Origin of the sequence: Streptomyces sp. NPDC003077 (assembly GCF_040611095.1) — a bacterium.
GTDB lineage: Bacteria > Actinomycetota > Actinomycetes > Streptomycetales > Streptomycetaceae > Streptomyces.
This window is the reverse complement of record NZ_JBEXNM010000016.1, coordinates 1-57,671: the sequence shown is the minus strand read 5'-3', so window position 1 is coordinate 57,671 and position 57,671 is coordinate 1. Positions and strand designations below refer to the sequence as shown.

Annotated in this window: 50 protein-coding genes (1 of these 50 running past the window's edge); 19 read left to right on the top strand and 31 right to left on the bottom strand. The window is 71.6% G+C overall.

Features of this window, described 5'->3' with window-relative positions; genetic code table 11:
• The 3 genes from ABZX96_RS14000 to ABZX96_RS13990 all read right to left on the bottom strand — a co-directional run.
• On the bottom strand, positions 1-1,335 hold the 5' portion of the coding sequence (locus ABZX96_RS14000) for a maleylpyruvate isomerase family mycothiol-dependent enzyme (protein ID WP_355543031.1). Its footprint begins 189 nt before the window's first position; the window shows 1,335 of its 1,524 coding nt (coding positions 1-1,335); the start codon lies at positions 1,333-1,335; its stop codon lies off the left edge, out of view.
• A 293-nt stretch (positions 1,336-1,628) separates the two neighbouring features.
• The gene (locus ABZX96_RS13995; RefSeq protein ID WP_355543028.1) at positions 1,629-2,240 is read right to left on the bottom strand and encodes a sigma-70 family RNA polymerase sigma factor; all 612 of its coding nucleotides are present in this window, start codon (positions 2,238-2,240) and stop codon (positions 1,629-1,631) included.
• 647 nt (positions 2,241-2,887) lie between these two features.
• Positions 2,888-3,988, bottom strand: a complete 1,101-nt coding sequence (locus ABZX96_RS13990) for an aminotransferase class V-fold PLP-dependent enzyme (protein ID WP_355543025.1) — start codon at positions 3,986-3,988, stop codon at positions 2,888-2,890.
• Positions 3,989-4,685: 697 nt separating this feature from the next.
• On the opposite strand from ABZX96_RS13990, the gene ABZX96_RS13985 reads away from it, so the two are divergent.
• From ABZX96_RS13985 to ABZX96_RS13950, 8 genes are all read left to right on the top strand, one after another.
• Positions 4,686-5,246, top strand: a complete 561-nt coding sequence (locus ABZX96_RS13985) for an ABC transporter permease (protein ID WP_355543234.1) — start codon at positions 4,686-4,688, stop codon at positions 5,244-5,246.
• 136 nt (positions 5,247-5,382) lie between these two features.
• A complete protein-coding gene (locus ABZX96_RS13980) occupies positions 5,383-6,510 on the top strand; it encodes an ABC transporter substrate-binding protein (RefSeq protein ID WP_355543022.1) in 1,128 nt (375 codons plus the stop codon).
• A 254-nt stretch (positions 6,511-6,764) separates the two neighbouring features.
• Positions 6,765-7,565 carry an IclR family transcriptional regulator gene (locus ABZX96_RS13975; protein WP_355543019.1) on the top strand — a complete coding sequence of 267 codons (801 nt, stop codon included), beginning with the start codon at positions 6,765-6,767 and terminating at the stop codon, positions 7,563-7,565.
• Positions 7,566-7,736: 171 nt separating this feature from the next.
• Positions 7,737-8,993, top strand: coding sequence for a histidine kinase (locus ABZX96_RS13970; protein WP_355543016.1), 1,257 nt, complete (start codon positions 7,737-7,739; stop codon positions 8,991-8,993).
• 212 nt (positions 8,994-9,205) lie between these two features.
• Positions 9,206-9,868 (top strand): response regulator transcription factor, encoded by a 663-nt coding sequence (locus ABZX96_RS13965; RefSeq protein WP_355543231.1) that lies wholly within the window; start codon positions 9,206-9,208, stop codon positions 9,866-9,868.
• Positions 9,869-10,206: 338 nt separating this feature from the next.
• Positions 10,207-10,473, top strand: coding sequence for a GlsB/YeaQ/YmgE family stress response membrane protein (locus ABZX96_RS13960; protein WP_355543013.1), 267 nt, complete (start codon positions 10,207-10,209; stop codon positions 10,471-10,473).
• 399 nt (positions 10,474-10,872) lie between these two features.
• A complete protein-coding gene (locus ABZX96_RS13955) occupies positions 10,873-12,111 on the top strand; it encodes a TerD family protein (protein WP_355543010.1) in 1,239 nt (412 codons plus the stop codon).
• A 264-nt stretch (positions 12,112-12,375) separates the two neighbouring features.
• Complete coding sequence (locus tag ABZX96_RS13950) at positions 12,376-13,014, top strand: DUF1963 domain-containing protein (RefSeq protein WP_355543007.1); 639 nt, start codon at positions 12,376-12,378, stop codon at positions 13,012-13,014.
• A gap of 60 nt (positions 13,015-13,074) precedes the next feature.
• Here ABZX96_RS13950 and ABZX96_RS13945 read toward each other — a convergent pair whose 3' ends face one another.
• The 3 genes from ABZX96_RS13945 to ABZX96_RS13935 form a co-directional block, all read right to left on the bottom strand.
• Positions 13,075-13,797 (bottom strand): PASTA domain-containing protein, encoded by a 723-nt coding sequence (locus tag ABZX96_RS13945; RefSeq protein ID WP_355543004.1) that lies wholly within the window; start codon positions 13,795-13,797, stop codon positions 13,075-13,077.
• Between the two features lie 78 nt (positions 13,798-13,875).
• Entirely contained in the window at positions 13,876-14,880 is a 1,005-nt protein-coding gene (locus ABZX96_RS13940; protein WP_355543228.1) for an LLM class flavin-dependent oxidoreductase, read from the bottom strand.
• Between the two features lie 423 nt (positions 14,881-15,303).
• Positions 15,304-16,782, bottom strand: a complete 1,479-nt coding sequence (locus tag ABZX96_RS13935; RefSeq protein ID WP_355543001.1) for an alkaline phosphatase PhoX — start codon at positions 16,780-16,782, stop codon at positions 15,304-15,306.
• A gap of 466 nt (positions 16,783-17,248) precedes the next feature.
• On the opposite strand from ABZX96_RS13935, the gene ABZX96_RS13930 reads away from it, so the two are divergent.
• The gene (locus tag ABZX96_RS13930; RefSeq protein ID WP_355542998.1) at positions 17,249-18,412 is read left to right on the top strand and encodes a hypothetical protein; all 1,164 of its coding nucleotides are present in this window, start codon (positions 17,249-17,251) and stop codon (positions 18,410-18,412) included.
• Between the two features lie 26 nt (positions 18,413-18,438).
• Positions 18,439-18,888 (top strand): hypothetical protein, encoded by a 450-nt coding sequence (locus ABZX96_RS13925; RefSeq protein ID WP_355542995.1) that lies wholly within the window; start codon positions 18,439-18,441, stop codon positions 18,886-18,888.
• 576 nt (positions 18,889-19,464) lie between these two features.
• On the opposite strand, the gene ABZX96_RS13920 is transcribed toward ABZX96_RS13925, so the two are convergent.
• Positions 19,465-20,961 carry a hypothetical protein gene (locus ABZX96_RS13920; RefSeq protein ID WP_355542992.1) on the bottom strand — a complete coding sequence of 499 codons (1,497 nt, stop codon included), beginning with the start codon at positions 20,959-20,961 and terminating at the stop codon, positions 19,465-19,467.
• A gap of 247 nt (positions 20,962-21,208) precedes the next feature.
• Here ABZX96_RS13920 and ABZX96_RS13915 point away from each other — a divergent pair, with 247 nt between their 5' ends.
• Entirely contained in the window at positions 21,209-23,044 is a 1,836-nt protein-coding gene (locus ABZX96_RS13915; RefSeq protein ID WP_355542989.1) for an endonuclease/exonuclease/phosphatase family protein, read from the top strand.
• A gap of 218 nt (positions 23,045-23,262) precedes the next feature.
• Here the strand turns inward: ABZX96_RS13915 and ABZX96_RS13910 are convergent, their stop codons facing one another.
• The 15 genes from ABZX96_RS13910 to ABZX96_RS13840 all read right to left on the bottom strand — a co-directional run bounded on the left by ABZX96_RS13910 (position 23,263) and on the right by ABZX96_RS13840 (position 36,636).
• Positions 23,263-24,327, bottom strand: a complete 1,065-nt coding sequence (locus ABZX96_RS13910) for an EI24 domain-containing protein (RefSeq protein WP_355542986.1) — start codon at positions 24,325-24,327, stop codon at positions 23,263-23,265.
• 61 nt (positions 24,328-24,388) lie between these two features.
• The gene (locus ABZX96_RS13905) at positions 24,389-25,144 is read right to left on the bottom strand and encodes a hypothetical protein (RefSeq protein WP_355542983.1); all 756 of its coding nucleotides are present in this window, start codon (positions 25,142-25,144) and stop codon (positions 24,389-24,391) included.
• Positions 25,141-25,317, bottom strand: coding sequence for a hypothetical protein (locus ABZX96_RS13900; protein ID WP_355542980.1), 177 nt, complete (start codon positions 25,315-25,317; stop codon positions 25,141-25,143). Before ABZX96_RS13900 ends, ABZX96_RS13905 begins: the two co-directional genes overlap by 4 nt.
• Before the next feature lie 492 nt (positions 25,318-25,809).
• On the bottom strand, positions 25,810-27,069 hold the full coding sequence (locus ABZX96_RS13895; RefSeq protein WP_355542977.1) for a RelA/SpoT domain-containing protein: 1,260 nt from the start codon (positions 27,067-27,069) through the stop codon (positions 25,810-25,812).
• Between the two features lie 285 nt (positions 27,070-27,354).
• Positions 27,355-28,341, bottom strand: coding sequence for a 2,3,4,5-tetrahydropyridine-2,6-dicarboxylate N-succinyltransferase (gene dapD / locus ABZX96_RS13890; protein ID WP_355542974.1), 987 nt, complete (start codon positions 28,339-28,341; stop codon positions 27,355-27,357).
• Between the two features lie 73 nt (positions 28,342-28,414).
• Entirely contained in the window at positions 28,415-29,053 is a 639-nt protein-coding gene (locus ABZX96_RS13885; protein WP_355542971.1) for a TetR family transcriptional regulator, read from the bottom strand.
• Positions 29,053-29,373 (bottom strand): multidrug efflux SMR transporter, encoded by a 321-nt coding sequence (locus ABZX96_RS13880; RefSeq protein ID WP_355542968.1) that lies wholly within the window; start codon positions 29,371-29,373, stop codon positions 29,053-29,055. The genes ABZX96_RS13885 and ABZX96_RS13880 overlap by 1 nt, the downstream gene beginning before the upstream one ends.
• 777 nt (positions 29,374-30,150) lie before the next feature.
• Positions 30,151-30,486 carry a metal-sulfur cluster assembly factor gene (locus ABZX96_RS13875; RefSeq protein WP_355542965.1) on the bottom strand — a complete coding sequence of 112 codons (336 nt, stop codon included), beginning with the start codon at positions 30,484-30,486 and terminating at the stop codon, positions 30,151-30,153.
• Positions 30,483-30,941, bottom strand: a complete 459-nt coding sequence (sufU, locus tag ABZX96_RS13870) for a Fe-S cluster assembly sulfur transfer protein SufU (protein ID WP_355542963.1) — start codon at positions 30,939-30,941, stop codon at positions 30,483-30,485. The genes ABZX96_RS13875 and sufU overlap by 4 nt, the downstream gene beginning before the upstream one ends.
• Positions 30,942-30,950: 9 nt before the next feature.
• Positions 30,951-32,207, bottom strand: coding sequence for a cysteine desulfurase (locus ABZX96_RS13865; protein ID WP_355542960.1), 1,257 nt, complete (start codon positions 32,205-32,207; stop codon positions 30,951-30,953).
• The gene (sufC, locus tag ABZX96_RS13860) at positions 32,204-32,968 is read right to left on the bottom strand and encodes a Fe-S cluster assembly ATPase SufC (RefSeq protein WP_355542957.1); all 765 of its coding nucleotides are present in this window, start codon (positions 32,966-32,968) and stop codon (positions 32,204-32,206) included. Before sufC ends, ABZX96_RS13865 begins: the two co-directional genes overlap by 4 nt.
• 7 nt (positions 32,969-32,975) lie before the next feature.
• A complete protein-coding gene (locus ABZX96_RS13855; protein ID WP_355542954.1) occupies positions 32,976-33,299 on the bottom strand; it encodes a bifunctional 3-phenylpropionate/cinnamic acid dioxygenase ferredoxin subunit in 324 nt (107 codons plus the stop codon).
• A complete protein-coding gene (sufD, locus tag ABZX96_RS13850) occupies positions 33,296-34,480 on the bottom strand; it encodes a Fe-S cluster assembly protein SufD (protein WP_355542951.1) in 1,185 nt (394 codons plus the stop codon). The genes ABZX96_RS13855 and sufD overlap by 4 nt, the downstream gene beginning before the upstream one ends.
• A gap of 63 nt (positions 34,481-34,543) precedes the next feature.
• Entirely contained in the window at positions 34,544-35,965 is a 1,422-nt protein-coding gene (gene sufB / locus ABZX96_RS13845) for a Fe-S cluster assembly protein SufB (RefSeq protein ID WP_355542948.1), read from the bottom strand.
• Complete coding sequence (locus ABZX96_RS13840; protein ID WP_355543225.1) at positions 35,962-36,636, bottom strand: ArsR family transcriptional regulator; 675 nt, start codon at positions 36,634-36,636, stop codon at positions 35,962-35,964. Before ABZX96_RS13840 ends, sufB begins: the two co-directional genes overlap by 4 nt.
• A gap of 513 nt (positions 36,637-37,149) precedes the next feature.
• On the opposite strand from ABZX96_RS13840, the gene ABZX96_RS13835 reads away from it, so the two are divergent.
• From ABZX96_RS13835 to ABZX96_RS13825, 3 genes are all read left to right on the top strand, one after another.
• A complete protein-coding gene (locus ABZX96_RS13835; protein WP_355542945.1) occupies positions 37,150-38,076 on the top strand; it encodes an ABC transporter ATP-binding protein in 927 nt (308 codons plus the stop codon).
• A gap of 151 nt (positions 38,077-38,227) precedes the next feature.
• Positions 38,228-38,962 carry an ABC transporter permease gene (locus tag ABZX96_RS13830; protein ID WP_355543222.1) on the top strand — a complete coding sequence of 245 codons (735 nt, stop codon included), beginning with the start codon at positions 38,228-38,230 and terminating at the stop codon, positions 38,960-38,962.
• A gap of 120 nt (positions 38,963-39,082) precedes the next feature.
• Complete coding sequence (locus ABZX96_RS13825; protein ID WP_355542942.1) at positions 39,083-40,087, top strand: COX15/CtaA family protein; 1,005 nt, start codon at positions 39,083-39,085, stop codon at positions 40,085-40,087.
• On the opposite strand, the gene ABZX96_RS13820 is transcribed toward ABZX96_RS13825, so the two are convergent.
• The 3 genes from ABZX96_RS13820 to ABZX96_RS13810 all read right to left on the bottom strand — a co-directional run bounded on the left by ABZX96_RS13820 (position 40,057) and on the right by ABZX96_RS13810 (position 43,461).
• The gene (locus ABZX96_RS13820; protein ID WP_355542939.1) at positions 40,057-41,274 is read right to left on the bottom strand and encodes an amidohydrolase; all 1,218 of its coding nucleotides are present in this window, start codon (positions 41,272-41,274) and stop codon (positions 40,057-40,059) included. The two genes, ABZX96_RS13825 and ABZX96_RS13820, sit on opposite strands and share 31 nt — an antisense overlap.
• 642 nt (positions 41,275-41,916) lie before the next feature.
• Positions 41,917-42,312: a hypothetical protein gene (locus ABZX96_RS13815; protein ID WP_355542936.1), complete on the bottom strand. Its 396-nt coding sequence runs from the start codon at positions 42,310-42,312 to the stop codon at positions 41,917-41,919.
• Positions 42,313-42,507: 195 nt separating this feature from the next.
• Entirely contained in the window at positions 42,508-43,461 is a 954-nt protein-coding gene (locus ABZX96_RS13810) for a heme o synthase (RefSeq protein ID WP_355542933.1), read from the bottom strand.
• 555 nt (positions 43,462-44,016) lie between these two features.
• Here ABZX96_RS13810 and tkt point away from each other — a divergent pair.
• From tkt to pgl, 5 genes are read left to right on the top strand one after another with little or no spacing between them, the layout of a single operon-like run.
• Positions 44,017-46,095, top strand: coding sequence for a transketolase (tkt, locus tag ABZX96_RS13805; protein WP_355542930.1), 2,079 nt, complete (start codon positions 44,017-44,019; stop codon positions 46,093-46,095).
• Positions 46,096-46,130: 35 nt separating this feature from the next.
• Positions 46,131-47,249, top strand: a complete 1,119-nt coding sequence (tal, locus tag ABZX96_RS13800) for a transaldolase (RefSeq protein WP_355542927.1) — start codon at positions 46,131-46,133, stop codon at positions 47,247-47,249.
• 3 nt (positions 47,250-47,252) lie between these two features.
• Positions 47,253-48,776, top strand: coding sequence for a glucose-6-phosphate dehydrogenase (zwf, locus tag ABZX96_RS13795; protein ID WP_355542924.1), 1,524 nt, complete (start codon positions 47,253-47,255; stop codon positions 48,774-48,776).
• Positions 48,773-49,885 carry a glucose-6-phosphate dehydrogenase assembly protein OpcA gene (opcA, locus tag ABZX96_RS13790; RefSeq protein ID WP_355542921.1) on the top strand — a complete coding sequence of 371 codons (1,113 nt, stop codon included), beginning with the start codon at positions 48,773-48,775 and terminating at the stop codon, positions 49,883-49,885. Before zwf ends, opcA begins: the two co-directional genes overlap by 4 nt.
• Positions 49,882-50,664 carry a 6-phosphogluconolactonase gene (pgl, locus tag ABZX96_RS13785; RefSeq protein WP_355542918.1) on the top strand — a complete coding sequence of 261 codons (783 nt, stop codon included), beginning with the start codon at positions 49,882-49,884 and terminating at the stop codon, positions 50,662-50,664. The genes opcA and pgl overlap by 4 nt, the downstream gene beginning before the upstream one ends.
• A gap of 398 nt (positions 50,665-51,062) precedes the next feature.
• On the opposite strand, the gene pgi is transcribed toward pgl, so the two are convergent.
• The 6 genes from pgi to ABZX96_RS13755 all read right to left on the bottom strand — a co-directional run bounded on the left by pgi (position 51,063) and on the right by ABZX96_RS13755 (position 57,532).
• Entirely contained in the window at positions 51,063-52,727 is a 1,665-nt protein-coding gene (gene pgi, locus ABZX96_RS13780) for a glucose-6-phosphate isomerase (RefSeq protein ID WP_355542915.1), read from the bottom strand.
• A gap of 125 nt (positions 52,728-52,852) precedes the next feature.
• On the bottom strand, positions 52,853-54,268 hold the full coding sequence (locus ABZX96_RS13775; RefSeq protein ID WP_355542912.1) for an MFS transporter: 1,416 nt from the start codon (positions 54,266-54,268) through the stop codon (positions 52,853-52,855).
• A gap of 397 nt (positions 54,269-54,665) precedes the next feature.
• On the bottom strand, positions 54,666-55,001 hold the full coding sequence (locus ABZX96_RS13770) for an RNA polymerase-binding protein RbpA (RefSeq protein WP_277994277.1): 336 nt from the start codon (positions 54,999-55,001) through the stop codon (positions 54,666-54,668).
• Positions 55,002-55,157: 156 nt separating this feature from the next.
• Entirely contained in the window at positions 55,158-55,394 is a 237-nt protein-coding gene (gene secG / locus ABZX96_RS13765; protein WP_355542908.1) for a preprotein translocase subunit SecG, read from the bottom strand.
• Between the two features lie 152 nt (positions 55,395-55,546).
• Positions 55,547-56,323, bottom strand: coding sequence for a triose-phosphate isomerase (gene tpiA, locus ABZX96_RS13760; protein WP_355542905.1), 777 nt, complete (start codon positions 56,321-56,323; stop codon positions 55,547-55,549).
• 6 nt (positions 56,324-56,329) lie between these two features.
• A complete protein-coding gene (locus ABZX96_RS13755) occupies positions 56,330-57,532 on the bottom strand; it encodes a phosphoglycerate kinase (protein WP_355542902.1) in 1,203 nt (400 codons plus the stop codon).
• Between the last annotated feature and the right edge of the window lie 139 nt (positions 57,533-57,671).

Here is a 57,671-nt window from a genome sequence, read left to right as displayed (position 1 = left end):
CTCGCCCTCCACCGACAGCAGCACCGGCCGGGCGTCGGGCCCGAGCGCCAGGTCCAGGACGCGCACGGCCAGGCCCACCAGCCGCTGGAGGTGCACGGGCAACGGCGGCGGCACCGACCGGCCCAGCGCCCGGCCGATGTCCCGGGTGTGCACCCAGGTCTCGAAGGCCCGGATCACGTAGTGGTCGGCGACCGGCAGCCGGACGCCCATCAACGTCGTCGCCGTCGCCGCCAGTTGGACGTCCCCCGCCTCGGGCAGCGCGAGCAGCCCATGGGCCTGGGTCCGCCACGCCTCCTGGGTCTCCGCCGGGGGCCGGGTGTGCTCGTACGCCACCACCTCCTCCGTGCGCGCCGCCCAGCGCAGTCGCCACGGCGCGCCCGTACCGGCCGGGTCGCCGGGCGCACCCGGCATCGTGACGGGTGCCAGCCCCAACCGCTCTGCCAGCGCCTCGTCGGCGGCGACGAGGTGGGCGAGGGTGCCCTGCACGTCCCAGTCGTGGACGACGGGGGTGCCCCAGCGCGCCGGATCGTCCTCCAGTTCCCGCAGCAGCACGTCCAGCCCGGCCACCGCCGCCGCGTACGGGGCCGCGTGCGGGGCCGGCGGGCCGTGGCCGGGCCGTACGGCGCGGGCCGCGGCCATCAGCCGGCCGCGCGCCAGCCCGGCGTTGCCCTTGCGCGCGGCGCTCTTCGGCCCCCCGGTGACCGGCTCCTCCAAGAGCCGCACCGCCGCCCGCAGCCGCTGCGCCTCGGCCGCGCAGTCGGGACAGCCGGACAGGTGGCGCCGCACGCGGGCGTCGTCGCCCGGCATGTCGGCGCCCAGCACCCAGGCGGCGAGCAGCCCGCTCACGTCCTCGTGGCAGTCGGGGGACGACGGGCCGACGGGGTCGGCGGCGGCCTCCGGGCCGACGGGTCCGGCGAAGCCGGGGAAATCGGCGGACGCCGGGAACTCCGCGGAAGCATGCGGATCGCTGGGATCGGCGTAGGCGGCGCCGCCGAACCCGGGGGGCTCGGCGGGGCTGCCGGAAACGGAGGGTTCGGACGCGGCGAGGGGGGCGCCGGTGCCTCCCGGGGCGCCGGTGCCTCCCGGGGAGCCGGGAGCGGGGCCTTCTTCGGACGAGGGCGCGCCGGAGCGGGAGCCGGGGTCGGGGCCTGCTTCGGACGGGGCCGCGCCGGAGCGGGAGCCGGTGGGCTCTTCCTTTCCCGGCGGACCGGGATCGGTGACTTCGCCGTCTCCGGACGAGCCGGGACCGGTCACTCCCCCATCGCGGGACGAGCCGATCACTCCCCCATCGCCGGACGAACCCGTCACTCCCCCATCCCCAGGCGAACTGGTCACTTGCCCATCCCTAGGCAGGCCGGTGCCCGCGCGGCCCACGTCCTCCGTTTCCGAACGCCCCGGGAGATCCGGGAGATCCGGGAGGTCCGGGAGATCCGGGGCGCCCAGGCCGTCCGGGACATCGCGGCCGTCCGGGACGTTTACGCCGTCCGGTCCCTCCGCGTCCCCCAGCCCACCCACACCCTGGCGACCGTCAGAGCCATCCCCGGTCATCGCGCGTCCCTCCCCGTATCCCTGGTCCGTCCCGCCTTCGTGTGCGACGCCCCGCCCTCCCCGCGTCCCACCCTCCGCCCTCAGACATCGTCCCGCGCGCCGTTCGCCGGGCTGGAGGGGTCGGGGGCCGCGGCCAGCCGGTCCGCGAGGTCGCTGAGCGCCGCCCGCAGCCGGGAGGTGGCGGTCGCCTCGGGGATGCCCAGCTCCACCGCGACCTGGCGGTAGGTGCGTCCCGCGAAGCAGGCCAGGTGCATGGCCTCGCGTTGCGGCAGCGGGAGTTCGGCCAGCGCCGCGTGCAGCATCAGGGCGGACCGGGCGTCCGCCGCCCGTGCCGCCTCGGCCTCCGCCCCGGGGAGCCCCCCGGAGGACTCCGGTGGCGCGTCCGTCACCCGGGCGACCGCCTTGTGGTGCGCGAGCATGCTCAGCCATGCGCGCAGTGAACCGTGGCCGGGCACGAAGGCGTACGGATGCGTCCACAGTTCGAGGAACACCTCGCGTGTCACCTCGTCGGCGGTGTGCGCGTTGCAGGTCACGCGCCGCGCCACCGCCCGTACCAGCGCCCCGAAGGCGTCGTACGCCTCCCCGAGCGCGGACTCGTCGCCGTACACCAGCCGCCGCCGCAACTCGTCGTCGCGCGGCGGATACCTGGGCGTCCCGTCCACAGGCACCACCTCGTGAGTGTGTGCTGCCATTCCTAGCGGCCTGGTTTCCCCGGCGGTAGGCATCGGCCCGGCCGAATTGCGTACCGGGGTCGGGAATGGCCTCCGGCCTGGGCTTTGGTGCCCATGGTGTGGAAGTGAAAGAAGTTGACCAAGTGTTCTGTGCTTCCCCCGCGAGGAAGGGCGCGTGAGTGGCGGAGGAAGCGGCGAGGGCCACTCGCTCCTCCGGACGCCGGGCCGCCGGGCCGCGATCTCCGGAGGCCACCGGGTCGTGACGCGCCGGACGGCGGCGGACTTGTCCGCGTACGGACGGAACCCCGTCACCGGCCCGCACGGGCACCCGGCGCCACCGTCCGCCTGTACGTACCGAGCGCCCCTGGTCGCCCCGCGCCACCCCGTCCGGGCCGGTCGTCCTGGCCGGTCCGCGCTCTTGACCACTCGTGTCCACGGGTCACGGACCGGCGCGGGGCGGCCTCACCGACACCGGGCGCGCGGACGGCGCCCTGCGGGTGCGGATCGCGCGGGGCTGGCCCGTTCTGTACGAGTTCCGGGGCTACGAGCTCCGCGATCATGCGTTCCACGGCGCGGACGCCCACGCCCCGACGCCTCTCCGCACCACAACGTACGGCCCGCCCCGTCACCTCTCCGCGCCGCCCCGTACGGCCCGCCCCCGTATCACCTCACCTCACCGCCGGCAGGAGTTCCAGCAGCCGGTCCACATCCGCCGCCGAGTTGTGGAAGTGGAAGGCCGCGCGCAGCAGCCCGGACCGGATGGAGATGCGGACCCCCGCCCGGCTCAGCCGTTCCTCCGCGTCGGTCAGCCCGGGCGTGGAGACGATCGCCGAGCCGGGGGCGGGCACCGGGCGGTGGCCCAGTTCGGCGAGCCCGGCGCGGTACCGGTCGGCCAGCGCGAGGTCGTGAGCGTGGATGGCGGCGACGCCGACCTCCTCGACGAGGGAGAGGGAACGTTCCGCGCCTATGTACGCGTAGTGGGCGTGCGGCTCGTCGTAACGGCGGGCCCCCGGGGCGAACGTGGTCACCGGCCCGTAGTTGGACTCCCCCGGGTCCGCGCCCGCCACCCACCCCGCGTGCAGCGGAACCGGACCACCGGCCGACGCGCCCTCGTCATGATCGGACCACCCCGCCCCCACCTCCTCGCCGAAGGCCAGGAAGGTGGTGCCCCGTGGGCACAGCAGCCACTTGAAGGCCGCGCACACCAGGTAGTCGAAGCGGCCCGCGTCCAGCGGCAGCCAGCCCGCGGCCTGCGTGGCGTCGACGTACGTGCGCGCGCCGTGCGCCCGCGCGGCGGCGCGGATCGCCTCCAGGTCGGCCACCCGGCCGTCGAGCGCCTGCACCGCGCTGAACGCGACCAGCGCCGTCCCCGGCCGTACCGCCTCGGCCAGCTCCGCCAGCGGCGCGGTCCGCAGCTTGATTCCCGGGCGCACGGCGAACGGGTTGACCAGGGAGCTGAAATCGCCCTCCGGCACCAGCACTTCGGCCTCCGCCGGCAGCGTGCCCGCGATCAGCGCGGAGGCCACCGCGACCGAGTTCCCGATCGCCACCCGCTCCGGCCCCACGCGCAGCAACCGGGCGAACGCGGCGCGGGCGCCCCACGCGGGCCCGAAGTAGTCCAGGCCCATGGCCCCGTAGGAGAGCGACTCCTCGATGGCCTCCCGTAGGGCGGCGGCGGACCGCGCGGGAAGCAATCCGCTGGACGCGGTGTTCAGGTACGTCGTCCGGGGCGCGAATTCCGCCGCGGCGAGAGAACGGAGTTCCGGCATGGCCACACTCTGATGTACGGACCACCTTTCGTCCATCGGGCGTTCCGGGGAGTGAGACGACGACGGAGGGCACCGGGGGGCGCCCTTCGCCTGGAGGTCGTCCGCGCGCCGACCGGTCCCCTACGACTCCGCCGCCGCCCGACCACAATGGTCAACGGCGAACGCAGTCCACGGCAGCCCACCGCAACCCCTGCGAATGCGACCGGCATTGTTTGTGGCATGCCGGCGACAAACGATAGGTTGACGCACGCGAGGCCGACGAACGTCGGATACGTCAATTCGCGGGCCGCATGACGAGAATTCCCGCCGAACCACTCGGCCCGTCCCACCACTTGAACCATTCGAACCGGTATGGAGCCGGTGACACGGAAAGCCACGGGGAGCTCCGGAAATGAGAAAGGCGCGACGCGGAGCGAACACGTCCCCCGCTTCGACCGGCACCGAGGAAGGGCCGATAACGCCCTCGTCATCCGCGTCCGCACCCGCACCCGCACCCAGGAACACCGGCCGCGCGGCGTCGTTCTTCCGCACGGTATTGCCTCCCCTCTTCCTCACGGGCGCATTGCTCCTCGTTTGGGAAACCGCCACCCGTTCCGGCGCGGTGGATCCTTTCTACCTCCCTTCCCCGGAAGACCTGGTCCGGCAATTCACCGCCGATCTGCTGCACGGCCCCTTGCCGGCCTACACCCGGGAAACCGTGTGGGAAGCCCTGGCGGGTAGCGGCCTGGGCATCGGTGTCGCCTTGCCGCTGGGTTACCTCATGGCCCGCAGCCGTATCGCCGCGGCGGCACTCCAGCCGTTCATCGCCGCCTCACAGGCGATGCCCGCCGTCGCCATCGCCCCGTTGCTGGCGCTGTGGCTCGGTTACGGCCTGCTGCCCATTGCCGTGCTGTGCGCGCTGCTCGTCTTCTTCCCCGTTCTCGTCAATACGGTTCTGGGTCTGCGATCCGTGGACACGGACGTGATGGGCGCGGCCCGGGTCGACGGGGTGGGGCGGTGGGGAATGCTCTGGTACATCGAATTCCCGCTCGCGCTGCCGAGCGTGCTGGCGGGCGTTCGCAACGGCCTGACGCTCTCCGTAACGGGCGCGGTGGTCGGCGAATTCGTCATGGGCGGTGAAGGACTCGGCCAGCTCCTTTCCGTACAGCGCCAGGAAGCCGACACGGTGGGGCTGTTCGCCACCCTCACCATGATCGGACTGCTGGCCGTCGCCCTGTACGGCCTGACCCGCCTGGTCGAACGCCTCGTCCAGCGCTGACCCGCCCACGGCCGGCCCGTTCCGGCCCAGGTCCCGGTCCCGGCCCTGTCCAGCCCGGCCCGGCGAAAATTCCACCGAGCACCCGCGAAACCACCACCGAGCACCCCGCAGAAACCCCACGAGGAGATCCCCGACCGTGCGCCGCCATGCCTCCCGCTCCCCGCAGACACACCCGGCTCCGGCTCCGAGCCCGACTGCCCAGCCGCGCCGCTCCCGCCCGCACCGCGCGATCGCCGTGGCGCTCGTCTCCGCCCTGACCGCCGCCGCGCTGACGTCCTGCGCCGAAAAACCGGCGAACGCGGACCCGGACCGGAATGCGGGAGGTACCGGCAAGAGCATCACCGTCGGCCTCACCTATACCCCCGACATCCAGTTCGCGGCCTTCTACATGGCCGAGGCGAACGGCTACTACAAAGACGCCGGTCTCAACGTGACCATTCGCCACCACGGCGCCGCGGAAGACATTTTCGGCGCGCTGAAGTCCGGCAAGGAAGACGTCCTCTACGCGGGCGGCACCGAAATGCTCCAGGCACGCTCGAAGAACGTACCGATCGTGAACGTCGCCTCCTTCTACCAGACTTACCCGGTGGCCCTGATCGTCCCCGAGGACTCCCCCATAAAGAAGCCCGCGGACCTGAAGGGACGCACCATCGGCACACCGGGCCCGTACGGCGAGACCTATTACGGTCTGCTCGCACTGCTGAAGGAAGCCGGACTGAAGCCCCAAGACGCCGATATCAAGTACATCGGCTTCACCCAGCACGCCGCTTTGACGGGCAAGAAGGTCGATGGCGTGATGGGGTACCTCAGCAATGACACCGTCGCGTTCGAGGAATCCGGAAAGCCGGTGCGTTCGCTGAAACCCGCGTCCGGCAACGGGGAAGGGAACGACAACGAGAACGACCGGCTGGTGGGTGTCGGCCTCGGCGCCTTGAAGGACACCCTCGGCAAGCGGAAAGAAGACATCCGCGCGTTCGTCTCCGCGTCGCTGCGGGGACTCCGTTACGCCATCGACCACCCGGAGGAAACCGTCACCCGCAGCCAGGAATTCGTCCCCGGCCTCTCCGACCCCCGCCGCCGGAAGAAAGCCCTGGCGATCCTCAAGTCGACCACGGCCCTGATGCGGAACGACAAGAACGGCCTGGGCCACAACGACCCCGGGAAATGGAACCGCATGGCCGACTTCATGCGCGACCAGGGCTTGCTGGACAAGCCCGTCGCTCCCGAAGAGGCTTACACGAACGCGTACCTGCGCGAGCGGTGAGACACAAGCGCGCGGACGAGGGCGGACGCGGCCCCACACGGAGACGTGACACGCGCCGCCTCGCCCCCGACGGACCGGCGGGGGGGCCGCCACCTCACCCCCGGCCGCCCCTTCCCCGACCCCCCGCCCCGCACGCCTCTTGCCCTCCCCCACCCGACGTTCTATATCCTGAACACCGTTTCGAATGATGGACGGTGGGGGCGGTGAGGATGTCGCCCGGCCACGCCGCCGTCCGCACAGAGGGGGCGAGGGCGATGCCGCCGACCGATGGGGAAGGCGCCGCCGGGCGGCGCGGCGCGGACGCCGGTTCGCCGGTCAAGTCCGCGGTGCGGACGGTGGAGCTGCTGGAATTCTTCGCAGGCCGCCCCGGTATGCACAGCCTCGCAGCCGTCCAAGGGGCCCTGAAGTACCCGAAGTCGAGCCTCTACATGCTGCTGCGCACGCTCGTGGAACTGGGCTGGGTGGAGACGGACGCCACGGGCACGCGGTACGGCATCGGCGTCCGGGCCCTGCTGGTCGGCACGTCGTACGTGGACGGTGACGAGGTGGTGGCCGCCGCCCGGCCGACGCTGGACCGCCTCGCGGACGACACCACCGAGACCGTCCACCTGGCCCGCCTGGACGGCACCAACGTCGTCTACCTCGCCACCCGCCGGTCGCAGCACTACCTGCGCCCCTTCACCCGCGTCGGCCGCAGGCTGCCCGCGCACTCCACCTCCCTCGGCAAGGCGCTGCTGGCCACCCACACCGACGAGCAGATCCGCCGGTTGCTGCCCGAGACGCTGCACGCCGTGACCGAGCACACCCTCACCGACCGCCAGCGGCTCATCGAGGAGCTGCACACGGTGCGCGAGCGGGGCTACGCGGTGGACCGGGAGGAGAACACCGTGGGCCTGCGCTGTTTCGGTGTGGCGATCCCGTACCGCACCCCGGCCCGCGACGCGATCAGCTGCTCGGTACCGGTGGCCCGTCTGACTCCGGTCCGCGAACAAATGATCAAGGACGCGCTCCTCGACGCCCGCGACCGCCTGACCCTGGCCACCCGCCGCCTCTGAGGACGTGCGCACCCGACGGCCCACCGAGAGCACGCGGAGCTCACGACGAGACGCGACGGCACCGCATGACGAGACGGCACGCATAACGGGGCGGCACCGCATAACGAGAACCCACCGCATACCAAGAACGCACCGCATAACGAAAACGCACCGTCCCGAGGAGGCGACCCGATGCGGGTGATCCTGCGCCGCTGGGTGCTCCTCGTCATCGGTGGCGCGTTCATGACGCCGTATTTCCTCCTCCTCTCGGTGCTCGTCCCGCTCCTGATCAGGGGCGCCAACCCGTTCACCGATCCGCTCTGGCAGTTCGGGACGTTCGGCGTCGCGCTGCCGTGCGCCGCACTGACCGCGCTGCTCCTGCCGCAACTGCGGACGCTGGAGTCGGCGGCGGTCCGCTCCCTGGGCGGCCTGACGAAGGAAGCGGCGGCGCGACTGGTGGACGCCCCCGCCCACTCGTGGGCCGCGCGGCGGCGCACGGCCCTGTGGTTCACGACGCACCTGGCGGCCGGGGGCGTCGTCAGCGGCATCACCCTGGCCGCGCCCCCGGCCGCGGTGGTGCTCCTCCTCCGACCGGTCGTGCAGCCGGTGCGGTTCTCGGCGCTCGGCCGGCCGGCCGCCTTCGACGGCGTGCCCGGCCCGGTCGCCGGGGTGCTGCTGCTGGCCCTGGTGGCCGGCGCCACATGGGCGGGTGGGTCGCTGCTGGCCCGCTGCGCGCCGCCGCTGCTGGGCCCCACCCCCGCCGACCGGCTCGCCGCGGCCGAACGCCGGGCCGCCGACCTCGCCACCCGCAACCGCCTCGCCCGCGAGCTGCACGACGCGGTGGGACACGCGCTCAGCGCCGTCACCCTCCAGGCCGGCGCGGCCCGCCGGGTGCTGGACCACGACGTGGCGTTCGCCCGGCAGGCGCTGGCCGCCATCGAGGAGACCACCCGCCAGGCGGTCACGGAACTCGACACGGTCCTCGGTCTGCTGCGGGAGGACGACGCCGTGCGCACCACCCCGGCCCCCACGCTGGCCGACCTCGACGGCTTGCTGGACCGCACCCGGGCAGCGGGCGTACGGCTCGACGCGCGGGTCGAGGGCGACGGCACGCGGCTGGCGCCCGTCGTCTCGCGGGAGGCGTACCGCATCGTCCAAGAGGGGCTGAGCAACGCGCTGCGGCACGCCGGACCGGTCCCGGTGCGGCTCCGCGTCGTCATCGGAACGGAAGACCTGAGGATCACGATGGAGAACCCGACGGGCCCGCGACCAGGGCCCCCGACACCGGCCGCACCGATCGCGGCCGAACAGCCCGCCCGCCCCGGCGGCGGCCACGGCCTGCGCGGCATCGCCGACCGCGCCCACCTGCTCGGCGGCGAGGCACGGGCCGCCACCCACGGCGACACCTGGCACCTGACGGCCCGTCTCCCCCTGGCAGCCGCCACATGAACACGACGCGGCACCACGCCCCCGGAACCGCCCACCACCACTCCCAGGCAAGCGCCGACGACTCCCCCGGGACCACCAGCCCTCCTCCCACCGGCGCCCCACTGCAAGCCTCGTCCGCAGAAGGCGAGCCACCCACCGCCCCGACCCCCGGCCCGAGTCCCGCACCGGCCCCCGCGCCCATCCCCACCCCCGTCCCCGTCCCCGTCCCCCGCCTGCGGATCGTCCTCGCCGACGACGAACTCATGGTCCGCACAGCGCTGCGCGCCATCCTGGCCGCCGAACCGGACATGGCGGTCGTCGGCGAGGCCGCGACCGGCGCCGAGGCGGTGTCCCTGGTCCGCGCCCTGCGCCCCGACGTCGTCCTCATGGACGTCCGCATGCCGCGGACCGACGGCATCCGCGCGACCGAGCTCCTGCTCACCGGCCTGTCCGAGCCGCCGCGCGTCATCGTCGTCACGACCTTCGAGAACGATTCGTACGTGTACGACGCCCTGCGCGCGGGCGCGAACGGGTTCCTGCTGAAGCGGGCGAGCGCGGACGAGCTGGTCCAGGCCGTCCGCCTGGTGGCGCGCAGCGACAGCCTGCTGTTCCCCGCCGCGGTGCGCACCCTGGCCGCCCGGTACGCCGGGGCGCGCGCCGAGCGGGACGCGGCGCGGAGGATGCGGGCGCGCCTGACCGGCCGCGAGGCCGAGGTGCTGCGCCTGATGGCCAGGGGCCTGACGAACGCGGAGATCGCGGACGAGCTGGCGGTCGGGGCCGCCACGGTGAAGACGCACGTCGCGGGTGTGCTGGCCAAGCTCGGCGCCCGCGACCGCATCCAGGCGGTGATCGCCGCCTACGAATGCGGCTTCGCCGGGACGGACGGCACCGGCTGACGTCCTCCCGTCCGATTCGTTCCCCGCCAGGAGCAACTACGGGCGGCTCCGCTGCGTCCTTGTAATCAGCAACCAACACCGGTCGGCAACAAACACCCGTCGGCGACAAACACCACCCGCGTGGTCACAAACAGCAAATCAGCAACACCACAAACGCAACCGAACCGACACCGCACACACAACACCGCGTCACCGCGTCACCGCACAGACGACAACGCGACAACGCGGCACCGCACACACGACAACGCAGCGCACGACAGCCCACCGTCCGCAGGCCACGAGCCACGGGCAAGCGGCCGAAGAACAGACACCGCGCGCGGGGAACGAGGAACGCAACCATGGGCATCGTCAGCTGGCTCGTACTGGGACTGGTCGCCGGCGTCATCGCCAAGATCCTGCTGCCCGGCCGGGACCCGGGCGGTCTCGTGGGCACGACGCTGACCGGCATCGTCGGCTCCTTCGTCGGCGGCTGGCTCTCCACCCGCATCCTGGACCGGCCCATCCCGAAGGACTTCTTCGACCCGTCCATGTGGATCGCCGCCATCGCCGGCTCCCTGGTGCTCCTGATCGCCTACCGCCTGCTGTTCGGCAACTCCCGCCGCTGACCGCGGACCCGGGCGGCAGCCGAATCCGCCACCGGACGCCGACGACGAGACATCCCGACGACGAGACGGCCGGAGCCCACCGGGCCCCGGCCGTCTCTCGTACACGCACCTCGCCGCCTCATCCCTTACCGCCGACCACTCCCACCACCACCCCCACAATCACCACCGCGATCAGGAACTTCACGATCCACCGCAACGGGAACACCCCACCGTCCTCCCTCCCGCACCACCACGGCCACGCGGCACCGTACCGGCCCGGCGCCCGTCTGTCCGCCCCCGGCAAAGGGCGCGAAAGACGCGAAAGAGCAGCCGGACCGTCGGGGAACGCGCCCCCTGCCCCCGGTGCCGAGGTAACGGAACCGCAAAAGCCGACCGTTCGTTACCCCTGACATGACCGCTATGACTCCTGGCTCGAATCTCCCGCTCACCGCCACGCGGGTGGCGGTGGACGTCACCGCCCCCGTGCGGCTGGACGTGTCGGGTCTGCTGCTCACCGCCGCCGGAAAGGTGCGTTCCGACGACGACTTCGTCTTCTACAACCAGCCCAACGGGCCGGGCGTGACCCACACCTCCGGCGCCGGTGGCTCGGGGGACACCATCACGGTGGACACCTCGGCGGTGCCGGACGGCATCGAGAAGATCGTCGTCACGGCGAGCCTGGACGCGCCGGGTGCGACGTTCGCCGGGACGGAGCCGACGGGGACGGTCCGCGACGCGGTCGGCGGCGGCGTGATCGCCACGTTCACCCCGCCGCGGCTCGGGGCGGAGACGGCACTGGTGGTCGTCGAGATCTACCGCCGCAACGGCGCGTGGAAGGTCCGCGCCGTCGGACAGGGCTACGCCAACGGGCTGGCCGGCATCGCCACGGACTTCGGCGTCAGCGTCGAGGAACCGGCCACCGAGACCGCTCCCCCCGCCCCGCAGGCACCCCCGGCCCCGGCGGCACCGACCGCTCCCCCGGCCCCGGCCGCCCCCTCTGCCCCCGCGCAGCCCTCCGGCCAGTGGGGGCCGCCGGCCGGCGCCCCCGCCCCCGTCGCCCCGCCGCCCGCCCCCGGCGCCGGGAAGATCAACCTCGACAAGGGCCGCGTCAGCCTCCAGAAGAACCAGACCGTCTCACTCGTCAAGGGCGGCCGTCCGCTCCTCAGCTCCGTACGGATGGGCCTGGGCTGGGAACCGGCCTTCCGCGGCAAGGACATCGACCTCGACGCCTCGGTCATCGCGTACGGCCCGGACCGCAAGAAGATCGACAACTGCTTCTTCGGCAAGCTCGTCATCCTCAACGGCGCCATCCAGCACTCCGGCGACAACCTCACCGGCGAGGGCTCCGGCGACGACGAAGCCATCACCGTCCACCTCGGCGGCCTCCCCCCGCAGGTCACCGGCCTGGTCTTCACGGTGAACTCCTTCTCCGGCCAGAAGTTCACCGACGTCGCCAAGGCCTACTGCCGCCTGGTCGACGACCTCACCGGCGAGGAACTGGTCCGCTTCGAACTGACCGGCTCCGAAAAGCGCACCGGCGTCCTGATGGCCAAGCTCATCCGCCAGTTCTCCGGCGAATGGGAAATGACCGCCCTCGGCGAATTCGTCGACTCCCGCACCGTGCGCGGAATGGTCAAGCCGGGGGCGGCGGCGCTGTAATCGCGCCTGCTCAGGGGGCCGATGACAACGGCTGCCCGGCGCACGGGCACGCAGGCCGCGATCAGGCCCCAGAAACGCGGTCGCAAGATCGCGCGCGTTCCCCGGCACCTCGGGCATAACCAAAAGCCTTGATCGTCTCCCATTCGTCTCCCATTCGTCTTCCATCGCGACCCCGAGCCGGCTACGAAAGCCGCTCGGGGTCGCGTCGAAGGCGATGTCATTGGTGTGATCTAAAGTCACCTGAAGTCGCCTAAAGTCCCGGCCATGACGACTCTGATGATCGAAGCCGGTCCCTCCGCACCGGATGCACTGGTGACCCGGACCGGTGGAGTGCCGCTGGCACCGGCCTGCACCGAATGGCCATATTGCGCATCGTGTGAAGGTCCGATGCAATTCCTCGCCCAAGTCGTCCTGAACGATCTCGGAGAGGGTGACGAGGAGGGCAGGCAAGGGGTCCTGGCCCTGTTCGCGTGCCAGAACGACCCGGGCATGTGCGACGACTGGGATCCGCACTCCGGAGGCAACCGGGCCTTGCTCTTCCCACCGGACGGCCTTGAGCCGTTGCCCCAGCCGGAGGCGGAAGCACCGCTCGCACTCGGTGAGGTTCGGGCCGTCGTCCTGGAGCGGGCGTCCGAGGACGACTACGACCCGGCCCGCGAAGCATGGGCAGCGGAAAGCGGACGCCCCGAATCGTCGGTGCTTGGGCAGCTCGGAGGACATCCCGCCTGGATTCAGGCGGACGAGACCCCGTCCTGTCCCTCATGCGCCCGCGCGATGTCGTTCATCGTCCAGCTTGAGGAAGGCCCGGATCACAGCACCGCCATGAACTTCGGCGGCGCGGGCTGTGCCTACGCGTTCGCCTGCGAACCGTGTGGTCAGGCATTGTTGCTGTGGCAGTGCTGAGGCCGACGTCAGAAGGCAGCCGCTGAAGCCCCGTCACTACAGCAGCGCAGCCCCGCCCCCTCACCCGCACGACTCCTCGAACTTGACCACGCCGAACGACACCGGCCGACCGTCGAGCTTCGCTCCCGCGGCCGGGTCCTGGGTGCAGACCTTCCAGTTGGATTCCACGATTACGAGTCGGCTCTGCCCGCTCGCGTCCTTCACCGTGATACCGGTGTTGGTCTCCAGTGACTGGCGGGCGACCTTCATCGACTTGCCGCGCAGGTCCGGCATGGTGGCGCTCGCGCGGGTGGGCTTGTCGGCGCCGGCGTCGTCCGACGGGCAGGACTCTTCGAGTTTCACCGTGCCGAAGTCGATGGTGGCGGTGGTGTCGACGGTGCCGGGGCCCGGGGACTGGGTGCAGACCTTCCAATGCCGGTCCATCACCTGCATGCGTCCGCGTCCCAGGGCGTCGTGGCTGCGGAGGGAGTAGAAACCGGCGGCCTGGGCGCTGTCCTGGGCGCTCTGCAGTCCCTTTCCGACGAGGTCGGGGAGCTGGGCCTTACGGGGGGAGGCGGCCTGCGCCGGTTCCGTGGCTCCGCCGGACGTGCCCGTGGCCGTGCCGTCCGCGGCCGTGGTGGTGGCCGGTTTCGGCTCGGCCTTGGCGCCGCCGTCCGTGGGCTGGCAGGCGGTAAGGGCGAGACAGGCCGTGGCGGCGAGCGTCAGGGCGGTGATGGTGGTGGTCCGGTGCATGGTTCCCTCGGAACGGGTGGTGCGGGGTGACGGTGGGATGACCTTCGACATGGGCAAAGGGTTGTACGGCGCATCCGTCTCCGCGTCCGATGCGGGTCCGGCCCCGCGAAGTGCCCCGTCCCTCTCTCCCTACATGCCCGTTCCCAGCTCCTTCGCCACCCGTCCCAGCCGCTCGTACGACTCCATCAGCGCTTCTCGGTCGTAGGTGCTGGTGGTGACCAGTACCTCGTCCGCGCGGGTGCGGGCGAGGAGGGTTTCGAGGGCGGCGGTCACCTCGGCCTCGGTGCCGTGGAGGTGTCCGCGCAGGCCCGACTCGTAGAACTCGCGCTGGCGGGGGGACATGGCGGGCTCGCGGGCGAGGACGGCCTCGGCCGGTTCGAGGGGCGGGAAGACGCCGTGGGTGCGGGAGTAGGCCATCGACCAGGCCTCGGGGACGAGCAGCCGCCGGGCGCGCTCGGTGGTCTCGGCGACGGCGACGGTGCCGGAGACGACGACGTAGGGGCGGTCCCACAGGGGCGAGGGGCGGAAGGCGGCGCGGTAGGCGTCGATGGCCTCGTACATCCGTTGGCGTCCCTGGAAGTCTCCGATGACCAGGGCGAGACCGGCCTCGGCCGCGATCCGTGCGCCCGCGCCGGTGGCCAGGACGAAGGCGGGCACCCGCAGGCCCTCGGCCGGACGGGCGTGCACCTGCGGGTGGGCCTGCTGCTCGCCGGTGAAGTAGCCGATCAGTTCGGTGAGCTGGTCGGCGAAGTGGTCGGCGGCGTCCTTGTCGGTCCCCAGGGCGCGGCGGATGCCGTCGGTGAACCCGACCGAGCGGCCCAGCCCCATGTCGATCCGGCCGGGGAAGAGGGATGCCAGCACCCCGAACTGTTCGGCGACCACCAACGGCCGGTGGTTGGGCAGCATCACGCCGCCCGTGCCGACCCGGATGGTGGAGGTCGCCGAGGCCACGGCCGCGGCGAGCACGGTCGGGGCGGAGCCGGCGACGCCCGGCACGCTGTGGTGTTCGGAGACCCAGAAGCGGTGGAAGCCGAGTTCTTCGACGTGCCGGGCCAGACGCAGGGTGTCGTGCAGCGCCTCCGCCTCCGGGCGGCCCTGGCGGGTGCGGGAGCGGTCCAGGACGGAGAAGCGCACCCCGCCGCCGGGCCTGGGCGGCGGCGGGGCGGTCGGCGCGGTGGCCGGTTCCGTCCCGTCCGCCGTCGTGGGTTCCGTCGCCTGTGCCGTCGTCCGTGTCGTCTCGCTCACCTTTGGTTCAACGCGTGGGGGCATCGGTGATTCCTGCGTGCGGCGGCGCGTTGCCGGGGGTGGCGGATTGCCGAGGGGGCAGCGAATTTTCAACGGGGTTGCGGACGGCCGTGCGTCCTCGTCAACCGTGGTGACGGCATAGCAAGCGGTAGACAGCGTCTACGAGGAATAGTAGACGCTGTCTACAAGCCCACAGGGCGCAGGGCACCGGGCACAGGTCGCACCCACGGCCGGCATGACGTCATGGATCGAACCCGTAGACACCGTCTACCAACGAACCGGGCCCCAGCCCCAAGCCCGGCCCTCCCCCACCTACCCCCGCCCCACCCGCTGCCGCCGCCACGGCCCCGTGATCGCGAGCATGATCCCCGGCTCCTGGATGTTGGCGAACAGGGTGCGGCCGTCCGGGGAGAAGACGGGGCCGGTGAACTCGCTGTACGCCGGGTTCTCGGGGGTGCCGATGTTGAGTTCGTTGCGGGCGATGGGGTACGTGCGGCCGTCGTCCGTGGCGCCGAAGAGGTGCTGCACGCCGGCGCCGTCCTCGGCGATGATCAGGCCGCCGTAGGGCGAGACGGTGATGTTGTCGGGGCCGTCGAAGGCGCCGTCCCGGCCCGGGTCGGGGTTGACGCCGAGGAGGACCTTCAGCGTCAGGGTGCGGCGCCGGGGGTTGTAGAACCAGACCTGCCCGTCGTGGTGGACCGGGCTGTCCAGGCGGCCGTAGGACGAGACGAGGTACGCGCCGCCGTCCGCCCACCACATGCCCTCCAGCTTGAGGGCGCGGGTGACCTCGCCGTCGCCGAACTGCTTGCGGACGGGGACGTCGCGGGCGTCCCGGTCGGGGACCTCGACCCAGTCGACGCCGTAGACGGTGCCGGTCTTGGTGGCGCGGGAGAGGTCGTCGACGAACCGGCCGCCGGAGTCGAAGCAGCGGGGCGCCTCCAGGATGCCCGCGTCCGCGTCCAGGGTGCGCAGCCGGCCGCGGCCGTGTTCGAAGTCGTGCGGCGGGGTCCAGCGGTAGAAGAGGCCGTTGGGCTTGGCGGCGTCCTCGGTGAGGTAGAGGCGACCGCTGCGCGGGTCCACGACGACGGCCTCGTGCGCGTAGCGGCCCAGCGCCTTGATCGGGTGCGGGGTGCGCGGGCGGCGGTCGTACGGGTCCACCTCGAAGACGTAGCCGTGGTCCTTGGTCATGCCGTTCTGGCCGGCCTTGTCCTCGGTCTCCTCGCAGGTCAGCCAGGTGCCCCAGGGGGTGCGCCCGCCCGCGCAGTTGGTGGAGGTGCCCGCGATGCCGACCCACTCACCGACGTGCCGGCCGTCCCGGGAGATCTCCACGACGGTGCAGCCGCCGGCCGCCGCGGGGTCGTAGACCAGGCCCTCGGTCAGCGGTACGGGGTGCGGCCACTTGGCGCGCGGGCCGCCGAGTTCGTGGTTGTTGACGAGCAGCGTGGTGCCGCGCGGGCCTTCGAAGGTGGCGGTGCCGTCGTGGTTGGAGGGGGTGAACTCGCCGCTCTCCAGCTTGGTGACGCCGGTGTGGGTGATGACGCGGTACGAGAAGCCGGCGGGCAGCGCCAGGAGGCCCTTCGGGTCGGGGATCAGCGGCCCGTACCCCAGCCGGTGCCGGTCGCCCGCGTGCTCCGCCCCGGCCGCCCCGGCCCCGTCGGCGCCGACCACGTCGGTCGTGTCGGCCGCGAGCGCGCCGGGCGCGGTGGCCAGTACGCCGACGCTGCCGGCCAGCGCGATTCCGGCGCCGGTGGAGGCGGAACGCCTGGCGAAGTCTCTGCGGCTGAGCGACATGGTCATCTCCTGGAGGGCTGGTGACGTCTCCCGTGCGCCTGCGCCGAACACCCTCCCGTGCGCCGGGGAACGGCAGTTGAACGCCGAACGTCGGGCAGGGAGCGTTTCTCCGTGATCCTCAGCCGGAAAAGACCATGGCATACAAGGTCGATAGCGGCATTAAGGCAGTAAGCGCAAGATTTCTGGCATACCGCCTTGACCGTCGCCCGCCCCGGCAATAGACAGTCCCTACCTGCATCACCCGTAAGGAAGCGCAAGGAGGCGCCGGGCACGCGACCGTGCGAAGACGTCCGCACGGGCGGCCCGCCCCCTCCAGCAGGGCCGGCCGCCCTCGGCGGCCCGGCCTCGTCCAGCGAACGCGGTCCCGCCCCGCGGCCGTGCGCGTCCGTGCCGGCCATGCCGGTTCCACGGCGGCGTACGGCTCCGAGCCGCGCGGGACGCCTACCGGGGAAGAGGTGGTCTGGTCGTGAACCAGCCCGAGATGATGCGCGGACCCACCGGCGGACAGGTCAGCGATACCTCCCGTCAGCAGGCACTCTCCGACTTCATGCACCCGCAGAACCCGCTCTCCAACGTGGTCGGCTTCGGCCACGGCGTGAAATGGGTCGACGGCGAGCCGACGGGTGAGGAAGCCCTGCTCGTCTTCGTGACCCAGAAGGTCCCGGAGTCGATGCTCCCCGAGCGCGACGTGATCCCGCGTCAGATGGACGACGGCACGCCCACCGACGTCGTCGCGGTCGGCCACGTCACCGCCCAGCCGCAGCAGCGCATGCAGCGGTCCTCCGGCACCGGCACGGCAGCGGAGCCGCAGGTCGGCTACGGCGCCGACGGCAGTGTGCTGTCCGGCTCGCTGTCCCAGCCGCTGCTCGAAGAGCTCGGCCAGCTCGGCGCGCTGGAGCCGCAGCTCCTCAAGCGCCGGATGCGCCCCTGCCCGTCCGGCTTCTCCGTCGGCAACGTGCAGGTCACCGCGGGCACGCTGGGCAGCGTGGTGTACGACTTCCTGCCCGGCGCCACCACGAACCCGCCGGCCCCCGGCCTCGGCGTACCGGCGCGGTTCTACATCCTGAGCAACAACCACGTCCTGGCCGACTCCAACCGGGCGCCTCTGGGCAGCCCGGTACTGCAGCCGGGCAGGTTCGACGGCGGCACCGACCCGGCCGACCGGATCGGCACGCTGGCCCGCTTCATCGCGATCCAGTTCGCCCCGCAGGTACCGCTGCCGCAGCACAACAACGTGGTGGACGCGGCACTGGCGACGGTGGAGTTCGAGGACGCCACCCGCCAGCAGTACTTCAGCGGCGCGCCGCGCGCCTGGCGGCGCAGCAGCATGACGGCGGTGGGCGACCTGGTGAAGAAGACCGGCCGCACGACGAACATCAGCTTCGGCCGGATCATCTCCACCAACGCCACCATCGACGTGAACTACGGCACGGCCGGCACGGCGCGGTTCAAGGACCAGATCCTGACCACGAACATCTCCGCGGGCGGGGACTCGGGGTCGCTGGTCACCTCGCTCGACAACGTCGCCGTCGGACTGCTCTTCGCGGGCTCGTCGCAGGTGACCGTCTGCAACCACATCGAGAACGTCCGCGCGCTGCTGCGCGTCGAGATCGCCGAGCAACTGGCCTGAGCCGACAGCGAGGCGGAGGGAGAGACATGACCAGCGCGGCGCAGAAGAAGAGGGAGCCGGGACGCGAGCACGCGTTCGTCAACGCCCAGGGTTCCGAGGTCAAGACCCGCGACGAGGCATTCGCCGTCCAGCGCGACGTGTCGGCGGAGGCTCTGCAGGTCACGTCGAAGATGCGGCTCCACAACGGGGCGGTCACCTTCGACATGGAGGTCAACTACAACCCGAACACCTACCCGCACGTCATCACCGGCGGCCGGATCACCAGCGGCATCTGCGGCGCGCCGTGGGACATCACCGGCGGTTCGATCGGCACGTCGTTGCGGCTGGACGCCAGGCGGCCCGGCGGTCCCGGGAACTGTGCCTCGACCATCACGATCATCGGCCAGTTCCAGGTACCGCTGTCCTACCGCGGCACGTACGGCTTCAACGGCCAGACGTCGTCGTTCAACCACACGACGCAGTTCATGTGTGACTGACGCGACGCGGCTCCCGAGAGCGCCCGGTCCGGCCCGCGGACCCGGGAGCGCGCCGGACGGCGGCACCCGGGTCCCGTGGGACTCCCACGAGGCTCCCGGAGACGGTGACGGGCCTCGCGTACGGCGCGCGGCACCGAGGCCGCACGGACGGGAGGGGCGGGGGCGAGCCGCCGGGGCACGGCGCCGCCGCGCCGGCGGAACCGTTCCCCGGCGGTGACGGCCGTGAGGACGACGAGCACGGCGAAGACGACGAGTACGGCGAGCACGACGACGCACCGGCGGCCGGCCCGAGCACCTGTCGGGCCGGCCGCCGGCCTGCGCGGGGACGGGGGAACCACCGGCCTGCGCGAGGGCGGAGGACCCGCCGGCCTGCGCCAGGACGGAGGACCCGCCAGCCAGCGCAAGGGCGGAGGAACCACCGGCCTGCGCGAGGGCGGAGGACCCGCCAGCCAGCGCCAGGACGGAGGACCTGTCGGTCCACCTGGGAGCAGCGGGACCCGCGGGCCGCGTGCGAGCGGCGGGACCGCCGGTACGCGACGGCCCCGTCCGCATCAGCACGGGCCGTACGGGCCCCCGTCAGCCTGCCTGCACGGACCGCGCCTTGAAGGCCGCCTTGCGGGCCTCCTTCGCCGCCTTCTTGTCGGGGTGCAGCCGCCCCATCGCCTCCAGCACGTCGGCGGTGGCCGGGTGGTCCGTCCGCCAGACCGCGTCGAAGAACCCGTTGTGCTGGTCCACCAGCCCTTGGACGAGCTCCCGCAGCTCGGCGGCGCCCTCGCCGTCCTCGCCGGCCGCGCCGAGCTGCGCGGCGATGGTGTCCACGGTCAGCCAGAAGATCATTTCCTGGGAGGGCTCGGGCACGTCGGTCGCGCCCTGCTCGGCGAGCCAGACCCGGGCCAGCCCGCCGAGCTGCGAGTCGTCCAGGACCTCGCGCAGCGCGGGCTCCGCGGCCGGGCCGACCAGCCCGAGCGTCTGCTGGCAGGCCAGCCGGCGCAGCGGTCCGCCGGCGTCGGTGCCGCGGGCCGCCGCGAGCAGGTCGCGGGCGGCGTCCAGCGGCGGGCGGGCGGCGAGCCACTGCTCGGCCTCGGCCCGCGCCAGGTCGTCCGGGTAGCCGGGCAGCGCGTCCAGGAGGGTGTCGGCGCCCTTGTCGGCGAGGTCGCCGAGCGCCGGGGCGTCGACCCCCGCGTCCAGCATCCGGGCCCGGACGGCGTAGACGCCGAGCGGGGTGAGCCGGACCATGCCGTAGCGGGCCACGTCCTCCTCGTCCAGCGGCTCGGCGGCGCGGACGGTCTCGCCGTCCTCGTCCAGCTCCTCGATGAGGGCCTCGTCCACCGGCGTGTAGTCGACCAGGCCGATCGGCTCCAGCACCCGGAACTGGTCGTCCAGGCGCATCATCGCGTCCGAGACCTCCTGGAGGACGTCGTCGGTGGGCTCGTCCATGTCGTCCGGGACGATCATGGACGCGGCGAGGGCGGGGAGCGGCACGTTCTGCTCGGGGTCCTCGCTGAGGGCGGTGAGCAGGTAGAGGTTGCCGAGGATGCCGTCCAGCAGGTCGGCTTCCTCCTCGGGGTCCCAGTCGATGGCGTCCAGGTCCAGTTCGCCGCCTTCGGCGAGCTGGTCGGCGAGGTCCGCGAGGTCGGGGGCGACCGCGTCGGCGAGCACGGTCTCCATGCCGGCCAGCCAGATGTCCAGCACGTCCTGCGGGGCGCCGGCGGTGAGCAGCTTCAGCTCCTCGCCGGGGGCGGCGGTGCCGACCGGGGCGCCGTCCGGGAGGTCCTCGTCCGCGTCCGCGTCGGCGGTCTCGTCGATCTCGACCAGTCCGGTGTCCACGGCGAGCTGCCACGCCTCGGCGGCGTACGCCGGGCCGTCCTCATCCTGTTCCAGGCCGAGGTGGGCGGTGGCGGCGGCGAGGCGTTCGGGAACGAGTTCGCCGCCGGTGCCGACGGGGACGCCGCCCTCGGCCCAGCGGGCGAGGCGGGCGGCCCGGGCGAGGAGCGGCGCGCTCAGCGCGTCCCGCGCCAGTTCCGCGTCGGAGTGCAGCCTCACCGGCGGCAGGGAGGGACGTTCTGCGGACATCTCGGGTTCAGCTCCTCGGACGGGCTTCGGCTGGTGCGAGGCCCAAGCGTAGACGGAATTCCGCGCATCCCGGGCAGTTCATCCGCCCGTCCCCCCGCCGACACCCGGAGAGCCTTGACAACTGCCCTGGCCACCCCAGAGATTGACGCGCGTAGAGCATGCGTGCGGAACATCTGCTCGTTTTTTGCCTCTTTCTTCACACGTTTCTTCGTTCTTTCCCCTCTTCCTCGCTTTCCTGGAGGCTGTCATGTCCTCGTCCCACCGCGCCCTGCGCAGACCGGTCACCGGCACCGCCGTGGTGACGGCCGCCCTCGCCGCCGGTCTGCTGATCGCCCCGCAGTCCGCGTCGGCCGCGGAGATCCGGATCCACGACATCCAGGGCACCACCCGCCTCTCGCCGCTGGCCGGCCAGCGGGTCACCGAGGTACCGGGCGTCGTCACGGCCATACGGGCCTTCGGCTCGGCGCGCGGCTTCTGGGTGCAGGACCCGCGCCCGGACCGCGACCCGGCCACCAGCGAGGCCGTCTTCGTCTTCACCGGCAAGGACACCCCGAAGGTCGCCGTCGGGGACGCGGTGCTGCTGACCGGCACGGTCTCCGAGTACTACCCCGGGGGCGCGGCGGCCGGGCTCCAGTCCCTGACCCAGATCACCGGCGCCACCTGGACCGTGACCTCCTCCGGCAACCCGCTGCCGGACGCCGTCCCGCTCAACGCCTCCACGGTCCCCGCCCGTTGGGCGCCCGACGCGAACGGCGGGAGCATCGAGTCGCTGCCGCTGCGCCCGCGCTCGTACGCCCTGGACCGGTACGAGTCCCTGGAGGGCATGCGGGTCTCGGTCGCCGACGCGCCCGTGGTCGGACCGACCAGCTCCCACAACGAGCTGTGGGTCACCGCCGAGCCCGACCACCACCGCACCGCGCGCGGCGGCGTCCTCTACGACAGCTACCGGGACCCCAACCCCGGCCGGGTCAAGGTCTCCTCCCTGATCCCCTTCTCCCAGCGGCCGTTCCCGGTCGCCGACGTGGGCGACGAGCTGACGGGCGTCACCGCGGGACCGCTGGACTACGACAACTACGGCGGTTACGAGATCCAGGCGACCGCCCTGGGCGACCTCACCGACCGCGGCCCCGCGCGGGAGACCACGCGCAAGCAGCGCGCCGACGAGCTGGCGGTGGCCACGTACAACGTCGAGAACCTCTCGCCCAAGACCCCGCAGGCCAAGTTCGACCGCCTCGCCCAGGCGCTGGTCGACAACCTGGCGGCCCCGGACATCGTGGCTCTGGAGGAGGTCCAGGACAACAGCGGCCCCACCAACGACAAGACCGTCGCGGCGGACGCCACCCTCAAGCAGCTCGCCGACGCCATCAAGGCGGCCGGCGGCCCGTCCTACGCCTGGCAGCAGATCGACCCGGTCGACGGGAAGGACGGCGGCCAGCCCGGCGGCAACATCCGCGTCGCCTTCCTCTACAACCCGGCCCGGGTCTCCTTCACCGCGGTCCCCGGCGGCGACGCCACCACGCCGGTCAAGGTGGTCCGCGACCACGGCAAGGCCCGGCTGTCCGTCTCGCCCGGCCGCATCGCGCCCGCCGACGCGGCGTGGGAGAACAGCCGCAAGCCGCTGGTCGGGCAGTTCTCCTTCCGAGGCCGGCCGGTCTTCGTGGTCGCCAACCACTTCAACTCCAAGGGCGGCGACCAGGGCCTGGACAGCCGCTTCCAGCCGCCCGCCCGCACCTCCGAGACCCAGCGGACCCAGCAGGCCGAGCTGGTGAACCGCTTCGTCAAGGACCTGCTCGCCGCCGACCCGAAGGCCGACGTGGTGGTCGCCGGTGACCTCAACGACTACCAGTTCTCGCCCGCCCTCAAGACGCTCACCAAGGGCGGCGTCCTGACCGACCTGGTCAACCGGCTCCCGAAGGCGGAGCGCTACGGCTACGTCTTCAACGGCAACTCGCAGGTCCTGGACCACATGCTCACCAGCCGCCACCTGCGCGCGGTCGACTACGACATCGTGCACATCAACGCCGAGTACGCCGACCAGTCCAGCGACCACGACCCGCAGGTGCTGCGGGCACGGCTGGGCTGACGGGGGGCGGGGGCGCCGGGCCGCGCCAAGGAGCGCGCGAGCCCGTTACGCGAGCCGGTCCCTGCCGGTGGCCCGTCCCTGCCGGTAGCCGATCCCTGCCGGTAGCCGATCCCTGCCGGTAGCCGATCCCTGCCGGTAGCCGGTCCCTGCCGGTGGCCAGTCTCTGCCGCTAGCCGGTCCCTGCCGGTAGCCGGTCCCCTTCCTGGAGGGGACCGGCGTCACTTCCGGGTGGGCGGTGGGCCGTAGGTGCCGGGGGCGCTGTACGGGTTGCCGGGGGTGCCGTACGGGCTTCCGGCCTGGGGGTCTCCGGCGTACGGGTTGCTCGCATACGGGTTGCCGGCCGAACGGTCGCCGCCCTGCGGGCCGGGGGTTCCGTACGGGCCGGAAGCGCCGTACGGAGCGGACGCGGCCGAGCCGGAGGGACCGTGGGAGCCGGGCGGACCGTACGCCCCCGGAGCCCCGTGTCCGTCAGTGGCGGCCGGTCCGAAAGCCCCGTCACCGTCCCGAGACACCTCGGAACCGGCGGCCTCGCGCCCCTCGTCCTCACCGCTCCCCGCCAGATCCCGCACGAGCAGCGTCGCCCCCGCCACCGCGCCCGGCATCAGCAGCACCGACACGAACGGGATCAGGAACAGCAGCGTGACCGGTGTGCCGAACCCGACCGCCAGCGCCTTGCGCCCGCGCAGCATCCGCATCTGCTCCCGCACCGGTATGCCGCGCCGCTGCATCGCCACCGTCGAGAGCTCGACCGTCAGGAAGAAGCCGGAGACGCAGAATCCGATCGCCGGGATCACCGTCTGCCCGATCACCGGTATGAAGCCCAGGGCGAACAGCAGGATCCCGAACCCCGCCGCGCGCAGCAGCACGTACACGCTGTCCGTGAGGGCCGTCCACAGCTCCCGCCACAACGGCAGCTCCGGCCCCGGCGGGCAGCCGCCCTCCGACTCCTCCACCCGCTCGGCGAGCTTCTCGTAGAAGGGCTCACCGATCACCAGCGTCACGGCGGTGAAGGTCAGGACGGACAGCAGCAGCCCGCCCGCGAAGAGCAGCGCCACGAACACCCCGCGCAGGATGCCCCGCCACGGTGAGCCCCAGTCGTCGGCGAACGGCGTCGCCCAGGCCGCCAGATCGCCGCCCCAGAAGACGAGCGCGCCCAGCGCGCCCGCGTACAGCACCAGCGTGATGAGCGCGGGAAGCAGCCCGAACCCCCACCACCGCCCGTTCCGGGCAACCCAGCGCTGCCCTTTCCCCAAGTACGCCATTCCCGCCACAAGATCACGCATGGCGCCAGCCTAGTGGCCGGGTGTGACAACGCCGATGGCCGCCGGTAACCACCTCGGTTCGTCACCGGGCCTCGGCTCCCCCGCCCCCTTCCCCGACGTCCGGCGCCTTTCCCGTCAGCCGCGCCAACTGCCCCTGCAACCAGTCGAGACGGACCTGCAGCAGACTGGCCTCGGCCACCAGCTCCGGCACCGTGGAAGCAGTCGCGCCGTCCACCGGGCGCTCGTACGAAGCCCCGGCGCCCGCCACTTCCGCACCACCGGCACCGTTCACCACACGCACCCGGCCGCCCCCAAGCCGTACGAACTCCGCGAACCCCAGCACCGTGCGCGGCGCGAACCCCGCGCCCGCACGGCCGACCGCACACCCCGCACAGGCAGCCGACAACACCCGCCAGCCGGGTCGCCCCCACCCCGCGTCCACGAACCCGGCCGACGCCCGCCCGCACGCGCACGCCCCGACCCGCACCTCCCGCACCCGCTGCCGCGCGTACCGCATCCCGCGCTCGAAGCGGATGTACGCGCCGAGCACGCCGACCTCCAGCAGCACGGCCCGCCGGTACTCGGTCGCACAGGCCAGGGCCAGCGCCTCGTCCCGGTCGTGCAGGCAGTAGAAGCCGCAGTCGCAGCGCGGGGCGGGAGGACGGTGCCGCCTGCCGTAGACGCAGTGCGCGTCGTCCAGGAACCCGTACGGGAGCGCGCCCCCGATCGATACCCCGGCGAAGCCGGTACGCGTGCCGTCGTGGGACAGCACGGGGTGGGCGAGCTTGTAACCGATCGGCGGGCGCGAAGGGCGCTCCTGCGGAAGCCGCAGCCTCATCGCCCGGCCGGCACCTGGTCCCGCGGTGTCTCGGCGGCGGCCGGCCCCTGTACGCCGTCACGCGGCGCGGACGGCGAATCGACCACCGCGCGAGCGTCCTCCGGCTGCCCTGCCACGCTCTCGACCTCGGTCTCCTCGGCGATCCCGACCGCGAGCGGTTTGCCCAGCCTCATGGCGACCTCCTGGTGCTTCCGGCGCTCTCCTGGTGGCTCGTACCGTCACGCCGCGACCCGCGCCGTGACGTCTTGTCGACTCATCGACAGATGACACCCCGGGGCCGGGCACCGCCCACCTGCCGGTACACCCACCCCACCGGGACGAACGGCCGCACCCGCGCGGCAGCCGTACCGACCACGGCCGGTGCCGCCGCGCCTTCCGGGGACATCTCCCTGCCGACCCGGCCATGGTGACCCATCCGAGGCCGGTTGGTACCGCCTCATATCGGCCACGCCCGCGCCGGACGGGCGGGCGGCGGCGCTCCGGGACGAACCGCCGGACGGCCGCCGCGGAAGGCAGCCGTCCGGCGCGGTGACCCTCACCGGGCCTTCGCCAGGCACGTCCGGTCAGCCGGTCGACGTGCTCCGCGCGCCCGGGGCGCGGGACCGCGAAGCGGCCGGAACACGACGTCCTCCCGGCCGATCGCCTTCACGCCCTTTCGCCGGAATTCACGCGAGTCCGAACTGCTCCCGGAGCTTCGTCGTTATCGTCTCGATACGCTCGGTCGCCTCGGTCAGATAGCCGACCGGCGGGATCTCTATTCCGTGCACGACATTGTTCCGCATCCGCCGCAGCAGGTCGATTTCCCGACGTGTTTCCCGGTCGGCCACCTCCAGGCTTTCCAGCACACGGAGGGTCGGCATCATCGGGCGGGTGTGGCCGTGCGTCGACGCGTATTCCCGCACCAGCTTTTCCAGTTCCACCCAGCTCGACAAGAAGCGTCCGATCTGCTGATGGAGGTCGGCCTGTTCCGAATCATCGCCATCCGTCGTCCCGCGTGATTCCGTCCGCAACGCGTCGTACACGTCGTACCGGGACGGGTCCACGAGGAGAAGGGCATCGATCACCTGCTCCGCCAGCGGGCGCATTTCCAGATTCCCGTGCAGCGAGTCCAGGTAAGGCGCCAGCCGTTCCGGGGTCTGCAGCCCCAGTTCCGCCAGGAGCCTGAACAGCACGTCGACCCGCCCCAGCCCGGAGTCCTCCACGGGGCCGTCCAGTACGCCGTTGGCGTGGCTGAGGAGGTGGGCGGCGAGTTCGTAATGGTTCAGGAAGGTCCGCTCGCTGCTGGCGACCCTGACCTCCGCGGCCTTCTGGAGCATCGTGAGGGAAAGCTCTCCGGCGATGACGAGACCGTTGAGCTGATCGAGAATCGCGTGTTCCTGCTCGGACAGGTCCCCTTCCAGCGGCTTGTAGACAAGGTCGTGCTCCACTTCCGACCATGCGTGCATGAGCACCGAAGCGACCTGGATCTCCACCCGTGCCCGGGCGTACCGCTTGTCCAGCTCGTTGAGATCGTGTTCCTTGAGCTGCACCCGGTAGTGCACCGCCGAGTATCCCGGAAAGCGTTTCTCGGGCCGCGGGTCACCGGAGGCCGGGAATTCCCTTCTGGGTCCGACCTGACTGAACAGGCGCTCGATGTGCTTGTCGACCTGCTCTTGCTGGCCCGGGAAGTACAGCGCGACCCGCACCCCGGCCAGATCCACTATGTCGCGGAAGATGTCCTCGACCGAGGCGTATTGCTGTTCCGCTTCCCGCTTGCGGCATTTCTCCTCCAGCCGGCCGATGTCCTTGGCCCGGTGCGTGACGATGCAGCGCACACCGGAAGCCCGCAGGCTCTTTTCCAGCGTTTGCGCCACCAGCCGCGCCGCCTGGCTATAGAAGTCATACTCCTTGATATACCTTGCGATGAAATCTTCGATAAGACCCATTACGCCCCCGGTCCGGGTAGATCCCCAATGTCGCACGCGGTGAATTCAGCGACGCTTGAGGGTCATGATGCCTCAGTGGTCCGTCCGTGATACGGGCGGCGGGACGACGAAATCCCCGGGTTCGGAGGAGAGGACCGCCGAGCGTGCCCCGGCAACGCGCGAGCGCCCTCCCGGGGCGGTCCTGGGACCGCCCCGGGAGGGCGCTCAGCGCCGGCAGCCACCGACCGGCGGCGGTTCGGTACGCCGGTCGACGGGCGGGCGACCGCGGCGCGCAGCCGCCCGTGATCAGTTGTGGCTGTGCAGCACGTCGTTCAGCCCGCCCCACGTCGCCTTGTTGGGCCGGGCCTCCACCGCACCCGTCGTCGAGTTGCGCCGGAAGAGGATGTTGCTCGCGCCGGAGAGCTCCAGGGCCTTGACGATCTGGCCGTCGGGCATGGTGACGCGGGTGCCCGCGGTCACGTACAGGCCGGCCTCGACCACGCACTCGTCGCCGAGGGCGATGCCGATGCCCGACTCGGCGCCCAGGAGGCAGCGCTCGCCGATGGAGATGATCTGCTTGCCGCCGCCGGAGAGGGTGCCCATGGTGGAGGCGCCGCCGCCGATGTCGGAGCCGTCGCCGACGATCACACCGGCGCTGATGCGGCCCTCGACCATGGAGGTGCCCAGCGTCCCGGCGTTGAAGTTGACGAAGCCCTCGTGCATGACGGTCGTGCCGGCCGCCAGGTGGGCGCCGAGGCGGACCCGGTCCGCGTCGCCGATCCGGACGCCGGACGGGACGACGTAGTCGGTCATGCGCGGGAACTTGTCGATGCTGGTGACCTGGAGGTGCAGGCCCTCGGCGCGGGCGTTGAGCCGCACGGTCTCCACCTGGTCGACGGCGACGGGGCCGAGCGAGGTCCAGGCGACGTTCGCCAGCAGCCCGAACATGCCCTCCAGGTTCTGGCCGTGCGGCTTGACCAGGCGGTGGCTGAGCAGGTGGAGGCGCAGGTAGACGTCGTGCGCGTCCAGCGGCTTGTCGTCCAGGGAGGAGATCACCGTACGGACGGCCACGACCTCCACGCCGCGGCGCGGGTCCGGGCCGATGGCCTTGGGGGCCGCGGCGCCGAGCAGTTCGGTGGCGCGCTCGGCGGTGAGCCGCTCGGTCCCGGCGGGGCCGGGCTCGGCGACGAGCTCCGGCGCCGGGAACCAGGTGTCGAGAACGGTGCCGTCGGGGGTGACGGTGGCGAGCCCGGCGGCGACGGCGCCGGTCGTACGGGAAGTAGCTTCGGTCATGTTCGAAACCTAACCGGAGCGCCCCCGCCGAGGCGAACCGGTCTCAGCGGTCAAGAAGCACGTCAGGGCGCGTTCAGCCCCTGTCACGGCGCACCGGCCCGGCTCCGGGCTCCTGTGGCGTGGTCCTTCCGGGACGAGGGGCCCGGTCCGCCCGACCGTTCCTCTGAGCACCCGCCCCCAGCACCCGCTCCAGCCCCGCCCGCGTCTCCTCCGCGTCGAAGGGGCGCCCCATGAGGAGGTACTGCAGCATCAGCCCGTCCAGGTAGGCGACCAGCGCCCGCGCGGTCGCCTCGTCCCCGGTCCGGTCGGCGAGTATCCGCACCGACTCGTCCAGGTACTCCGCCGCTATCGGCCGCACCGCCTCGCGGCGCAGCGCGGTCAGGTACAGCTCGTACTCCATCGTGACCCGCGTGCGGTCCCCGGCCAGCAGCCGTTCCACCAGTCCGGTCAGCATCTCGACGAGCGGGACGCCGTGGTCGAGGGTCTCGGCGCTCCGCACCACGTCGGCCAGCCAGCTCTCGTTGACCTGCCGCAGCGCGGCCACCAGCAGGTCGTCCAGGGAGGTGAAGTGGTACGTCGTCGAGCCGAGCGGGACGTCCGCCTCGGCGGCGACCAGGCGGTGGCTCAGGCCCGCTATGCCGTGCTCGGCCACCACCTTGATCGCCGCGTCGATGATCCGCTGCCGCCGGTCGGGGTCGTAGCGGCGGGCCATCAGTGCGCCCCGCCGAGGTTCAGCACGACGACTCCGGCGATGACCAGCACCACGCCGGCGATCCGGGCGAACGACGCGGCCTCCCCGAGGAAGACCATGCCGATGGCGGCGACGACGGCGGTGCCGACGCCGGACCAGATGGCGTACGCGGTGCCGACGTTCATGGTCTTGAGCGTCTGCGCCAGCAGGACGAAGGCGACGATGTATCCGGCGGCCGTCCCCAGGGACGGCCACAGCTTCGAGAAACCGTCGCTGTACTTCATCGAGGTGGTGGCCGCGATCTCGCACGCGATGGCCCCGGCAAGTGTCAGATAGCCCATGTGTACGAGTGTACGCATGGATGTGTACGGGCGTACACAGCCGACCACCGGACGGGGAGAGCACCACACGGGGCCCTCATCCCCGGGCCAGTGCCGCCCCTCCCAGCCCGTCCGGCGATTGAGGACACCGTGACAGGAGCCACGAGAAGCCGCAGTCTCGCCGACGAGGGCCCCAGCGCGAGACCCGCACCTTCGAGCCGAGACCGCCACCCCCAGCCCGTCCGGCGATTGAGGACACCGTGGCAGGAGCCACGACAAGCCGCAGTCTCGCCGGCGAAGGCGCCAGCACGAGACCCGCACCCTCGGGCCGAGACCGCCACCCCCAGCCCGTCCGGCGATCGAGGACACCGCGACAGGAGCCACGACAAGCCGCAGTCTCGCCGGCGAAGGCGCCAGCACGAGACCCGCACCTTCGAGCCGAGACCCGCACCCCCAGCCCGTCCGGCGATTGAGGACACCCCGGTGAGCGCGGGTACGGGCTCGGGGGCGGGTGGCGGGTGATTTTGGGTCCCGGTGAACGCCGGAGGCGTTGTCCTCAATCGCCGGACGGGCTGAATTTTGCGGGCCACCGTCCATAGGTGCGGGTACGGCAGGCGCGAAATTGCCGCACCGCCGTCCATAGATGCGGGCAAGGCCCCGGGCTGCCCCGGCCGACGACGGCAAACGCGTACGGAAACGCGTACGAAAAACGCGTGTGGGGCGCCCCGAAGGACGCCCCACACGCGTGATGAAGACGGCGGCAGCGCCGAGGCTGCCAAGCCCCGGAACGCCCGAGTCTCAGACGTTGAAGCCCAGCGCCCGAAGCTGCTCGCGCCCGTCATCGGTGATCTTGTCCGGACCCCACGGCGGCATCCAGACCCAGTTGATCTTCAGCTCGTTGACGATGCCGTCCGTCGCGGCCCGCGCCTGGTCCTCGATGACGTCGGTCAGCGGGCAGGCCGCGGAGGTCAGCGTCATGTCGACGGTGGCGATGTTCGCGTCGTCGATGTGGATGCCGTAGATCAGGCCGAGGTTGACGACGTCGATGCCCAGCTCGGGGTCGACCACGTCGTACAGGGCCTCGCGGACCTCTTCCTCCGAGGCCGGCTTGGTGGTGGTGGGGGTGTCGGTCATGCGGTCTTCGCCTCCTCGGAAAGAGCCTTGGCCGTGGCGTCCTTCCAGGCCATCCAGCTCAGCAGGGCACACTTCACGCGCGCCGGGTACTTGGAGACGCCGGCGAACGCCACGGCGTCCTCCAACACCTCCTCCATCGCGTCGTCCGGCTCGACCTTGCCCTTGGACTGCATCAGCTCCAGGAAGGTCTCCTGGATCCGCTGCGCCTCGCCCAGCTCCTTGCCGACCAGCAGCTCGTTCAGCACGGACGCGCTGGCCTGGCTGATGGAGCAGCCCTGGCCCTCGTACGACACGTCCTCGATGGTCGCCCCGTTCAGCCGGACGCGCAGCGTGATCTCGTCGCCGCACGTCGGGTTGACGTGGTGCACCTCGGCGTCGCCGTCGCGCAGACCGCGCCCGTGGGGGTTCTTGTAGTGATCCAGGATCACGTCCTGGTACATGGAGTCCAGCTTCACGAGTGGGTCCTATCCGAAGAAGTGACGGACGTGTTCCAGGCCCTCGACCAAGGCGTCGACCTCGGCGGGGGTGGAGTACAGATAGAACGACGCTCGCGTGGTCGCGGGAATTCCGTACCGCAGGCACACGGGGCGGGCGCAGTGGTGGCCGACCCGGACCGCGATGCCCTGCTCGTCCAGCACCTGGCCCACGTCGTGCGGGTGGATGTCGCCGAGCGTGAAGGAGACCGTCGCACCGCGGTCCTCGGCCGTGGAGGGGCCGATGATGCGCAGGTCGGGGACCTCCAGCAGCCGCTTGACGGCGTACTGGGTGAGGGCGTGCTCGTGCTCGGCGATCTTGTCCATGCCGATGGCGGAGAGGTAGTCCACGGCCGCGCCGAGGCCGACGGCCTGCGCGATCGGGGGCGTGCCCGCCTCGAACTTGTGCGGCGCCGGGGCGTAGGTGGAGGAGTGCATCGAGACGGTCTCGATCATCTCGCCGCCACCGAGGAACGGCGGCAGGTCCTCCAGCAGCTCCTGGCGGCCCCACAGGACGCCGATGCCGGTCGGGCCGCACATCTTGTGGCCGGTGAAGGCCACGAAGTCGGCCTGGAGCGCCTGGACGTCCAGCGGCATGTGCGGGGCGGCCTGGGACGCGTCGATGCACACCAGCGCGCCGACCTCCTGGGCGCGCCGGATGATCGCCTCGACCGGGTTGTAGGTGCCCATGAGGTTGGACACCAGCGTGAACGAGACGATCTTCGTCCGCTCGGTGATGACCTCGTCGATGGCGGACAGGTCCAGCCGGCCGTCGTCGGTCAGGCCGAACCACTTCAGCTTCGCGCCGGTGCGCTGCGAGAGCATCTGCCACGGCACGATGTTGGAGTGGTGCTCCATCTCCGTGATGACGATCTCGGTGTCGCGGTCCACCCGGTAGGGCTCGTCCGCCCAGCCGAGCATGTTCGCGACCAGGTTGAGCCCTTCGGAGGCGTTCTTGGTGAAGATCACCTCGTCGCGGCTCGGCGCGTTGATGAAGGCGGCGACCTTGTCGCGGGCGCCTTCGTAGAGTGCCGTGGCCTCCTCGGCGAGCACGTGCACGCCGCGGTGGACGTTGGCGTTCGAGCGCTCGTAGTACGCGTTGACAGCTTCGAGCACCTGGCGCGGCTTCTGGGAGGTCGCCGCGTTGTCCAGGTACACGATCTTCTTCCCGTCGTGCACCTGGCGGTCCAGGAGCGGGAAGTCCTTACGGATCGCCTCGGTGTCGAGGAGGCCCGGCAGATGGGTCACGCCGTCGCGCCCCCCTTCACGTACGCCTCGTAGCCCTCGGCCTCCAGCTTGTCCGCCAGCTCCGGGCCGCCGGACTCGGCGATCCGGCCGTTGGCGAAGACGTGGACGTGGTCGGGCTTGATGTAGCGCAGGATGCGCGTGTAGTGCGTGATCAGCAGGGTGCCGACCTCGCCGGTCTCGCGGACGCGGTTGACGCCCTCGGAGACGATGCGCAGCGCGTCGACGTCCAGGCCGGAGTCGGTCTCGTCGAGGATCGCGATCTTCGGCTTCAGCAGTTCGAGCTGGAGGATCTCGTGGCGCTTCTTCTCACCGCCGGAGAACCCCTCGTTGACGTTGCGCTCGGCGAAGGAGGGGTCCATGGAGAGGCGCTCCATGGCCTCCTTGACCTCCTTGACCCAGGTGCGCAGCTTGGGGGCCTCGCCGCGGATGGCGGTGGCGGAGGTGCGCAGGAAGTTGGAGACCGAGACGCCGGGGACCTCGACCGGGTACTGCATGGCGAGGAAGACGCCGGCGCGGGCGCGCTCGTCGACGGACATCTCCAGGACGTCCTCGCCGTCGAGGGTGACGGTGCCGCCGGTGATCGTGTACTTGGGGTGACCCGCCAGCGAGTAGGCGAGGGTGGACTTGCCGGAGCCGTTGGGGCCCATGATGGCGTGCGTCTCGCCCTGCTTCACGGTCAGGTCGACGCCCTTCAGGATCTCGCGCGAGCCGTTCTCGGCTTCGACGGAGACGTGCAGGTCGTGGATCTCAAGCGTTGCCATGGGGAACTCAGGACTCCTGGGTGACGGAGACGAGCACGTCGTCCCCTTCGATCTTTACGGGGTATACGGGGACGGGCTGCGTCGCGGGGAGGCTGGACGGCTTGCCCGTGCGGAGGTCGAAGCTGGAGCCGTGCAGCCAGCACTCGATGGCGCAGTCCTCGACCTCGCCCTCCGAGAGCGAGACGTTGGCGTGCGAGCAGATGTCGTTGATCGCGAACACCTCGCCCTCGGTGCGGACGACCGCGACCGGGACGCCGTCGAGCTCGACGCGCTTGGGCGTGTCCTCTTCCAGCTCGCTGAGCGCGCAGGCGCGGACGAAGGCGGCGGTCATGCGACGGACGCCTCCAGCTCGGCCTCGATCTTGGCGATCAGGCGCTCCTCGACGTCGGGCAGGCCGATCTGCTGGACCAGCTCGGCGAAGAAGCCGCGGACGACCAGGCGGCGCGCCTCGTCGGCGGGGATGCCGCGGGCCATCAGGTAGAACAGCTGCTCGTCGTCGAACCGGCCGGTGGCGCTGGCGTGGCCGGCGCCGACGATCTCGCCGGTCTCGATCTCCAGGTTGGGCACCGAGTCGACCCGCGCGCCGTCGGTCAGGACGAGGTTGCGGTTGAGCTCGTAGGTGTCCGTGCCGGTGGCGGCGGCGCGGATGAGGACGTCGCCGATCCACACGGCGTGCGCGTCCTTGCCCTGGAGGGCGCCCTTGTAGACGACGTTGGAGCGGCAGTTGGCCGCCTCGTGGTCGACGAAGAGGCGGTGCTCCTGGTGCTGCCCGTTGTCGGTGAAGTACAGGCCGTAGAACTCGGCCTCGCCGCCGGGCGCCGCGTAGGTGACGCGCGGGTGCAGGCGGACCAGGTCGCCGCCGAAGGTGACGATCACCGACTTGAAGGAGGCGTCCCGGCCGACCAGCGCGTTGTGCTGGCCGACGTGCACCGCGGTGTCGTCCCAGTCCTGGACGGAGACGACGGTGAGCTTGGCGCCGTCGCCGAGCAGGTAGTCGACGTTGGCGGCGAGGACGGCGTCACCGGCGTGGTCGATGACCACGACGGCCTCGGCGAACGCGCCGAGCTCGATCACCTGGTGGCCGAAGGCGGTGCCGCCCTCGCCGCGCACCGAGATCCGGATCGGCTCGGTGAGCGCGGTCTCCTTGGGCACCGTGATGACGGACGCCTTCTCGAAGGAGCTGTACGCCTGGGCGGCGACGCGGTCGACGGGCTTGCCGGCCTTGCCGACGCGCGGGTCGGCGCGGTCCACGAGCTCGTGGGTGACGCCCTCGGGCGCGGTGATGTCGACCTTCAGGTCGGCGCCGCCCGCGACGGCGGTGCCGTCGTGGAGGCCCTTCAGGCGCTCCAGGGGAGTGAAGCGCCACTCCTCCTCACGGCCGTGCGGCACCGGGAAGTCCGCCACGTCGTAGGACGGCGGGGCGCTCATCCGGGTGGCGACGGTGGACTCCGCGGCCACCGCGATCGAGCCGGCGGTGGTGGAACCCGCTGGGATGGTCTGAGCCTCAGCCATGGCTGTCGTCGTGCTCTCTTTCTGCCTCGTCAGTAAGTCGGTCGCTGCCGTGCGGCGCGGGCGTCAGCCCACCGCGCCTTCCATCTGCAGCTCGATCAGCCGGTTCAGCTCCAGCGCGTACTCCATCGGCAGCTCGCGGGCGATCGGCTCGACGAAACCGCGCACGATCATTGCCATGGCCTCGTCCTCGGACAGGCCGCGGGCCATCAGGTAGAAGAGCTGGTCGTCGCTCACCTTGGAGACCGTGGCCTCGTGGCCCATGGACACGTCGTCCTCGCGGACGTCCACGTAGGGGTAGGTGTCCGAGCGGGAGATGGTGTCCACGAGCAGGGCGTCGCACAGCACGTTGGACTTGGAGCCCTCGGCGCCCTCGCCGATCTCGATCAGGCCGCGGTAGGAGGTGCGGCCACCGCCCCGCGCCACCGACTTGGAGACGATGTTCGAGGAGGTGTTCGGGGCCATGTGGACCATCTTGGCGCCGGCGTCCTGGTGCTGGCCCTCGCCCGCGAAGGCGATGGACAGCGTCTCGCCCTTGGCGTGCTCGCCCATGAGGTAGACGGCCGGGTACTTCATCGTGACCTTGGAGCCGATGTTGCCGTCGACCCACTCCATGGTCGCGCCCTCGTACGCCACGGCGCGCTTGGTGACCAGGTTGTAGACGTTGTTCGACCAGTTCTGGATCGTCGTGTAGCGGCAGCGACCGCCCTTCTTCACGATGATCTCGACCACCGCGGAGTGCAGCGAGTCCGACTTGTAGATCGGCGCGGTGCAGCCCTCGACGTAGTGGACGTAGGCGTCCTCGTCGACGATGATCAGCGTCCGCTCGAACTGGCCCATGTTCTCGGTGTTGATCCGGAAGTAGGCCTGGAGCGGGATGTCCACGTGGACGCCCTTGGGCACGTAGATGAACGAGCCGCCGGACCACACCGCGGTGTTCAGCGAGGCGAACTTGTTGTCGCCGACCGGGATGACCGTGCCGAAGTACTCCTGGAAGAGCTCCGGGTGCTCCTTGAGCGCGGTGTCGGTGTCCAGGAAGATGACGCCCTGCGCCTCCAGGTCCTCGCGGATCTGGTGGTACACGACCTCGGACTCGTACTGCGCGGCGACACCGGCGACCAGGCGCTGCTTCTCCGCCTCGGGGATGCCCAGCTTGTCGTAGGTGTTCTTGATGTCCTCGGGCAGCTCCTCCCAGGAGGTGGCCTGCTGCTCGGTGGAGCGCACGAAGTACTTGATGTTGTCGAAGTCGATGCCCGACAGGTCCGAGCCCCAGTTGGGCATGGGCTTCTTGTCGAAGAGGCGCAGGCCCTTGAGGCGGAGCTTGAGCATCCACTCGGGCTCGTTCTTCTTCGCCGAGATGTCGCGGACGACCTCCTCGGAGAGGCCGCGCTTGGCGGAGGCACCGGCGACGTCCGAGTCGGCCCAGCCGTACTCGTACGTGCCCAGTCCTTCGAGCTCGGGGTGAGCGGTCTCCGTGGGGAGAGTCATGCGGGGTTCCTCCCGGCCGTGCTAACAGAAGCTGTGGTGGTCTTGGTGGTACTGCGGGTGGCCTCGCCGGCCTTCGGGACGAAGGTCGTGCACACTCCATCGCCGTGGGCGATCGTGGCGAGACGCTGCACGTGGGTCCCGAGCAGGCGGGAGAAGACCTCGGTCTCCGCCTCGCACAGCTGCGGGAACTGCTCGGCGACATGGGCGACCGGGCAGTGGTGCTGACAGAGCTGTTCGCCGACCGGTGCGCTGCGCGCCGTAGCAGCGTACCCGTCCGCGCTCAGCGCTTCGGCGAGCGCCCGGGTGCGCTCCTCGGGCGGGGCGGCCTCGACGGCGTGGCGGTAGCCCTCGGCCTGGACGGCGATCCTGGCCCGGGCGAACGCGGCGACCGCGGCCTCCCCGACCTCGCCGCCGCCCGCGCTCTGCGCGATCCAGCGCAGCGCGTCGGAGGCGAGGCTGTCGTATGCCTGGTCGAAGGCGTCCCGGCCGCAGGCCGTCAGGGCGAACGCCTTGGCCGGCCGGCCGCGCGAACGCGCTCCGTACACGCGCTTCTCGCGGGGCTCGACGATGCCCTCGGCGGCCAGCGCGTCCAGATGGCGGCGGACCGCCGCCTGCGTGAGCTCCAGGCGCAGGGCCAGCTCGGCGGCGGTGGACGGGCCGTGGTCGAGGATGGAGCGGGCGACGCGGTGACGCGTGCCGCTCTGCTCGTCGTGCGACGCCGGCGGGGTGGTGGGCGCGGGCGCACTGGGGGTCGCGGTGGCGGTTGTGGGTCGCGCGGGTCGTCCGGTCGACTCGGACGCGGAGGCGCCGGACCCGGCGGTCGTACCGACCGCGGTGCCTTGCTGTTCCTCGCTCGCGTTTTTCACAACGCCATTGTTGCGTAATTCCTCAGACTGAAACAACCCTCGCCGGGATCACGAACGGGTGGCATCGATCACTAAGGGTTACCTAATCGGTGCGGGTCCGGCCGCTCGACCTGCGGGTTTCCGAGGGTCCCGGAAAGCCCGCCCCCGAAGGCCGGACGAGTGAGGCCCAGGGCCCGTACGGAGCCGTTCGGAGCGCTTCGGGCCGGGCACCCCGCGGGCCCGCGCGCCGACCGTCCGTGACGAAGGGAACACCTCCGGCCGCGGGTTCCGTTCGGGACCCGGGAACACGCGCCGTGCGGAGCTTCGTACACTGCCAAAATGCGAAACGAGCCTGCCGTCGAGGTCGTCGGCCTGGTCAAGCGGTACGGACCGAAGACCGCGGTGGACGGGCTCGACCTGACCGTCGCGCGCGGCGCCGTGACCGCGGTCCTGGGCCCGAACGGCGCCGGGAAGACCACCACCGTCGAGACCTGCGAGGGCTACCGCCGCCCCGACGCCGGCACCGTCCGCGTCCTGGGCCTGGACCCGATCGCCGACGCCGCCGCGCTGCGCCCCCGCGTGGGCGTGATGCTCCAGTCCGGCGGCGTCTACGCGGGCGCGCGGGCGGAGGAGATGCTGCGGCACACCGCCTCCCTGCACGCCCACCCCGTCGACGTCGGCCTCCTCATCGAACGCCTGGGGCTGGCCGGCTGCGGCCGGACGCCCTACCGGCGGCTGTCCGGCGGCCAGCAGCAGCGCCTCGCGCTGGCGATGGCCGTGGTCGGCCGCCCGGAGCTGGTCTTCCTCGACGAACCGACCGCCGGCCTGGACCCGCAGGCCCGGCGCGCCACCTGGGACCTGGTGCGGGAGCTGCGGGCGGACGGCGTCGGCGTCGTGCTGACCACCCATTTCATGGACGAGGCCGAGCAGCTCGCCGACGACGTCGCGATCATCGACGCCGGCCGGGTCATCGCCCAGGGCAGCCCCGAGGAACTGTGCAAGGGCGGCGCCGAGAACACCCTGCGGTTCACCGGGCGCCCGGGCCTGGACATCGCCTCGCTGCTCAAGGCGCTGCCCGCGGACACCGCCGCCGCCGAGCTGACCCCCGGCGCGTACCGCGTCCACGGCCGGGTCGATCCGCAGCTCCTGGCCACCGTCGCCTCCTGGTGCGCGCAGAACGGGGTGATGCCGGACGCCATCGCGGTGGAGCGGCACACCCTGGAGGACGTGTTCCTGGAGCTGACGGGGAAGGAACTGCGGGCGTGAGCGGGGTGCTTCCTGTGAACGGCACCGCACCGTGCCTCCCCTCCTTCCCCTCCCCTCTTTCTTCTCTCTTTCGGCACCTTTCGGAAAGGCACCCTTCGTGACCGCCACCGGCACCTTCACCCCGGCGCCGGGCGCCGCCCCGCTGGGCCGCATGATCCGGGCGCAGGCACTCCTGGAGACCAGGATGCTGCTGCGCAACGGCGAGCAGCTGCTGCTCACCGTCGTGATCCCCACGCTGCTGCTGGTCCTGTTCTCCGCGGTGGACATCGTGGACGTGCCGACGGCCACCGCGAGCGGCGCGGGCAAGGCCGTGGACTTCCTCGCGCCGGGCATCCTGGCGCTGGCCGTGATGTCCACGGCCTTCACCGGCCAGGCCATCGGCACCGGCTTCGACCGGCGCTACGGCGTGCTCAAGCGGCTGGGCGCCTCACCGCTGCCCCGCTGGGCGCTGATGGCCGCGAAGACCTGCTCCGTCCTGGTCACCGAGGTCCTTCAGGTCGTGCTGCTGACGGCCATCGCCTTCGCCCTCGGGTGGTCGCCGCACGGCGACCCGTTCTCGGTCGTGGCGCTGCTGGTGCTGGGCACCGCGGCGTTCTCGGGCCTGGGCCTGCTGATGGCCGGAACGCTCAAGGCCGAGGTGACGCTCGCCGCCGCCAACCTGGTCTTCCTGTTGCTGCTGGTCGCCGGCGGGGTCGTGGTGCCGCTGGAGAAGTTCCCGGAGGCGGCGCAGCAGGTGCTCCAGTTCCTGCCGATCACCGCTCTGTCGGACGGCCTGCGGGACGTGCTCCAGCACGGCGCCGGGGTGCCTTGGGCCGACCTGGGCATCCTGGCGGGGTGGACGGTGCTGGGCCTGGGGGCGGCAGCCCGGTTCTTCCGCTGGGAGTGACGGGAGCGGGGTGCCGTTCCGTCGCCCACGCGGCCGACCATGGCCCGTACGGACCGGCGGCGCGCCGTTACCCCACCCCCTCGTGAAAGTTTGCACAAGCGGAGTCCTACGATGGCTGATGTGCCGAACACGCTGAACCCCCTTGAGCTCATCGCGCGCCGCTGGCAGCCGTCCGCGCGCTTCGTGCGGCGGGCCGCCCTGGCCGCCGTCGTCATGGCCGTCGTCATCGTCGTGGCCGGCGGCGCGGTGCGGCTCACCCAGTCGGGGCTGGGCTGCTCCACCTGGCCCAACTGCGAACCGGGCAGTCTGGTGCCGACGAAGGCGATGGGCATCAACGGCCTCATCGAGTTCGGCAACCGGCTGCTGACCTATGTGCTGTGCGCGTTCATCGGCCTGTTCATCATCGCCGCGCGGGCCCGCGAGCCCCGGCGCCGGTCGCTGACCCGGCTCGGGTGGGCGCAGTTCTGGGTCGTCATGCTCAACGGCGTCGTCGGCGGCATCACCGTCCTGACCGGCCTGAACCCGTACATCGTCAGCGCGCACTTCCTGGCCGCCACCATCCTGCTCACCGTCGCGGTGATCACCTGGCGGCGCGCCAGTGAGGGCGACGAACCGGCCCGCGGCGTGGTGGCGCTCCCGATCCGCCAGCTCGCCTGGCTGCTGGTCGTGGCCACCGGCGCGCTCACCGTCGTCGGCACGCTGGTCACCGGCTCCGGGCCGCACGCGGGCGACGCCCGCGAGGTGCACCGCATCCCGCTGAACTGGCAGGAGATCACCCAGTTCCACGTGGACCTGGTCTACATCGTGGTCGGCCTGACCGTGGCGCTGTGGTTCACTCTGCGTGCCGTCAAGGCGCCGGCCGCCGCGCGCCGCTCCGTGCTGGAGCTGATGGCCTGCATCGTCTTCCAGGGCGCCATCGGCTACATCCAGTACTTCAACGGCCTGCCGGAGTTCGTGATCGGGCTGCACATGCTCGGCTCGACGCTGGTGTGGATCGGGGCCCTGCGGGTCGCCCTCTCCCTGCGCGACCGCGGCGAACTCCCGGAGGACGCCGTGGTGCCCGCGCCCGCGGACGGCCGTCGCGCCGCCGCGGCTCAGTCGGCGCCCGCCGCGTCCCGCCTGTAGATCCGGCGGGCGGTTCCGGAGGCGAGCAGCGCGGCGATCCGCCGCGCGTCCGCCCACCCGCACACGCCCTCGCGCAGCCACTCCCCCAGCGTCCGTTCCACGGCCCGGACGAACAGCCGTGCAGCCGTGACGTAGAGCTCGGGCAGCCCCCGCGCGCCCGTCGAGAACAGCAGCTTTCCGAACGGCGCCAGGCGCAGCGTCTCCTCCGGGTGCGGCCCGGCGTCCGCGTACACATGCGGGTACGCGGCGGCGAGCCGTGCCGCCCGCTGGTGGTACGGCGCCCGCACCAGCAGCACCACGTCCGTGCCGAGCCCCGTGGTGGCGTGCAGGAACCCGGTCAGCGGGTGCGGATCGGGGCAGTGCAGCTGAACGGGGATGCCGGTGGCCACGGCATGCCACAGCAGGTACCGGGCGAGGACGGGGTCGCGCGGCGGGCGCCGAGGGGGGTGGGGGCGGGTGTCTTCGTGCCGGTAGGTGTCTTCGTGCCTGTGGGTCTCTTCGTGCCTGTAGGCCTCTTCGTACCGGTAGATCTCTTCGTGCCGGTAGGTGTCGGCTTTTCCGTACGAGGTCCCGTACGCGTCCTCGCGTGCGCGCAGCCAGCGGTCGGCGGCCCGGCGGACTTCGGCGGACGTGGGGGCGCGGCCCGCACAGTGCGGGGCGCGGGAGGCGAAGGCGACGGCGTGTCCGGCGGCGGCGTGCACGGCCTCCGCGGTCGCGGAGAGGAACCCGTCGACGCTGCCCGCGGTGTCGGCGGTGTCCTCCGCGAGCCGTTCGAGGCCGACGATCTCGTGGACGGGGGCGTCCGCGGCGGCGGACAGTTCGGCGGCCGTGGTGAGGCTGCCCGTCGGGTCGTACGGGTCCGCCGCCGGGCCGGGCGCGCCCGTCTCCACCAGGTACGCCCCGATGCCCGCCCCTCTCAGCAGCACTCGGCCGGCGTGGTAGGCGCCCAGGTCCCGGCGGCGGGCCAGGTAGCGGGCGGGGGCGCAGTGCGGCTCCAGGCCCAGCAGCGGGGGGCACCAGCGGCGCACCGCGAGACCCGTCCAGCTGTCGAAGAACGTGGCGTCGGCCGAGGCCGGACCGAGTGCGCCGGCCGACGCGGCGAGGTGGGCCTCGAAGGAACCCAGCCCCAGTTCGCCGTGGAGCGCGCCGCGGCTGTGCTGGTCGATGAGGGGCGTGAGGCCGTCCATGCGGTGCTCCGTCCCGTCGGGGGCGCTTCGATCCGGTCGGGCCGCCGAGCCCGCCCGGGGCGGCATGCGCCGCCTCCGGCCGGTTCAACGGGCGGGCGGGCCGTCAGGTAGCGGGGCCTTGACAGGGCGGGCGGCTTCCTGTGCGGGCTGGTGGCGGGACGGTGGGAGCGTTGGGGTGCCGGTGAACGCCGGGGGCGTTGTCCTCAAACGCCGGACGGGCTGGAATGGGTGGACCGCCCGCCCGGAAGCGCGCAACGACGCGGAGCCGTGGCGGGAACCGACCGGCAGGCTCAGCCCCGACCACCGAAAGCATCGTCCTCAAACGCCGGACGGGCTGGAATTCGTGGCCCGCCCACCCGCAAGCCCGCAACGACACCGAGGCACGGCGGGAACCGACCGGCAGGCTCACCCCCGACCGCCAAAGGCACCGTCCCCACCGCCCGACAGGCCGGAAATGGCGGCCCACCCACCCGCAAGCCCGCAACGACACCGAGGCACCGAGGCGCGACGGGAGCCGACCAGCAGGCTCCCCCACCACCGAAAGCACCGTCCTCAACGCCCGACAGGCCGGAATCGGCAGCCCGCCCCCGAACGTCTCTCAGTCGCCGGACAGGCCGGAATCAGCAGCCCGCCCCCGGAACGTCAGTCGCCCGACGGCCCCGGGTTCGCCCTCCCGCCCACCTGGATGCCCGCCATCCGCGTCCACTCGTACGGGCCGGTGCGGACGTGGGAGGCCATGTCGCCGTCGAAGGCGTCGCGGAGTTCGGCGCCCGCCTGCTCGGCGGCGGACTGGGCCGTGGTGAAGGAGTTGGCCACCAGGTTGCCCCAGGTGCCGTCGCCGCCGACGAGGGCGATGCGGGTCCGGCCGCGGCCGATGTGGGCCAGCTGGCACTGGACGGAACCGCCGTGGGAGGCGGCGAAAGCGCGGATCTGCTTGGTGAGCCGGGCCGTTTCCTTGGTGGCGCGCGCCGTGTTCGGGGCGTCCGTCACCGCGGTCGCCGTCGCCTGGTCCTCCGCCGCCTGCTTCGTTTCTGCCATGGCCAGGATGCTACCCGTCGGTAATCGGACGCGGAAGGGACGCCCGTCACCGTGAAAAAGGCCACGTGAAAATCCCGGGGGAAATCCGGGAAACGACGGAAAAGGGGGAAAGGAGAGCACGGAGTTGCGCGGAGAGCACAAAAAAAGCCACGTCCCCGCCGGAGCGGGGACGTGGCCTTGGGTACCGCGGGCCTCTCAGCGCAGGAAGGGATCCACGGCTATGGCCACGAACAGGAGCGACACATAGGTGATGGACCAGTGGAAGAGGCGCATCTCCTTGAGCTTGGGGCCCGTGATCTCCGCCTTGGCGCGGGCCTGGAGGGCGTGTGCCTCCTTGAGCCAGAAGGCGCCGCAGAGCACCGCGACCGCCGTGTAGAACCAGCCCGTGTAGCCCAGCGGCTGGAGCAGCAGGGAGACGGCCACCATGACCCAGCTGTAGGCGACGATCTGCCGGGCCACCACCTTGTTGCCGGCCACGACCGGGAGCATCGGCACACCGGCCCGCTCGTAGTCCTCCTTGACCCGCATGGACAGCGGCCAGTAGTGCGGCGGCGTCCAGAAGAACATCACGAGGAAGAGGATGACGGGGGCCCAGGAGACCGAGTTGGTCACCGCGGACCAGCCGATGAAGACCGGCATGCAGCCCGCGATGCCGCCCCACACGATGTTCTGGGACGTGCGGCGCTTGAGGATCATCGTGTAGACGACGACGTAGAAGAGCAGCGCGCCCAGGGACAGCAGGGCCGAGAGCGGGTTGACCAGGAACCAGAACCAGGCGGTCGAGCCCACCGCGAGCGCGGTCGCGAAGACCAGGCACTCGCCCGGCGAGACCATGCCCGTGACCAGGGGGCGCTGGGAGGTGCGGGACATCAGCGCGTCGATGTCGCGGTCGATGTACATGTTGAAGGCCGCGGCGCCGCCCGCGGAGAGGTAGCCGCCCACGCAGGTCGCGGCCACCAGCCACAGGTCGGGGACGCCCTCGGCCGCCAGGAACATCACCGGCACCGTCGTCATCAGCAGCAGCTCGATGACGCGCGGCTTGGTCAGCGCCACGAACGCCTTGACGCGGGCCCCGAACGGACGGTGACCGGGACCGCCCGGAGTGCTCTGAGAGAGCGCCCCCGCAGGTCGGGATTCGACGGCCGTCACGCACACCCCTGGAAGTTAACGTCAGCGGCTTCCGCCGCGAGATAAGGCCTGCAAGCTCGCCCGGCGGTGAAGAACCGGTAAAGGCTTGCGCGTACCACGCCACTTTAGACGTTGGCGATACGACGGCCTTCGCGGGGGTGGGGTCGTGTTGGGTCCGGGTGGTCGTACGGTGAACCAGTGGTTCCGCAACGGCGAGGCCTGACGCCCCGTCAGCCACGGAATCCCGAGATCCCGCCGCAACGGCGCTGCGGGCCCCCTTCCGGAACGACGGATTCCGTTGCGTGGGCGTTCTGCCGCCGTTCAAGAGGCGAAAGCGCGCACCGCCCGGCAATCTGGTCGTATGGGTGTCGCGCGACGGACGGAGAACGTTTCGCGGGGGCTGCGGGAATGTTTCCCGTCCGGGTTTCAGTTGCGGAAAGCGTCGAGTTCTCGTCGCGACAGCCGTCGACAGTCAGTCGAAAAGATGCACGCCCCTGCGGGGGTAGGCTCGACGGCGCCGGGCGGACATACCGTCCCCGGCATTCGACATTTTGTGGAGAGGAGCCCTGACCCAGGGTGAGCAACAAGCCGACCACCACAGACCTCGAGTGGACCGAATTGGACCAGCGGGCCGTCGATACCGTCCGCGTCCTGGCCATGGATTCCGTGCAGAAGGTCGGTAACGGCCATCCGGGTACTGCCATGAGCCTCGCGCCGGCCGCCTACCTGCTCTTCCAGAAGCTGATGCGGCACGACCCGGCGGACGCGAAGTGGACGGGCCGCGACCGCTTCGTCCTTTCCGCGGGGCACTCCAGCCTGACCCTCTACATCCAGCTCTACCTGGCCGGCTACGGCCTGGAGCTGGACGACCTGAAGTCCTTCCGCACCTGGGGCTCCAAGACCCCCGGTCACCCGGAGTACGGGCACACCGTCGGCGTCGAGACGACCACCGGCCCGCTGGGCCAGGGTGTCGCCAACGGCGTGGGCATGGCGATGGCCGCCCGCTACGAGCGCGGCCTGTTCGACCCGGACGCGGCGCCGGGCACCTCCCCGTTCGACCACACCGTCTGGGTCATCGCCGGTGACGGCTGCCTCCAGGAGGGCGTGGCGGCCGAGGCGTCCTCGCTGGCCGGTCACCAGAAGCTGGGCAACCTCGTCCTGCTGTGGGACGACAACCACATCTCCATCGAGGGCGACACCGAGACCGCGATCTCCGAGGACACCCTCAAGCGGTACGAGGCCTACGGCTGGCACGTGCAGCGCGTGGAGCAGCTGCCCAACGGCGACCTGGACCCGGTGGGCCTGTACAACGCCCTGAAGGCGGCGCAGGCCGAGACCGAGCGCCCGTCCTTCATCGCGGCCCGTTCGATCATCGCCTGGCCGGCCCCGCACGCCCAGAACACCGAGGCCGCGCACGGCTCGGCGCTGGGTGACGAGGAGATCGCCGCCACCAAGAAGGTCATGGGCTTCGACCCGGAGCAGACCTTCGAGGTCTCCGACGAGGTCATCCGGCACACCCGTGCCGCCTGGGACCGCGGCCGGGACGCGCACGCCGAGTGGGACAAGGCTCTCGCCGAGTGGCGCGAGGCCAACCCGGAGCGCGCCGCGCTGTTCGACCGCATCCAGGCGGGCGAGCTGCCGGAGGGCTGGGAGAAGGCGCTGCCCGCGTTCGAGACCGGCAAGGGCGTCGCCACGCGTGCGGCCTCCGGCAAGGTCCTGCAGGCGCTGGGCGCGGTGATCCCCGAGCTGTGGGGCGGCTCCGCCGATCTCGCCGGTTCGAACAACACCACCATCGACAAGAACTCGTCGTTCCTGCCGAAGGGCAACCCGCTGCCGGAGGCCGACCCGTACGGGCGTACGGTGCATTACGGCATCCGCGAGCACGCCATGGGTTCGACCATGAACGGCATCGCGCTGCACGGCGGCACGCACATCTACGGCGGCACCTTCCTGGTGTTCTCCGACTACATGCGCCCGGCCGTGCGGCTGGCCGCCCTGATGCAGCTGCCGGTGACGTACGTGTGGACGCACGACTCCATCGGCCTGGGCGAGGACGGCCCGACCCACCAGCCGGTCGAGCACCTGGCGTCGCTGCGGGCCATCCCCGGCCTGAACATCGTCCGTCCGGCCGACGCCAACGAGACGGCGACGGCCTGGGCCGAGATCCTCAAGCGCCACTACACCAAGCCGGCCCCGCACGGTCTGGCGCTGACCCGTCAGGGCGTGCCGACCTACCCGGCGAACCCGGCCGCGGCCAAGGGCGGCTACGTGCTGTTCGAGGCGGAGGGCGGCGAGCCGCAGGTCATCCTGATCGGCACCGGCTCCGAGGTGCAGCTCGCCGTCGAGGCGCGCGAGCGGCTCCAGGCCGAGGGCATCCCGACCCGCGTGGTCTCGATGCCGTCGGTGGAGTGGTTCGAGGAGCAGGACCAGGGGTACCGCGACAGCGTGCTGCTGCCGACCGTCAAGGCGCGGGTCGCCGTGGAGGCCGGTATCGGCCTGACCTGGCACCGCTACGTCGGTCAGCACGGCCGGGTGATCTCCCTGGAGCACTTCGGTGCCTCGGCCGACGCCAAGGTGCTCTTCCACGAGTTCGGCTTCACCGCCGACGCGGTCGCCACCGCGGCCCGGGAATCGCTCGACGCCGCCGCGCGCTGACGCTTTTATACGACTAAGTAGGAGATGCAAACCCCATGACAGACGCACTGAAGCGCCTCTCCGACGAAGGCGTCGCGATCTGGCTGGACGACCTGTCCCGCAAGCGCATCACGTCGGGCAACCTGTCCGAGCTGATCGACCAGCAGCACGTCGTCGGTGTCACCACCAACCCGTCGATCTTCCAGAAGGCGATCTCGCAGGGCGACGGTTACGACCAGCAGCTCGCCGACCTCGGCGCCCGCAAGGTCACCGTCGAGGAGGCCATCCGGATGATCACGACGGCGGACGTCCGCGACGCCGCCGACATCCTGCGCCCGGTCTTCGACGCCACCGACGGCCAGGACGGCCGGGTGTCCATCGAGGTCGACCCGCGTCTGGCGCACAGCACGAAGGCGACCGTCGCCGAGGCCAAGCAGCTGGCCTGGCTGGTGGACCGTCCGAACGCGCTCATCAAGATCCCCGCGACGAAGGCCGGCCTGCCGGCGATCGCCGAGACCATCGGCCACGGCATCAGCGTCAACGTCACGCTGATCTTCTCGCTGGAGCGCTACCGCGCGGTCATGGACGCCTACCTGACCGGTCTGGAGAAGGCCAAGGCCGCCGGCCTGGACCTGTCCAAGATCCACTCGGTGGCGTCCTTCTTCGTGTCCCGTGTGGACACCGAGATCGACAAGCGGCTGGACGGCATCGGCTCCGACGAGGCCAAGGCCCTCAAGGGCAAGGCCGCGCTGGCCAACGCCCGGCTGGCCTACCAGGCGTACGAGGAGGTCTTCTCCTCCGACCGCTGGGAGGCGCTGGAGAAGTCGGGCGCCAACAAGCAGCGTCCGCTGTGGGCCTCGACCGGCGTCAAGGACCCGGCCTACAAGGACACCATGTACGTGACCGACCTGGTCGCGCCGGGCACGGTCAACACCATGCCGGAGGCCACGCTGGAGGCCACCGCCGACCACGGCGAGATCACCGGCGACACCATCCGCGGCACCTACGCCCAGGCCAAGGCCGACCTCGACGCGATCGCCAAGCTGGGGATCTCGTACGACGACGTGGTGCAGCTCCTGGAGGACGAGGGCGTCGAGAAGTTCGAGGCGTCCTGGAACGACCTGCTCAAGTCCACTGAGGCGGAGCTCAAGCGCCTCGCGCCTTCGGAAGGCTGAGAATTGTCCAGCAGCAATCCGCTGCGTGACGCACAGGACCGGCGGCTCCCGCGTATCGCGGGGCCGTCCGGCCTCGTCATCTTCGGCGTCACGGGCGATTTGTCACGTAAAAAGCTGATGCCGGCCGTGTACGACCTCGCCAACCGGGGGCTGCTGCCGCCGGGCTTCTCGCTCGTCGGGTTCGCCCGCCGCGAGTGGGAGAACGAGGACTTCGCACACGAGGTCTACGAAGCGGTCAAGCAGCACGCGCGGACGCCCTTCCGCGAGGAGGTCTGGCAGCAGCTCGTGCGCGGCTGCCGGTTCGTGCAGGGCAACTTCGACGACGACCAGGCCTTCGAGACGCTCAAGGCGACGATCGAGGAACTGGACAAGCAGCAGGGCACCGGCGGCAACTTCGCCTTCTACCTGTCCGTGCCGCCGAAGTTCTTCCCCACCGTCGTCCAGCAGCTCAAGAAGCACGGCCTGGCCGACCAGAAGGAAGGCGCCTGGCGCCGCGCGGTCATCGAGAAGCCCTTCGGCCACGACCTGGCCAGCGCGCAGGAACTGAACCGGATCGTCCACGAGGTCTTCCCGCCCGACTCGGTCTTCCGGATCGACCACTACCTGGGCAAGGAAACCGTCCAGAACATCCTGGCGCTGCGGTTCGCCAACACGATGTTCGAGCCGATCTGGAACCGTTCGTACGTCGACCACGTGCAGATCACGATGGCCGAGGACATCGGCATCGGCGGCCGGGCCGGCTACTACGACGGCATCGGCGCGGCGCGCGACGTCATCCAGAACCACCTCCTCCAGCTCCTCGCGCTGACCGCCATGGAGGAGCCCGCCTCCTTCGACGCGGAGTCGCTGGTCGCGGAGAAGACCAAGGTCCTGGGCGCGGTGCGCCTCCCGGACGACCTGGGCAAGGAGACGGTGCGCGCCCAGTACTCCGCCGGGTGGCAGGGCGGCGAGCAGGCCGTCGGCTACCTCCAGGAAGAGGGCATCGACCCGAATTCCAAGACCGACACCTACGCCGCGATCAAGCTGGAGGTGGACAACCGCCGCTGGGCGGGCGTCCCCTTCTACCTGCGCACCGGCAAGCGGCTGGGCCGCCGGGTCACCGAGATCGCGGTGGTCTTCCAGCGCGCCCCGCACTCCCCCTTCGACCACACCGCCACCGAGGAGCTGGGGCAGAACGCCCTGGTCATCCGGGTGCAGCCGGACGAGGGCGTGACCGTGCGGTTCGGCTCGAAGGTGCCCGGCACCTCCATGGAGGTGCGGGACGTCTCGATGGACTTCGCGTACGGCGAGTCCTTCACCGAGTCCAGCCCCGAGGCGTACGAGCGCCTGATCCTGGACGTCCTGCTCGGCGACGCCAACCTCTTCCCGCGCGTGGAGGAGGTCGAGCAGTCCTGGCGCATCCTCGACCCGATCGAGGAGTACTGGGACAAGAACGGCAAGCCCGCGCAGTACACGGCCGGGACGTGGGGGCCCATCGAGGCGGACGAAATGCTCGCACGAGACGGACGGAGCTGGCGTCGGCCATGAAGATCGACCTCACGGAAACCACGGCCAGCAAGATCAACAAGGCGCTGGTCCAGGGGCGCCGCGCCATCGGCACCCCCGCCGTCGGGATGGTGCTCACCCTCGTCATCGTCACCGACGAGGAGAACGCCTACGACTCCCTCAAGGCCGCCAACGACGCCTCCCGCGAGCACCCCTCGCGCACCATCGTCGTCATCAAGCGGCACAGCCGTTCCCCGCGCGACCGCGCCAAGGCGCGGCTGGACGCGGAGGTGCGGGTCGGCGCGGACGCCGGCACCGGCGAAACGATCGTGCTGCGGCTGTACGGCGAGGCCATCAACCACGCCCAGTCCGTGGTGCTGCCGCTGCTGCTGCCGGACGCCCCGGTGGTCGTGTGGTGGCCGGTCAACGCCCCGGTGGACCCGGCGAAGGACCCCCTCGGGTCGTTCGCCCAGCGCCGGGTGACCGACACCTACGCCACCGAGCAGCCCATCCGGGAGCTGACCGAGCGCGCCAAGACCTACACCCCCGGCGACACGGACCTCTCCTGGACCCGCATCACGCCCTGGCGTTCGATGCTGGCCGCCGCCCTGGACCAGGCGCCCTGCCGGGTCACCGCGGTCGAGGTCGAGGGCGAGGAGTTCAACCCGAGCTGCGAGCTGCTGGCCATGTGGCTCGCGGACCGGCTGGACGTCCCCGTCAAGCGCACGCTGTCGGCCGGACCGGGGCTGACGGCCGTACGGATGGAGACCGACGGCGGACCGATCACCCTGGACCGCGCGGACGGCGGCCTGGCCACGCTTTCCATGCGCGGCCAGCCGGACCGCTCGGTCGCGCTCAAGCGGCGGGACACCTCCGAGCTGCTCGCCGAGGAGCTGCGCCGGCTCGACCCGGACGACACCTACGCCTCCGCGCTGAAGTTCGGCGTGGAGCGGCTGACGGAGCCGGCGGACGCCGAGACGGTCGTCCCGCCGGAGCCCGCCGACGCGCCCGGCCCGGTGCGCGCCGCGGCGGCCGGACCGGTCGAACCGCAGCAGCCGGAGAAGGAGCAGTCCCCGGCTCAGGGCCAGTCCCAGGGTCAGGGCAACGGCAAGAAGGGCGGCTCGTCGTCCAAGAAGGCGGCGACGAAGTGAGCACCCCGCAGGTCGTCGTCCACCGGGACAAGGACCTGATGGCCAAGGCCGCGGCGGCCCGGCTGATCACGAAGATCGTGGACGCCCAGGCCGCCCGCGGCACCGCCTCGGTCGTCCTCACCGGCGGGCGCAACGGCAACGGGCTGCTCGCGGCCCTCGCAGAGTCGCCCGCCCGGGAGGCGGTCGACTGGACCCGGCTGGACCTGTGGTGGGGCGACGAGCGGTTCCTGCCCGACGGGGACCCGGAGCGCAACCACACCCAGGCCCGCGCCGCGCTGCTGGACGCGGTGCCGCTGGACCCGTCCCGCGTGCACGTCATGGCGCCCTCGGACGGTCCGTACGGGAACGACGTCGAGGCCGCGGCCGAGGCGTACGCGGCCGAACTGGCCGCCGCCGCGGGCCCCGAGAACCACGGCCCGGTGCCGACCTTCGACGTCCTGCTGCTGGGCGTCGGACCGGACACCCACGTGGCCTCGCTGTTCCCCGAACTCCCCGCGGTACGCGAGACCGAGCGCACCGTCGTCGGCGTGCACGGCGCCCCGAAGCCGCCGCCCACCCGGATCTCCCTGACGCTGCCCGCCATCCGGGCGGCCCGGGAGGTCTGGCTGCTGGCGGCCGGCGAGGACAAGGCGCAGGCCGCGGCCATCGCGCTCTCCGGCGCCGGGGAGATCCAGGCCCCGGCGGCCGGCGCCCACGGCCGCAGCCGCACGCTGTGGCTGCTGGACGAGGCGGCGGCGAGCAGCCTGCCGCGCGCGCTGTACCCGCCGGCTTCGGCGTAGGGACGAGACGGCGCCGGGACCCCGGTCGCGTCACCACAGCCCCGCTTCTCTTCGGAGGAGCGGGGCTGTTGGCGTGGGTGGGTGCTTCGGCACGGGGCGGCGGTGGCCGTGGAGCCGTCGGACGGAAGGTCGTCCGAACGATCCGCCGACGGGCCGCGGACGGCCGGAGATCCGGACGAGCGACGCCGCGCGACCGGCGTGGGCCACACAGGTCAGCCCCGCCCGCGCCCCCGCAGGTCGGGCGCGAGCGGGGCCGCGCGACCGGTGTGGGCCGGGCGGAACGCCGTACGGGCGGCAGCCCCGACGGGCAAGGGAACGGGTGTGGGCCCGGCGGCTCACTCGGCCGCCGGGCCCACACCCGAACCGCACACACACGTCCCGCGTGTACGACCCGAAGGTCAGGCGCGCCCGCGCACCTCGCGGTAGCGCTTGACGAGGGCGGTGGTGGAGGCGTCCAGGCCCTCGACCCGCGCGCCCTCCGTCAGCGCCGGCTCCACGCGCTTGGCCAGGACCTTGCCCAGCTCCACGCCCCACTGGTCGAAGGAGTCGATGTTCCAGATGGCGCCCTGGACGAACACCTTGTGCTCGTAGAGGGCGATGAGCTGGCCCAGGACGGACGGGCTCAGCTCGTCGGCCAGGATCGTGGTGGTCGGGTGGTTGCCCTGGAAGGTGCGGTGGGAGATCAGTTCCTCGGCCACGCCCTCGGCGCGCACCTGGTCCGGCGTCTTGCCGAAGGCCAGCGCCTGGCCCTGGGCGAAGAGGTTGGCCATGAGCAGGTCGTGCTGGGCCACCAGGCCCGGCTGAAGGTCCTCGACCGGGCGGGCGAAGCCGAGCAGGTCGGCCGGGATCATCTTGGTGCCCTGGTGGAGGAGCTGGTAGTAGGCGTGCTGGCCGTTGGTGCCGGGGGTGCCCCACACCACCGGGCCGGTCTGCCAGCGCACCGGCTCGCCGTCGCGGTCCACCGACTTGCCGTTGGACTCCATGTCGAGCTGCTGGAGGTAGGCGGTGAACTTGGAGAGGTAGTGGCTGTACGGCAGGACGGCGTGCGACTGGGCGTCCCAGAAGTTGCCGTACCAGACGCCGAGGAGGCCGAGCAGCAGCGGGGCGTTCTCCTCCGGCGGGGCGGTCCGGAAGTGCTCGTCGACGAGGTGGAAGCCGGCCAGCATCTCGCGGAAGCGCTCCGGGCCGATCGCGACCATCAGCGAGAGGCCGATCGCGGAGTCGAAGGAGTACCGGCCGCCGACCCAGTCCCAGAACTCGAACATGTTGTCGGTGTCGATGCCGAACTCGGCGACCTTCTCGGCGTTGGTCGACAGCGCCACGAAGTGCTTGGCCACCGCGTCGTCACCGGCCCGCAGACCGGTCAGCAGCCAGTCCCGGGCGGAGGTGGCGTTGGTGATCGTCTCGATGGTGGTGAAGGTCTTCGAGGCAATGATGAACAGCGTCTCGGCCGGGTCGAGGTCGCGCACCGCCTCGTGCAGGTCCGCGCCGTCCACGTTGGAGACGAAGCGGAACTGCATGTCGCGGTCGGTGTACGCGCGCAGCGCCTCGTACGCCATCGCCGGGCCCAGGTCGGAGCCGCCGATACCGATGTTGACGACCGTCTTGATGCGCTTTCCGGTGTGGCCCTTCCAGTCACCCGAACGCACCCGGTCGGCGAAGACCTGCATCTTGGTGAGGACGGCGTGCACGCCGGGCACCACGTTCTCGCCGTCCACCTCGACGGAGGCCGACTCGGGCACGCGCAGGGCGGTGTGCAGCACCGCGCGGTCCTCGGTGATGTTGATCTTGTCGCCACGGAACATGGCGTCGCGCAGCCCGGCCACGCCGGTCGCCGCGGCCAGCTCGCGCAGCAGGCGCAGCGTCTCGTCCGTCACCAGGTGCTTGGAGTAGTCCAGGTACAGGTCACCGACCCGGAGGGAGTAGCGCTCGGCGCGGCCCGGGTCCTTGGCGAACAGCTCGCGCAGATGCACCTCCCCCATCTGCTCGCGGTGCTTGCTCAGCGCGTTCCACTCAGGCATCTGGTCGAGCCTGCTGCGGCTTTCTGCGTTCATCTCGGACATCAGCCTTCTCATCTCGTACCGGCCCCGCCACCCTCCAACCTAATTGATCAGGGGGCGGTACGAGCGCTGTGTCCGCTGTCAGCCAAGATCGGCAGTTCTTCCGCAAAACCCGGAATAACGCGCGGTCACCACGCCTTCTCCTGATGACCTCTACCCGCCCCCAGCACCGGTATCAGCGCCAGCGACCCGCCGCCGATCAGCGCCGCGGCCAGGAGCGCGGGAACGTTCGGACCCCAGGCGGCGGCCACCGCCCCGCCGAGCAGGGCGCCCAGCGGGGCACCGGCCGTGGAGACGGTACGGAAGGCCGCGCTGATCCGGCCGAGCAGTCGCGCGGGGGACCGCCGCTGCACGGCCGTCGTCTCCACCACGTTCCACACCATCCCGGCGAAGCCGAACACCCCCAGCAGCCCGACCGCCACCGGCGCCGACCGCACCGTCCCGAAGGCCACCAGCACCCCGCACTGCACCAGGCCGGCGATCAGCAGCGTGCGCCGCGGCCCGCCGAGCACCGCCACCACCCGCGGGGCCACCAGCCCGCCCACCACCATGCCCACGCCGTACCCCGTCGTCACCGCGGCGTAGCCCGCGTCCCCGGCACCCAGCCACCCCTTCACCAGGACGACGAGCGTGGCGATCAGCGCGCCGATGCCGACGTTGCCCAGCGCCACCGCCACCGAGAACACCCGCAGCACCCGGTCCCCCCACAGCGCCCGCAGGCCCTCGCCCATCTCCCCCCGCAGCGCCCGTATGCCCTCGCGTGTCTCACGCCACCGGGCGCGGACGCTTCCCCGCCGCTCCCCCGCACCGGCGGCAGCCGCCTCCCCCTCCCCGGATCGCCCGGCGCCGTCGTCGGCGGCGACCGGCCCCTCGAACGATCCGGCGGGCTCCGATCCCCCGGGCCGCCCGCCCACCCGCAGCGAGGCGACCAGCACGGCGGCCACGAGGTACGTCACCGCGTCCGCCGCGAACGGAACGGCCGCACCCAGGGCTATCAGCAGCGGCACCACCGGCCCGCCCACGAACCGGCCCATCACCTCCTGACCGGTCATCAGCCGGGCGTTGGCCCGGGCGAGCGCCGCCTGGGGCACCACGGACGGGAGCAGGGCGGTGGCCGCGTTGTCGAAGACCGTCTGAAATGTCGTCAGGGCGAAACTCAGCGCCAGCAGCAGCCCGATGCCGACCTCGTCCAGCCAGAGGGCCACCGCGAACGCGGCCATCAGCAGGCCGCGCAGCACGTCCACCACCCACATCGCCCGCCGCTGGTCCACCCGGTCCGCGATCGCGCCGCCCACCAGCCCGAAGAGCAGCCACGGCACGAAACCGCAGGCCGTGACCAGGGCGATCAGCACCGGGGAGTCCGTCAGCGCGTACGCCAGCAGGGGCAGCGCGGTACCGCGCAGGGCGTCCCCGAAGCGGGAGACGACGGCCGCGCCCCACAGCCGCCCGAACCCGCCGCGCCACGCCGGCACCCCGGCCACCACCGCGGCCTCCCGCGCCCCCGGCCTCTCCTCGGACCGCTCCCCGGACACCGTCTCCGCCATGCCGCTCCCCTGCCTCCCCTTGGCCCCGGGACCACGCCGGCCCCGCGCACCCCGCCGGTACTCTCCCGGCGTCCACGACGGTAGAGGCACCCACTGACAACGGGCCTCGGGCACCTGCCCTATCCAGGGCCTCAGTCAGGCGAGCAGCCCGTCACCGGCACCGGAGAACACCCGGCTCACGCGTCCGCCCGGACTCCATCCCGCGGCAGCGCCCGGCCCCGGCCCGCACACGCCCGCCCCGCCACCGGCAAAAACGCGGCCGGCCCGGCCGGAGGGATCTCCTCCGGCCGGGCCGGCCGTTCGCTGTGCTGAGCGGTGCGTGCGTGCCGAGTGCGGATTCCGTCGGCTCGCGCCGCGTCGGTGCGGGTGTCCGTCGGCCCCCGGCGTGTGGATCGGGTCAGATCTCGCCGCGGAGCTTGGCGAGCGCCTCCGCGAGGATGGCCTCGCCGTCGGCGTCGCTGCGGCGCTCCCGGACGTACGCCAGGTGCGTCTTGTACGGCTCGGTGCGCGGCGGGTCCGGCGGGTTGTCCCGGTCCTTGCCTGCCGGGAAACCACAGCGCGGGCAGTCCCAGGTGTCCGGGACCTGTGCGTCGCCGGCGAAGCTGGGCTGTGTCTCGTGCCCGTTCGAGCACCAGAAGGAGATGCGGATGCGCGGCGCTGACTCGCCTCGCTCGGCCTCCCCCATCGGCCCCGCTCCGACCCGACTTCCTCGGATCGCGTTGCCACTTGCCACGGTTGTAACTCCCTGCGTGATGGTGCTGCGGAGCGTCGACGGGCACTCCGCTGCGGGCGCCCCAGTCTACGTAAGGCCCAACGCGCGTCCAGCGACAGGAGTTACACCCCCACCCGAGGACGCGCCTTCATGATAAGCCGCGTCCCCGACGGGGCGTCAGCTGTCGAGCTTCATCAGGACACCGAGCACGACGATGCAGGCGAACCACAGCACACCGACCACGATGGTGATGCGGTCGAGGTTGCGCTCCGCGACGGAGGAGCCGCCGACCGAGGACTGCATGCCGCCACCGAACATGTCGGACAGGCCGCCGCCCTTCCCCTTGTGCATGAGCACCAGCAGCAGCAACAGCAGGCTGAAGACGATGAGGGCGATCGAGAACCCGATGACCACGGCTGGACCAACTCTCTAGGACTGACGAACGGGATCGCGCCACCGCTCCGGCACGGAAGCGGGGCGCTGTACGGCTACGGGGCCGGGTGGCGCGTGGCGCGCCGGACCCGGCCCCGACAGGGTACGACGGGCCGGGCCCGTCGTCATAGCTGCTACTGATCGCGGAAGCGCACGATCTTCACGAACTCGTCGACGTCCAGCGAGGCGCCGCCGACCAGCGCGCCGTCCACGTCCGGCTGCGCCATGATCGAGGCCACATTGCCGGCCTTGACGGAGCCGCCGTACTGGATGCGGACCTTGTCGGCCACCTCCTGGCCGTACAGCTCGGCCAGCCGGCCGCGGATCGCCCCGCAGACCTCCTGCGCGTCCTCGGGGGTGGCGACCTCGCCGGTGCCGATGGCCCACACCGGCTCGTAGGCGATGACGATCGTCGCGGCCTGCTCGGCCGGGACGTCCTTCAGGCCGCCGTCGACCTGGGCGAGGGTGTGGGAGACCTGGTTGCCCGCCTTGCGGACGTCCAGGCCCTCGCCGACGCACAGGATCGGGGTGACGCCGTGCCGGAAGGCCGCCTTGACCTTGGCGTTGCAGACCTCTTCGTCCTCGCCGTGGTACTGGCGGCGCTCGCTGTGGCCGACGGCCACGTACGCGCACTTCAGCTTGGCGAGCATGGCGCCGGAGATCTCGCCGGTGTAGGCACCGGAGTCCTGCGCCGAGAGGTCCTGGGCACCGTACTTGATCTTGAGCTTGTCGCCCTCGACCAGCGTCTGCACCGACCGCAGGTCGGTGAAGGGCGGCAGGACCGCGACCTCGACGGCCGCGAAGTCCTTGTCGTCGAGTGCGAAGGCGAGCTTCTGGACGTGCTGGATGGCCTCAAGGTGGTTGAGGTTCATCTTCCAGTTGCCCGCCATGAGCGGGGTGCGGGTGGTCACGGTTTCTCAGTCCTCCAGAGCGGCGAGACCGGGGAGCGTCTTGCCTTCGAGGTATTCGAGGCTGGCGCCGCCACCGGTCGAAATGTGGCCGAAAGCATTGTCGTCGAAGCCCAGCCGGCGAACCGCGGCGGCCGAGTCGCCCCCGCCGACGACGGTGAACCCGTCGCTGTCGACCAGCGCCTGCGCGATGGCGCGGGTGCCGTTCGCGTAGTCGGGGTGCTCCGAGACGCCGACCGGGCCGTTCCAGAACACGGTCGCCGCGTCGGCGATCTTCGAGGCGAACAGCTCGCGGGTCTTCGGGCCGATGTCCAGGCCCTCCTTGTCGGAGGGGATCTGGTCGGAGGGCACGGTGACGTAGTCCGCCGGGGCCTTGGTCTTCAGGTCGGGGAAGTCCGCCGAGGCCAGGATGTCCACCGGGAGCACCAGCTCGACGCCGTTCGCCTCGGCGCGCTCCATGTACTCGGTGACGGCCGGGATCTGGTCTTCCTGGAGGAGCGAGATGCCGACCTCGTAGCCCTTGGCCTTGAGGAAGGTGTAGGCCATGCCGCCGCCGATCAGCAGCCGGTCGGCCTTGCCGAGCAGCTCGTCGATGACGGCGAGCTTGTCGGAGACCTTGGCGCCGCCGAGCACGACGACGTACGGGCGCTTGACGTCCTCGGTGAGCTTCTTCAGGACGCCGACCTCGGTGGCGATCAGGTCGCCGGCGGCGTGCGGCAGCAGCTTGGGCAGGTCGTAGACGGAGGCGTGCTTGCGGTGCACGGCGCCGAAGCCGTCACCCACGTACAGGTCCGCGAGCCGCGCGAGCTCGTCCGCGAAGGCCGCGCGCTCGGCGTCGTCCTTGCTGGTCTCGCCCGGGTTGAAGCGCAGGTTCTCCAGGACGGCCACCTGGCCGTCGGCCAGCCCGGCCACCACCGAGCCGGCGGACTCGCCGACGGTGTCGGTCGCGAAGGCCACGTCCTTGCCCAGCAGCTCGCCCAGCCGCTCGGCGGCGGGCTTCAGGGAGAAGGCCGGGTCCGGGGCGCCCTTGGGGCGGCCCAGGTGGGAGGCGACGATCACCTTGGCGCCACGCTCGGCGAGCTTGGCGATCGTCGGCGCGACGGCGCGGATGCGGCCGTCGTCGGTGATGGTGGTGCCGTCCAGCGGCACGTTGAGGTCGGCGCGGACGAAGACCCGCTTGCCCGCGACCTCAAGGTCGTCGATCGTCTTCATGGAGTGACTCCGTATGCGTGGTCGGTCATGGGTCGGGGCTCGTACGGCGCCGACCTCAACGTGCCGCTGGACGGCACCACCATCACCGACGACGGCCGCATCCGCGCCGTCGCGCCGACGATCGCCAAGCTCGCCGAGC

Coding starts and splice junctions, on each gene's coding strand:
- ABZX96_RS13995 (WP_355543028.1), bottom strand. CDS start 2,240: ATGGCAGCACACACTCACGAGGTGGTGCCTGTGGACGGGACGCCCAGG.
- ABZX96_RS13990 (WP_355543025.1), bottom strand. CDS start 3,988: ATGCCGGAACTCCGTTCTCTCGCCGCGGCGGAATTCGCGCCCCGGACG.
- ABZX96_RS13975 (WP_355543019.1), top strand. CDS start 6,765: ATGCCGCCGACCGATGGGGAAGGCGCCGCCGGGCGGCGCGGCGCGGAC.
- ABZX96_RS13970 (WP_355543016.1), top strand. CDS start 7,737: ATGCGGGTGATCCTGCGCCGCTGGGTGCTCCTCGTCATCGGTGGCGCG.
- ABZX96_RS13960 (WP_355543013.1), top strand. CDS start 10,207: ATGGGCATCGTCAGCTGGCTCGTACTGGGACTGGTCGCCGGCGTCATC.
- ABZX96_RS13955 (WP_355543010.1), top strand. CDS start 10,873: ATGACTCCTGGCTCGAATCTCCCGCTCACCGCCACGCGGGTGGCGGTG.
- ABZX96_RS13950 (WP_355543007.1), top strand. CDS start 12,376: ATGACGACTCTGATGATCGAAGCCGGTCCCTCCGCACCGGATGCACTG.
- ABZX96_RS13945 (WP_355543004.1), bottom strand. CDS start 13,797: ATGTCGAAGGTCATCCCACCGTCACCCCGCACCACCCGTTCCGAGGGA.
- ABZX96_RS13935 (WP_355543001.1), bottom strand. CDS start 16,782: ATGTCGCTCAGCCGCAGAGACTTCGCCAGGCGTTCCGCCTCCACCGGC.
- ABZX96_RS13925 (WP_355542995.1), top strand. CDS start 18,439: ATGACCAGCGCGGCGCAGAAGAAGAGGGAGCCGGGACGCGAGCACGCG.
- ABZX96_RS13920 (WP_355542992.1), bottom strand. CDS start 20,961: ATGTCCGCAGAACGTCCCTCCCTGCCGCCGGTGAGGCTGCACTCCGAC.
- ABZX96_RS13915 (WP_355542989.1), top strand. CDS start 21,209: ATGTCCTCGTCCCACCGCGCCCTGCGCAGACCGGTCACCGGCACCGCC.
- ABZX96_RS13910 (WP_355542986.1), bottom strand. CDS start 24,327: ATGCGTGATCTTGTGGCGGGAATGGCGTACTTGGGGAAAGGGCAGCGC.
- ABZX96_RS13905 (WP_355542983.1), bottom strand. CDS start 25,144: ATGAGGCTGCGGCTTCCGCAGGAGCGCCCTTCGCGCCCGCCGATCGGT.
- ABZX96_RS13900 (WP_355542980.1), bottom strand. CDS start 25,317: ATGAGGCTGGGCAAACCGCTCGCGGTCGGGATCGCCGAGGAGACCGAG.
- ABZX96_RS13895 (WP_355542977.1), bottom strand. CDS start 27,069: ATGGGTCTTATCGAAGATTTCATCGCAAGGTATATCAAGGAGTATGAC.
- dapD (WP_355542974.1), bottom strand. CDS start 28,341: ATGACCGAAGCTACTTCCCGTACGACCGGCGCCGTCGCCGCCGGGCTC.
- ABZX96_RS13885 (WP_355542971.1), bottom strand. CDS start 29,053: ATGGCCCGCCGCTACGACCCCGACCGGCGGCAGCGGATCATCGACGCG.
- ABZX96_RS13880 (WP_355542968.1), bottom strand. CDS start 29,373: ATGGGCTATCTGACACTTGCCGGGGCCATCGCGTGCGAGATCGCGGCC.
- ABZX96_RS13875 (WP_355542965.1), bottom strand. CDS start 30,486: ATGACCGACACCCCCACCACCACCAAGCCGGCCTCGGAGGAAGAGGTC.
- sufC (WP_355542957.1), bottom strand. CDS start 32,968: ATGGCAACGCTTGAGATCCACGACCTGCACGTCTCCGTCGAAGCCGAG.
- ABZX96_RS13855 (WP_355542954.1), bottom strand. CDS start 33,299: ATGACCGCCGCCTTCGTCCGCGCCTGCGCGCTCAGCGAGCTGGAAGAG.
- sufD (WP_355542951.1), bottom strand. CDS start 34,480: ATGGCTGAGGCTCAGACCATCCCAGCGGGTTCCACCACCGCCGGCTCG.
- sufB (WP_355542948.1), bottom strand. CDS start 35,965: ATGACTCTCCCCACGGAGACCGCTCACCCCGAGCTCGAAGGACTGGGC.
- ABZX96_RS13835 (WP_355542945.1), top strand. CDS start 37,150: ATGCGAAACGAGCCTGCCGTCGAGGTCGTCGGCCTGGTCAAGCGGTAC.
- ABZX96_RS13830 (WP_355543222.1), top strand. CDS start 38,228: ATGATCCGGGCGCAGGCACTCCTGGAGACCAGGATGCTGCTGCGCAAC.
- ABZX96_RS13820 (WP_355542939.1), bottom strand. CDS start 41,274: ATGGACGGCCTCACGCCCCTCATCGACCAGCACAGCCGCGGCGCGCTC.
- ABZX96_RS13815 (WP_355542936.1), bottom strand. CDS start 42,312: ATGGCAGAAACGAAGCAGGCGGCGGAGGACCAGGCGACGGCGACCGCG.
- tal (WP_355542927.1), top strand. CDS start 46,131: ATGACAGACGCACTGAAGCGCCTCTCCGACGAAGGCGTCGCGATCTGG.
- opcA (WP_355542921.1), top strand. CDS start 48,773: ATGAAGATCGACCTCACGGAAACCACGGCCAGCAAGATCAACAAGGCG.
- pgi (WP_355542915.1), bottom strand. CDS start 52,727: ATGTCCGAGATGAACGCAGAAAGCCGCAGCAGGCTCGACCAGATGCCT.
- ABZX96_RS13775 (WP_355542912.1), bottom strand. CDS start 54,268: ATGGCGGAGACGGTGTCCGGGGAGCGGTCCGAGGAGAGGCCGGGGGCG.
- ABZX96_RS13755 (WP_355542902.1), bottom strand. CDS start 57,532: ATGAAGACGATCGACGACCTTGAGGTCGCGGGCAAGCGGGTCTTCGTC.